48 protein-coding genes are annotated in these 45176 nt (G+C 70.7%); 29 read left to right on the forward strand and 19 right to left on the reverse strand.

Features of this window, described 5'->3' with window-relative positions; genetic code table 11:
• Positions 1-139 precede the first annotated feature (139 nt).
• The 4 genes from G6R13_RS11485 (at position 140) to G6R13_RS11500 (ending at position 3122) form a co-directional block, all read left to right on the forward strand.
• Positions 140-919 (forward strand): hypothetical protein, encoded by a 780-nt coding sequence (locus G6R13_RS11485; protein WP_061873154.1) that lies wholly within the window; start codon positions 140-142, stop codon positions 917-919.
• A gap of 1109 nt (positions 920-2028) precedes the next feature.
• Positions 2029-2208 (forward strand): hypothetical protein, encoded by a 180-nt coding sequence (locus tag G6R13_RS11490; RefSeq protein ID WP_061866804.1) that lies wholly within the window; start codon positions 2029-2031, stop codon positions 2206-2208.
• Positions 2209-2280: 72 nt separating this feature from the next.
• Entirely contained in the window at positions 2281-2667 is a 387-nt protein-coding gene (locus G6R13_RS11495; RefSeq protein WP_163721741.1) for a hypothetical protein, read from the forward strand.
• A gap of 215 nt (positions 2668-2882) precedes the next feature.
• Positions 2883-3122 (forward strand): hypothetical protein, encoded by a 240-nt coding sequence (locus G6R13_RS11500; RefSeq protein WP_061873209.1) that lies wholly within the window; start codon positions 2883-2885, stop codon positions 3120-3122.
• Between the two features lie 147 nt (positions 3123-3269).
• On the opposite strand, the gene G6R13_RS11505 is transcribed toward G6R13_RS11500, so the two are convergent.
• From G6R13_RS11505 to G6R13_RS11575, 15 genes are all read right to left on the reverse strand, one after another.
• Positions 3270-4184 carry a hypothetical protein gene (locus G6R13_RS11505; protein WP_061873208.1) on the reverse strand — a complete coding sequence of 305 codons (915 nt, stop codon included), beginning with the start codon at positions 4182-4184 and terminating at the stop codon, positions 3270-3272.
• A gap of 334 nt (positions 4185-4518) precedes the next feature.
• Positions 4519-5136, reverse strand: a complete 618-nt coding sequence (locus tag G6R13_RS11510; protein WP_061873207.1) for a hypothetical protein — start codon at positions 5134-5136, stop codon at positions 4519-4521.
• Between the two features lie 466 nt (positions 5137-5602).
• Entirely contained in the window at positions 5603-5833 is a 231-nt protein-coding gene (locus G6R13_RS11515; protein ID WP_031943917.1) for a hypothetical protein, read from the reverse strand.
• A 203-nt stretch (positions 5834-6036) separates the two neighbouring features.
• Positions 6037-6432: a hypothetical protein gene (locus G6R13_RS11520; RefSeq protein ID WP_049159949.1), complete on the reverse strand. Its 396-nt coding sequence runs from the start codon at positions 6430-6432 to the stop codon at positions 6037-6039.
• A gap of 33 nt (positions 6433-6465) precedes the next feature.
• Positions 6466-7809 carry a hypothetical protein gene (locus G6R13_RS11525; protein WP_157571223.1) on the reverse strand — a complete coding sequence of 448 codons (1344 nt, stop codon included), beginning with the start codon at positions 7807-7809 and terminating at the stop codon, positions 6466-6468.
• A 103-nt stretch (positions 7810-7912) separates the two neighbouring features.
• Positions 7913-8218: a hypothetical protein gene (locus tag G6R13_RS11530; protein ID WP_031943914.1), complete on the reverse strand. Its 306-nt coding sequence runs from the start codon at positions 8216-8218 to the stop codon at positions 7913-7915.
• 1 nt (position 8219) lies between these two features.
• Positions 8220-10433, reverse strand: coding sequence for an FtsK/SpoIIIE domain-containing protein (locus G6R13_RS11535; RefSeq protein ID WP_157571222.1), 2214 nt, complete (start codon positions 10431-10433; stop codon positions 8220-8222).
• An 826-nt stretch (positions 10434-11259) separates the two neighbouring features.
• A complete protein-coding gene (locus G6R13_RS11540) occupies positions 11260-11676 on the reverse strand; it encodes a hypothetical protein (protein ID WP_157571205.1) in 417 nt (138 codons plus the stop codon).
• Positions 11677-12041: 365 nt separating this feature from the next.
• Positions 12042-13808, reverse strand: coding sequence for a peptidoglycan DD-metalloendopeptidase family protein (locus G6R13_RS11545; RefSeq protein ID WP_061873045.1), 1767 nt, complete (start codon positions 13806-13808; stop codon positions 12042-12044).
• On the reverse strand, positions 13805-15742 hold the full coding sequence (locus tag G6R13_RS11550; RefSeq protein ID WP_157571204.1) for a hypothetical protein: 1938 nt from the start codon (positions 15740-15742) through the stop codon (positions 13805-13807). The genes G6R13_RS11545 and G6R13_RS11550 overlap by 4 nt, the downstream gene beginning before the upstream one ends.
• Positions 15739-18294, reverse strand: a complete 2556-nt coding sequence (locus G6R13_RS11555; protein ID WP_061873043.1) for an ATP-binding protein — start codon at positions 18292-18294, stop codon at positions 15739-15741. The genes G6R13_RS11550 and G6R13_RS11555 overlap by 4 nt, the downstream gene beginning before the upstream one ends.
• Positions 18291-18806, reverse strand: coding sequence for a hypothetical protein (locus G6R13_RS11560; RefSeq protein ID WP_061867343.1), 516 nt, complete (start codon positions 18804-18806; stop codon positions 18291-18293). The genes G6R13_RS11555 and G6R13_RS11560 overlap by 4 nt, the downstream gene beginning before the upstream one ends.
• A gap of 17 nt (positions 18807-18823) precedes the next feature.
• The gene (locus tag G6R13_RS11565) at positions 18824-19093 is read right to left on the reverse strand and encodes a hypothetical protein (RefSeq protein WP_061867344.1); all 270 of its coding nucleotides are present in this window, start codon (positions 19091-19093) and stop codon (positions 18824-18826) included.
• 26 nt (positions 19094-19119) lie between these two features.
• Complete coding sequence (locus G6R13_RS11570; protein ID WP_157571203.1) at positions 19120-20223, reverse strand: conjugal transfer protein; 1104 nt, start codon at positions 20221-20223, stop codon at positions 19120-19122.
• Entirely contained in the window at positions 20220-20447 is a 228-nt protein-coding gene (locus G6R13_RS11575; RefSeq protein ID WP_031943872.1) for a hypothetical protein, read from the reverse strand. The genes G6R13_RS11570 and G6R13_RS11575 overlap by 4 nt, the downstream gene beginning before the upstream one ends.
• Positions 20448-20709: 262 nt before the next feature.
• Between G6R13_RS11575 and G6R13_RS11580 the strand changes: the two genes are divergently transcribed.
• Both G6R13_RS11580 and G6R13_RS11585 read left to right on the forward strand, forming a co-directional pair.
• Entirely contained in the window at positions 20710-21516 is an 807-nt protein-coding gene (locus G6R13_RS11580; RefSeq protein WP_031943871.1) for a hypothetical protein, read from the forward strand.
• Positions 21517-21914: 398 nt separating this feature from the next.
• Positions 21915-22820, forward strand: coding sequence for a replication protein RepA (locus tag G6R13_RS11585; protein ID WP_061873041.1), 906 nt, complete (start codon positions 21915-21917; stop codon positions 22818-22820).
• Between the two features lie 52 nt (positions 22821-22872).
• Here the strand turns inward: G6R13_RS11585 and G6R13_RS11590 are convergent, their stop codons facing one another.
• From G6R13_RS11590 to G6R13_RS11600, 3 genes are all read right to left on the reverse strand, one after another.
• Complete coding sequence (locus tag G6R13_RS11590) at positions 22873-23499, reverse strand: hypothetical protein (RefSeq protein ID WP_157571202.1); 627 nt, start codon at positions 23497-23499, stop codon at positions 22873-22875.
• A gap of 1 nt (position 23500) precedes the next feature.
• Complete coding sequence (locus G6R13_RS11595; protein ID WP_061873039.1) at positions 23501-24424, reverse strand: ParA family protein; 924 nt, start codon at positions 24422-24424, stop codon at positions 23501-23503.
• A gap of 184 nt (positions 24425-24608) precedes the next feature.
• Positions 24609-24905, reverse strand: coding sequence for a helix-turn-helix domain-containing protein (locus G6R13_RS11600; protein ID WP_061873038.1), 297 nt, complete (start codon positions 24903-24905; stop codon positions 24609-24611).
• 144 nt (positions 24906-25049) lie between these two features.
• On the opposite strand from G6R13_RS11600, the gene G6R13_RS11605 reads away from it, so the two are divergent.
• The 23 genes from G6R13_RS11605 (at position 25050) to G6R13_RS11715 (ending at position 44842) form a co-directional block, all read left to right on the forward strand.
• A complete protein-coding gene (locus tag G6R13_RS11605; RefSeq protein WP_084785986.1) occupies positions 25050-25754 on the forward strand; it encodes an SAF domain-containing protein in 705 nt (234 codons plus the stop codon).
• Entirely contained in the window at positions 25751-26575 is an 825-nt protein-coding gene (locus G6R13_RS11610) for a hypothetical protein (protein WP_031943866.1), read from the forward strand. Before G6R13_RS11605 ends, G6R13_RS11610 begins: the two co-directional genes overlap by 4 nt.
• A complete protein-coding gene (locus G6R13_RS11615; protein ID WP_061873037.1) occupies positions 26572-28155 on the forward strand; it encodes an ATPase, T2SS/T4P/T4SS family in 1584 nt (527 codons plus the stop codon). The genes G6R13_RS11610 and G6R13_RS11615 overlap by 4 nt, the downstream gene beginning before the upstream one ends.
• A complete protein-coding gene (locus tag G6R13_RS11620) occupies positions 28152-29018 on the forward strand; it encodes a type II secretion system F family protein (RefSeq protein WP_061867357.1) in 867 nt (288 codons plus the stop codon). Before G6R13_RS11615 ends, G6R13_RS11620 begins: the two co-directional genes overlap by 4 nt.
• Entirely contained in the window at positions 29015-29887 is an 873-nt protein-coding gene (locus tag G6R13_RS11625; RefSeq protein WP_061867358.1) for a hypothetical protein, read from the forward strand. The genes G6R13_RS11620 and G6R13_RS11625 overlap by 4 nt, the downstream gene beginning before the upstream one ends.
• Positions 29888-29986: 99 nt before the next feature.
• Positions 29987-30169: a hypothetical protein gene (locus G6R13_RS11630; protein WP_061867359.1), complete on the forward strand. Its 183-nt coding sequence runs from the start codon at positions 29987-29989 to the stop codon at positions 30167-30169.
• Positions 30170-30212: 43 nt separating this feature from the next.
• Positions 30213-30623 carry a hypothetical protein gene (locus G6R13_RS11635; protein ID WP_031943861.1) on the forward strand — a complete coding sequence of 137 codons (411 nt, stop codon included), beginning with the start codon at positions 30213-30215 and terminating at the stop codon, positions 30621-30623.
• Entirely contained in the window at positions 30620-31069 is a 450-nt protein-coding gene (locus G6R13_RS11640; protein WP_031943860.1) for a hypothetical protein, read from the forward strand. The genes G6R13_RS11635 and G6R13_RS11640 overlap by 4 nt, the downstream gene beginning before the upstream one ends.
• Before the next feature lie 2 nt (positions 31070-31071).
• The gene (locus G6R13_RS11645; protein WP_049159529.1) at positions 31072-31488 is read left to right on the forward strand and encodes a hypothetical protein; all 417 of its coding nucleotides are present in this window, start codon (positions 31072-31074) and stop codon (positions 31486-31488) included.
• A 15-nt stretch (positions 31489-31503) separates the two neighbouring features.
• Positions 31504-32217, forward strand: a complete 714-nt coding sequence (locus G6R13_RS11650; protein WP_061867360.1) for a hypothetical protein — start codon at positions 31504-31506, stop codon at positions 32215-32217.
• A gap of 155 nt (positions 32218-32372) precedes the next feature.
• The gene (locus G6R13_RS11655) at positions 32373-33158 is read left to right on the forward strand and encodes a hypothetical protein (RefSeq protein ID WP_135019327.1); all 786 of its coding nucleotides are present in this window, start codon (positions 32373-32375) and stop codon (positions 33156-33158) included.
• A gap of 164 nt (positions 33159-33322) precedes the next feature.
• The gene (locus G6R13_RS11660; protein WP_157571201.1) at positions 33323-33490 is read left to right on the forward strand and encodes a hypothetical protein; all 168 of its coding nucleotides are present in this window, start codon (positions 33323-33325) and stop codon (positions 33488-33490) included.
• 248 nt (positions 33491-33738) lie between these two features.
• Complete coding sequence (locus tag G6R13_RS11665) at positions 33739-34941, forward strand: hypothetical protein (protein ID WP_163721744.1); 1203 nt, start codon at positions 33739-33741, stop codon at positions 34939-34941.
• Positions 34942-35035: 94 nt separating this feature from the next.
• Positions 35036-38500 (forward strand): hypothetical protein, encoded by a 3465-nt coding sequence (locus G6R13_RS11670; protein WP_163721746.1) that lies wholly within the window; start codon positions 35036-35038, stop codon positions 38498-38500.
• Entirely contained in the window at positions 38481-39116 is a 636-nt protein-coding gene (locus tag G6R13_RS11675; RefSeq protein ID WP_141724186.1) for an A24 family peptidase, read from the forward strand. Before G6R13_RS11670 ends, G6R13_RS11675 begins: the two co-directional genes overlap by 20 nt.
• A 4-nt stretch (positions 39117-39120) precedes the next feature.
• Complete coding sequence (locus G6R13_RS11680; protein ID WP_069941616.1) at positions 39121-39675, forward strand: hypothetical protein; 555 nt, start codon at positions 39121-39123, stop codon at positions 39673-39675.
• Positions 39676-39769: 94 nt separating this feature from the next.
• Complete coding sequence (locus G6R13_RS11685) at positions 39770-40618, forward strand: glutaredoxin family protein (RefSeq protein ID WP_069941615.1); 849 nt, start codon at positions 39770-39772, stop codon at positions 40616-40618.
• Positions 40608-40811, forward strand: a complete 204-nt coding sequence (locus G6R13_RS11690; RefSeq protein WP_061867632.1) for a hypothetical protein — start codon at positions 40608-40610, stop codon at positions 40809-40811. Before G6R13_RS11685 ends, G6R13_RS11690 begins: the two co-directional genes overlap by 11 nt.
• Positions 40812-40856: 45 nt before the next feature.
• Positions 40857-42626, forward strand: a complete 1770-nt coding sequence (locus G6R13_RS11695) for a hypothetical protein (RefSeq protein ID WP_069941614.1) — start codon at positions 40857-40859, stop codon at positions 42624-42626.
• Positions 42619-43398 carry a hypothetical protein gene (locus G6R13_RS12470; RefSeq protein WP_031943847.1) on the forward strand — a complete coding sequence of 260 codons (780 nt, stop codon included), beginning with the start codon at positions 42619-42621 and terminating at the stop codon, positions 43396-43398. The genes G6R13_RS11695 and G6R13_RS12470 overlap by 8 nt, the downstream gene beginning before the upstream one ends.
• Positions 43389-43850 carry a hypothetical protein gene (locus tag G6R13_RS11705; protein WP_069941613.1) on the forward strand — a complete coding sequence of 154 codons (462 nt, stop codon included), beginning with the start codon at positions 43389-43391 and terminating at the stop codon, positions 43848-43850. Before G6R13_RS12470 ends, G6R13_RS11705 begins: the two co-directional genes overlap by 10 nt.
• A gap of 9 nt (positions 43851-43859) precedes the next feature.
• Positions 43860-44573 carry a DUF4145 domain-containing protein gene (locus G6R13_RS11710; protein ID WP_069941612.1) on the forward strand — a complete coding sequence of 238 codons (714 nt, stop codon included), beginning with the start codon at positions 43860-43862 and terminating at the stop codon, positions 44571-44573.
• Complete coding sequence (locus G6R13_RS11715) at positions 44570-44842, forward strand: hypothetical protein (RefSeq protein ID WP_069941611.1); 273 nt, start codon at positions 44570-44572, stop codon at positions 44840-44842. The genes G6R13_RS11710 and G6R13_RS11715 overlap by 4 nt, the downstream gene beginning before the upstream one ends.
• A 171-nt stretch (positions 44843-45013) precedes the next feature.
• Here G6R13_RS11715 and G6R13_RS12475 read toward each other — a convergent pair whose 3' ends face one another.
• On the reverse strand, positions 45014-45172 hold the full coding sequence (locus G6R13_RS12475; protein ID WP_205521366.1) for a hypothetical protein: 159 nt from the start codon (positions 45170-45172) through the stop codon (positions 45014-45016).
• Positions 45173-45176 lie beyond the last annotated feature (4 nt).

Here is a 45176-nt window from a genome sequence, read left to right on the forward strand (position 1 = left end):
GCGCAGCCCCACCCCCGACCATGCCATAACACCGCCAGCACACAACCACACAACCGATTGCGCCCACACCACAAACCGTGTATGGTTTGACTCAGCGGGAGGCACCCGGCCCCCTGCACCCCTAGCCTTGGAGGCTCTCATGCTCACGTTCAACGCCCGCCAGCTGCTCCGCGGTCTCGATGTCGCTTCCTACCCCGCCCGCCTCGCCGACGAGCCGGTCGGGGCTCGCCTGACCACGGTCCCTCTGGAGGTGACCGACCAGGGCCTGATCGCCTACAGCACGGACCGCTACCAGCTCGCCCGCACGCTGACCGAGTACGCCCTGGAGGCGCCCGCGCACGGCGCGGGCCTGCCGCCGGTGCGCCTGCACCGCTCGGGCCTGAAGGTTCTGCTCCCGGTGCTCCGCGCCGCGAAGAAGGACGGCACGGTGGAGCTGACGGCCGACAAGGACACCGTCACGTTCACCGTCCACGCGGCGAACGGGCAGGTGCAGACGGTGCCGCTGAAGAACTACGCGGACGCGGACGAGTATCCGAAGATCGCTTCCCTGTTCCGCCTGCACACCCAGCCGCGGGGCGCGCTCGAGGAGGGCACGTTCACGGTCAATCCGAAGTACGTCAAGGCGCTGGCCGACGTGACGGCGCGGTACACCAGCGACGGTGAGGTGCTCACGTTCGACCCGGACACCAACCACTCGGGCAAGCCCGTCGCGTGGGTCCACGGCCAGTGGGCGCACGGCATTCTGATGCCGATCCGTCGGGATCAGCTCCCTACGATCGACGCCGAGTACGAGGGCGTGGGACGTCTGTTCCGCGCCGTGCCGCTGATGCAGTCCCCGGAGTCCGCCAGCGTGCGGGAGGGCTCCGCCGTGGAGCGGGCCAGCACCCGCGGAACCGCCGAGGCTCCGGCCACGGCCTGATTCCCTCTCCCTCTCGGCGGGGTCGTCGCACTGCGGCGGCCCCGCCGCTGACCGCCCGGGCCGCAAGCGCCCACACCCCCCGGTGGCCCCGCCCGCACGATGCGGGCGGGGCCGTCCGCCCGCGGCGGCTGCCGCTGTCTCCGCGGCACCACGAGCTCGCAGCGCGGCGCCGGCAGCTGGCTGCCCCTCCACGACACGTCCCCCGCCGGTCGCCGGCCCAGACATCGCCCCCACGGCGGGGCCCTGTCGTGCCGCCGCCTCCGCGCCCTCCCCCCTTGCTGAGCTTCCAGCCGTCGGCGGCCCCACGCGCTCTCGGCTGCTGGCCGCGAGGGCCCCGCCGCGGACCGTGTCGGGGAGATGGCCCGGGCCCGCGGCTCCAACCGCCGCGGCGGCCGGCAGCTCGAGCTCGCGCAGCCGGCAGCGTCCCTCCGCGACACGTCCCCGCCCGCCCCGCCATCCAGAGGCTGCTCGGCCTGCGGACTCCAAGCGCCCGTAGACCCAGGCCTCCCGCCACCCCGAGCACGCCAGTCGCGGCCGCGCACCGGCCGCACCCCGTGCCACCAGCCCCCACGCATCGCTTCCAGACCCCGCGGCGTGCCGGGGACATGCCCCGGATGCCCAGCTCCAGCAGCCGCGGCGGCCGGCAGCTCGAGCTCACGGAGCCGGCAGCGTCCCTCCGCGACACGTCCCCGCCCTCCACACTCGCTCGCCACTGATGGCCGTGGGCACTGGGTCGCTCTCCCAGGTGCCAGTGGTGGTGTTCAGTAGACGCTAACCAACTGCCCTTCTTCGGCCTACTCTTCCTGGATTCGTGCGGGTTCCCATAGGTGCATTCCCTAAACACCTTCTGATTTGCTTTTCTGTCCCTCCTTTGCTATACTTGAAAGGCTGGGGAACTCCCGGTGCGCCCCGCGGAACTCGCCGCGCGGGTGCCTCACAAAGAGAGGAAACGAAGCATGACCCATGGCAGAGTACGAGGCCGCTACAGCGGCCTGACACGTGCACATCACACCCGCTACGAGACAGGGAGAGGCTCCTGTAAGGATCCGTTAGGCACGCACCGTCCGTCCACCTTGAGCAGGTGGATCAGACGCATCACGCAAAACCCAATGCTCATATTCATTTTCGTTCTTGCCAACTGCATGGTCGCAGTCACCGACACTGTCGAGGCCGCCGAGAAGGTCGCCGAGTGGCTTCATGCAGTCCCCTGGGAGGCGATAGCCTCCCTCGCATCCGATCTCTTACCCCACATCGTGGAAATACTGATTTGGATATTTCTACTCCTTTGATTAGGAGAAAATGCAAAGTTGAGCCCCTCTGGAGGATCTTCCTTCAGGGGGGCTCTTGCATGCCCGCCCGCCATGGCGACCCTAGATCGCCAGGCTCCCGAGTACCTCTACGTGGCCCTGGTGGATGCGACCGGGCCGCGGCGGATGGAGGGGGTGGACTTCCACACGGGCACGTTCCCGGACGGGCTGAGCTGGAAGACCACGGTGGAGGCGGAGGCGGTGCTCAACGCCGCCGTGGCCATGGGTCCGCGTGAGGCCGCCGCCGGCGCGCTGGCCGCGCTGGCCTACGTGTCCTGGCTCCGAGGCCAGGGGACCCAGGCCGACGAGCGCCTGGCGCTCGCCAAGGCGTGCGTCCCGTGCCACGCACACGTGCGCGCCGTGTCCGCCATGATCCGCGCCACCTCGGTAGCCGTGGTCGCCGCCGACCTCGACCTGTCCGGGAAGCCCGTCAAGGGCTGACCGAACCGGCCCGGGGGCCGCTCACCGGCGCCCCCCCCTGTCGCGGACTCGACCGCGCAGCCGGTAGCTCCAGGTGCAGCTGCCGGCTGCGGATCTCCGCGACACGTCCCCGCCCTGCCCGCGCTCGCGGGTTGGCCACCACAACATCGTGAGTGTATGGTTTGACACAGCGGGAGGCATTCGGCCACCTGCACCCTTACTGGAGGAGGCAGCTCATGGAGCAGCAGACCACCACCCCCACCTACGCCGACGGCTACAAGGCCGGGTATCAGGACGCCAAGGCCTTCTACACCCGCCGCGACAACCACGCGCGCACCGTGGCCCGCCACTGGCGCGCCGTCGCCGACCACCCCAAGGGCGCCCGCTCCATCGAGGTGCTGACCATGCTCTTCCCCGAGCTGGTCCGCACCCTGGACGCCATGGCCGCTCACGAGCTGGATCACCCCCAGCCCTGAGCCGCCACCTCCCCCGACGGGCGCGGACCGCACGGTCCGCGCCCGTCGGCGTCCCCGGCCCGCTCTCTCGGATCGGGGGGCTGAGATCCTGGCGCACGCCGGCGGGGCGACGTCGCCCGCCCTCGGCGGCACGCGGCCCCCGGGCCCTCAGCCGAAGACGCCGCCGAAGGCCATGGCGGTGGCAGTCTCCACCACCCCCGTGACGGCGGACCCCAGGGCCGCGCTCCCTACGTTGGCGGCGAGACGACGCAGGCGACCGGCTCCCTCAGCCACAGGGCCGACGGCGGGCTGGTCTTCCTGGAGCGCCTGCTGGAGTTCGTCGATGGCCTCGGTCAACTCCTCCTCCCCCTCCTTCTCCGCCATCACACGCAGGTCTGCAAGCGCGCGAGAGAGGTCTTCGACCGTGCCCTGAGCATGGGCGCCCTCGCCGACAGCCACAGGGCCAGACGGCGCGTGGAGATAGGTGATGTATTGCACGCCCACGCGATCGCTCAGCGCGGCATCGACCGCGGCGCGGCTGGGCAGCTCACCGAGGGGGGTGTCGGCGGTGAGGTCGGCGACGAGCTCGACCAGGCTGGTGCGGATGCGGTCCACGATGCCGCGGAGGGTCGGACCGGGCACCGCGTACATCAGGCTGGTGATCTGCTGATGCGGCGGCAGGATGGCGTTGAACACCATCTGCGCTGCACTGAGCGGGCCGGTCCCGTAGTGGAACGCCTCCCGAGTCGCCATCTCCTCGATCTCCGCCAGAGGCCCCTTGAGGGTCAGCAGTTCGGGGACCACCTCCCGGACGTCGTCGGGGAAGTCGTACCACGAGACGGGTTGCCTGCTCACGACGGTGTTGCCGCTGATGGAGGACATGAGCATGCCGGCATGGATGCTCCGGTAGGCAGGCGCGTCGACATCGTCCGGGTAGCCGTTGAGCTCGAACCTCGCCCACTCCCGCAGGCTCTGCGAGCCGGTCTGCGCGCCGAGCATCAGGCACTTGCGCAACAGGCCGGGCAACGGTTCCGCCTCGTCGATGACGCGCTCGCGGAGGTCAGTGAGCAGTGAGCTGGTCATGGTGTCCTTCGCCGGATCCGGTGGGATGCTGATCGTATCCATCCCCCGACTGAACAGGCCTCGCTCTCCCCCGCCCCGCGCGGCTCCCTGCCCGCCCCGCAGCCGTGCCGGGGACACATGCCCCGGACCTCCAGCTCCCGCAGCCGCGGCAGCCCGGCCGGCCGAGCTGAAGCAGCCGGCCGCCCATCTCCACGACACGTCCCCGCCCGGCCCGCGCTCGCGGACCCCTGGGCGTAATACGCAGGCCAGCGCCGTGCCGCCTACCCTCGGCCGCAGCTCTGCCGGCGGACATCCACGGCACGCCGGTCTCCCCCATGCGTGGATGACACGGCAGTCATCGCCGCCAGAAGCACCACATGCCGCGGCGCTCCGTCTCCCTGCTCGTGAGCTCCTCGAGCTTGCCCTCCACGCGGCTCAACTCCTGCTCGTACCAACGCAGGTCCGCCTCGCGCTGCCTCCTCTTCCGCTCGGCTTCCTCCGCAGCTTGATCCTCCAGGCGCTCAGCACGGAGCGTCAGCTCGTCCTGCCAGAAGAGGCCACCGAAGATGAACGCAGAGGACAAGAGCAACCCCAACGCCCCCATCGAGTCGACCACCGGACTGTGCCAGAAAAACCCAGCCGCCAGCGGCATGCAGGCCACGATGGCCGCCGCAATCGCCCAGTTGGACCGCGCCCTGCCAGCCTGCCGCGTCGACACCAGGGCACGGAGCACGGCCACGAAGAACACCCACGCCAGGACGAACAGCGCGCGCAGCTCAGGCGACATCGCAGGCTCCCCTCCAGGGGGCGGCGGAGCTGAAAATCCCAGGCTGTCGTCCTCCGAGGCCAGCACGCCCAGCGTCGTTACAGCGGACCAGATCGCCCCCACGATGGCCCCCCACGCGGCCAGCCACCTCCCGCGAGCTTTGAGTTGCGAGGCCCGCTCCGCCGACGCCTGCTCATCGCCTGCCATCTACCCTCCTACCGGGAACCCCCGGGACTCGGCCTGGCGCCGATCCACGCCGCCGGCACCCTCCGCCCATCTTGTCCCGACTCAGCCGCCAGAGAGCCCACCTCCCGCGGAAATCGCTGTCGACCCAACGACCACGCCGGGGACGTGCCCCGGACCCGCGGCCGCCGGCGCCCCGAGCTGAAGCAGCCGCGGCCGCCGGCAGCACATCTCCACGACACGTCCCCGGCCGACCCGCGCTCGCGGACGCGTTCGCTCCGGGCTGGCCGGGCCGGGACGTCCGCACGCCGGCGTCGCCGTCGAGTGGACGGGGCCGCCGACGCTGCGACCATGGGTGGCCCTGGCGGTGCTGCCCCCGTGTGCGCGTCCCCCCGGCTCCGCAGGTGTCTTGCCGGCCCGGGGCTGGAGCGTTGGCGCATGAGACGACGGCGGCCCCCCTCCAGTGAGGGGGGCCGCCGTGGCGGGGAGGTCAGCAGAGGTTTGCCTGGCAGTCGGGGCAGATCTGGGAGATGATCCGCTCCCGCTCCACCTTGGTGCGGTGGGGCAGGACCTCGTGGACGGGCTGGCCGGCGTCCAGGGCGTCCGCCTCGTCCTGGGTGATGGAGACGTAGTCGGCCTTGCCGCAGAGGGGGCAGAGGCAGTCGATGTCGGCGCTGTCCGGGCCGTAGACGTTGTAGATGCGGTGGGCGATGCGTCCCATGGGGCGCTCCTTCGGTGAGGGGTGCAGGCCCCCTGATGAGGCCCGCTACGTGTCTAACCATACACGTCCCCCGCTTACCGCACAAGCGTCTTTCGCGGTCGGTTCAGCAGCAGCTCATGCTGGATCTCCGCGACACGTCCCCGTCCGATCCGCGGGCCCAAGCTGCGGCCGCGAGCTCATCCGCACGCGATCGCCGAGGCCGGTCATGCCGGCTCGGCCGCGGCCTCCTTGGCTGCGGAGCTGCCCGCGATGAGCTGCGCGATGAGCTCGGCGTCACCGGGGGAGCTGGCGGCCGGCGCCTGCGGCTGCTCCAGAAGCTGCTCGACCCAGTCCGGCGTCTGGTCATGACGCTGGGCGAGCACGTAGGGCCCGCGGAGCAGGGCAGGCAGGTTGTAGGCCCACACGACCGGGTCCTGGGCGTAGGTGGCGCGCCGGCGCTCGCCGCGGCCGAGGTCGTCGACGGTGGGGGTGGGCAGCTCGAGGTCGAGGTGCCCCTCGGGGTCATGGATCTGGACGTCCTCCCCGTCAACGTGCACGTATCCGACGTGCCGCTGGAGGCCGGAGGGGCCGTCCAGGTGATGGATGGTGATGGTGAACATCAGATCTCCTTATGTTGATCTTGTATCAGTTTATCAGCGCTCGTAGAGATTCGACAGGCTCAGGATCCGGCCCTTGCTCTGCATCAGACGAGCCCTCCGGCGCACCTCGTGGAAGCGGCCGTCCTCGATCGTGCCGCGCAGGCCCAAGCCGTCTTCAGAGTCCAGGAAGCGGGCCAGGACCGCCTTCTCCTCCCGAGTGGTCGCGCGGGCCTGCGGGAGCTTGGAGCGCGCGTCGACGAACATCGAGGCGTTCACGCCGCCGACGCCGTCGGTGAAGGCGAATCCGTTGTCGATCGCCGAGAGGCCGCGGCGGTCCATCAGGACGTTGTTGCCGTGGCGGTCGACCTGCCCGATCAGGCAGTCGAAGAAGGCCAGATCGCTGGCCTGGTCGGAGTGGTGCTCTGCCATGTGCATCAGGTTCATCTTCGTCCTCATCGGCCCCCCGGGGACTCCGTAGGAGATGGAGCCCCACTGGCCCTCGTACTTGACCAGGGCCACCGGAGGCACCAAAGCCGCGTACTTCGGACCCAGCGCCTGGGCGAACTGCGAGGCCGCGGCCTCATGGGTGGGCTGGAGTCGGCCATCGTGGCCGTAGGACTTGGCCACTCCCGTGTTCAGCGCGTCGTAGGGCTTGAAGTAGCCGCACGCGCCGTCGTCCCACACCAGACGCTTGATGTCGTTGACGCCCTTGCCCGCGACCGACGCACCCTCACGCGCCGAGTCCATCCGCATCAGCTGCCGCTCTTCGGCGGTGCGCCCCTGCCGCTCCACCAGCAGCGCCACACGGGCGGCTTCTTCCTCGCCGCACTGGTCCTCCCACTCCGACCACTCCGACCCGCGAGCGCCCGTCGAGGCTGAGCCGGGAGTCGGGGTCGGGGTGCGGTGGTCGCGGCCAGCGCCTGCGCCTGCGCCGCCGCCCGCACCGGCGACCGCGACGCCGCCGCCGGCTCCGCCGCCACCGGCCACTCCGGCGCCGCCAGCGCCCCCACCGCCGCCGACGCCTCCTGCTCCGCCGGCGGCTGCGGCGGCCGGCGCTCCCCCGCGGGCCGGTCCTCGGCGGGCTGGGGCCTTGGGGTCGTTGCGCAGCTCGGTCTTGGCCGCCTCCCATCCCTTCTTGGCCGGGCCCGCGGCGCGGGCGAAGACGCTTTCCGGAGCGCCGGCCTGACCGGCCCACTCCTTGATCTCGTTGACGGGCTTGCGCTGCCTCTTCAGCTCGGCCAGCTCGTCAGCCTTGCCCTCGGCCTTGGCCCACCGGGCGATCTGCTGTCCGATCGCCCGGTTCTCCCGTCGACGCTTCAGCGCGGCATCCCGTGCCGTTGCGTTCGGGGGGCATCGACGTCCGTGGGGACACCCCGCCTCGCCCTGAGCCCTGCACATGCCAACCTCCTGGTCCGATCCATCCGCCCTGCACGGGCGCCTTCACTGACCACAAGGCCGGGCTCTCCGCGACATGTCCCTAGCTGCTGACGAGTCCGTCAGGTCAGTCGTCCAGGCCGCGGGCCCGGCGTCTGGCGGACCGATAGGCGGCGATCATGACGATGGCCACGAGCACGGCGCCGGCCCCCAGGACCAGGGGGAGGCTGACGCCGACGCCGGTGTCTGCGAGCTCGAAGGCGGCCTGGTCTGCGGGGACGAGCAGGCCGATCTCCAGCAGGCTCTGGCGCACGGAGTTCATGGCGCTGGCGGCCCAGGCGGTGAAGGCGCCGGTGCCCAGGAAGAACATGCCGGCCAGGGTGATCCAGATGATGTCGGTGCCGTCGCTGGTGCCGTTGGTGTTCGCGCTCATCTCAGTTCTCCTCGTGTTCGATGTGGCGGGTGGGCAGCATCTCGGTGGCGGCCACGGAGATGCCGCCGGCCTCCCCGGTGTCGCGCTCGATGTACTCCAGGTAGATCCCGGTCTCGTCCTCCTGGGGGTCCTCGGCGAGCACCGCCCAGGTCTCGGCGTCGGGGTCGATCTGGATCAGGTCTCCGGCCTGCAACTCCTCGGCCGGGGACTCGACGGGCTCGCCGTAGCCCTCGAAGAGGTCCTGTTCGTCGTCGGGGACGTAGGGCACGTGCTTGCGCTCGGCGATCACGGGGCGGCTGGGGTCGGCCAGCACAGCCGGAGAGGGGCGCCCGGTCGGGCGTTCCTCGACCGCGGCAGTGGCGGGAGCAGTGTTCAGGGACTGCAAGGCCGCGAGCGCGGCGGCCGGGACGGCCGCGTTGGCGGCGGGCGCGGTGGCCGGCTGCACCTGGGGCTGGTCGGGGGCCTCGTAGACGCGGGCGTCCATGTAGTCGGCGTAGCTGGTGGGGTTCTCGTTGCCGTCCAGGTCCACCGTGACCGGATCGAGGATCTCCACCAGCATCTTCTTGTGCACGACTTCGCGGGGGCGCACCGCGGCGACGCGCTGGGGGTCGTAGTCGTCGGATCCCGGGTCGGGGTTGGGGGCGTAGATGGTCTGGATCATGACGGGCACGCCGGCGGAGTTCAGGGCCATGCCGCGGCCCTTGATGTGCCGGGGGATGGTGGTGCCGACCACGTAGGAGTCCCACATCATCTTGGCGCCGTCGGGGCTGAGGCGGGACATGGCCACGCGCATGCCGAGGTTGTCGCGGAACTCACCGGAGATGAAGCGGGTGTCCGCGCGCTGGAGGCCGATGAGCATGTGGATCTTCGCCGAGCGGCCCAGGCGTCCGATGTTGCCCAGGCGCTTGAGCACCGCGGACTTGGAGGATCCGCCCTTGGGCTTGACCTCGGCCCACCAGTCGTCGGCGGCCTCGAGCAGCGTGGTGGCCTCGTCGACGATCAGGGCCACGGGCTCGAAGTCGGCGGAGGTCGCCTTGCCGGCCTCGATCAGCGCGTAGCGCTCGTTCATCAGGTCGTGGGCGTCCTCGATCAGCTTCACCTGGTGCTCGATGCGCGAGGCCAGCCGCTCCACGTTCGGCCAGTCCCGCAGGCCGATGAACTCGATCCGTTTGCCGTCGATCACCCAGACCTTCCAGCCGGCCTGGGTCAGGCGCTGGACGACGTTCTGCTCCACGACGGTCTTGCCCGAGCCGGTGGTGCCGACCACCACCATGTGGGGTTGCTTGCGGGGGTGCCAGGAGAGCTGCTCGCCGTCCTCGTCCACACCCAGGGGGATCTGGAAATCTCGGTAGTCGGCGTGGGTGCGCACCAGCGGGGAATGCTCCGGCGGGGGCAGGACCAGGGAGGGCATCGGCTCGCGGGCGGAGAACACGACGGTGTCCTCGACCAGGTTCCACTCCGGGACCCAGTCTCCGGGCACGCGGGTGGCCAGGACCCGCTCCACGCGCAGCCGCTTGGAGGCCATGGCCATGTTGCTGCCCTGCTCGTGGGCGACCTCGATGCGGGTCGCGTCGCCGTCGTCGTTGAGCTCGACCTTCACGCGGGCGGACTCGCCCAGCAGGTCCCGCACCACCCGGGATGCGCGGTCCACGGTCGGGTCGGTCTTCTCCACCTGCTCGGCCCCCACGGCACCGAGCACCACGCGGCGCTTGCGCGGCAGGTGGGCCTCCACCTTGTACTTGGCCCCGAGGCTGACCGAGGTGACCTCGGCCAGGGACTTCAGCCACTCCGGGTCCGGCACCACCCTCGCGTGGTAGGTCAGCTGCACCTGCTGGGGCAGGCCGATGAACCCCCCACGCCAGCGGGAGAGCTTCACCGCGGCCCGGGACGGCCGCGGGCGGATCATCATCACCGGGCAGATCTGCTCGGTGAAGTGGTCGGCGATCTCCGCCCGCTGCCGGGCCCGCTCGGCCACCACCAGGGATGCCGTCGAGACGCCGGCACCACCGCCGGCGACCGTGTAGGCCAGGGCCGGGTCCGTGGAGGCGAACATGCCGGCGGCCAGCGCGCCGGCGGCGACCAGTCCCGATCCGATCCCGAAGAACTTCGCCGGCTGCGGCTGAGGGGCCAGCACCCTGAGCCCCTCGTCGACCTCCTGATGCGCGCCGACCTGCGCCGTGCCCACACCCATCTGCGGCTCCATGTCCACGCTCATCTGCGGCCTCACCCTCTGGCCCCGAGGACGGGGCCGACGACTCTCGTTCACTGCCCATAAGGCCCGCCCGCGCCGCCGATGTCCCTCCCCGCCTCGCCGACGCACCCCACCCTCTGATCGCCTCCCAGTACCCCCTGCCGTAAAAACGCAATCATGTGGAAGGCAGATCACCCCGGTACCCCCTTCCATGGACTTGACTCGTCGGGTAGCCTCCTCAGCGAGACGAAGTCGAGAGGAGGAGGCTAACCCGAGCGAATCAGCCCATTCCAGAGGGCAATATCTCGATTTTCTTCCTTCCCCGTCCTTCAGGATTTCCCGATGGGTGGAGGCGCTCGACTCCCGCTCTTCCCGCGGGCTTCCCGCTCGCGTTATGGCACCTGAACGGCACTCCTGCGGTGCCGTCTCCGGCGCACTTCCCGCCCCCGTGTGGCCCATGCACATCGCCTCGCCACTGCTGCTCATCCCCCGAACGGAGCCGCCCCTGATCCAGGCCCAGAGGGGGTCTCTGGGGCGTGGATCAGGGGCGGCTCGCTGGCCTGGATCTGGCGGGCCTACCTCGAGGTTCCCGTGGATCTGTGGCCGGGCAGTGGCGGCAGACTCCCCTCCCTCTGGCCCTCGTGCGGCTTGGTTTCCGCCGGGCCCCTGGCTGCCTGCTCCCGGTCTGCTCGCCCGCGCACGGCTGCGCTCTGGCTCCCGTCTACCTTCGGTGCTCCTTGGATGCTCGCCGGTCGCTGGTGCTCGTATGGCACGGCTTCCCGCTGGGGAGCTCGCGTGAAGATGTCGCAGCCGCTGGTCTACGTGTCGTAGGGCCCGGCCGGGGGGCGTCTCAGAGGCCGCCGTGCGGGGTCATGTCGATCTGTTCAACAACCCGGTTCTGGGTGGTGTCCACGACGACGGTCATGGGGCGCTCGGTCCGCGGCGCGGTGACCCAGGGGTCCTCGCCGGTGGTCTCGGTGGCCACCATGAGCGCGACGTCGACGCGCTCACCCTGAACGGTCTGCGCGCGCGACTCGAGCACCTGCACCGACGTGCTGGCCTTGGCCTGTACGAAGCGGTGCTGGGCGTCGGATTCCCAGTCCCGATCGACGTCGAGCGTCTTCAGCAGCTCAGGGCTCACCGTGGGCGCCAGCGCCTCCCGCCACTGCTGCCGGCTGGTCTGCCACGTGCGCGCGTTCATGGCCTGCGCAAACCGGCTGGCCACGTCCTCGGCACGCTTGCGGGCGTCGGGGTCCAGACCCTGCACGGCTCGCTCCTGGGCGGCCTTCTCCACCTCGATCTGGGAGCTGCGCGCCGCACTGACCGATGATGGGCTGACCTGGGCGTTTCCAGATTTCGACGGCCCCGTGGAGGGGGTCGTTTCCCGATTCGTTTCCTGACTCGCAGCGCTGGCCGGGGCGGTGCTGGCCGACGGCTGAGGCCAGGCCCCGGCCGTCGAGCTCGCGGTCGCCGCGGGGGTGGGGGCCGGCGCCTCCGGCGCCTGCTCGCCGGGGGTGCCGGTGAGCAGCCACGCGCCGGCGCCTGCCGCGGCGAGAGCGCCGACCAGGAAGGGCCAGGCCCGCCCCGTGCGGGGCTGGGGGTCCTGGGGGTGACGGGTGGTGTCCGTGCGGCTCACTTCTTCTCCTGGATCACGTCGAAGTAGACGGTGTCGGTGCCGGTCTGGGTGACCGGGTGCTTGCGGGTGCCGGCGGACTCGTTGATCGCGGAGATCATCATGCCGTCGCCGACGTAGATGCCCACGTGCTCCCACCGCCCGCGGGTGGGGTCCCACTTCTGGGCGACGATGTCGCCGGGCTGCGGGGTCTCGGTGCGCTTGCCCACGGTCCACGGGGCCTGGCGTGGCATGTCGATCCCGTTGTCCTGGTAGACGCGCGAGACCAGCCCGGTGGCATCCCAGGATCGGAACTCCGCGGCACCGTAGGTGTAGGTGCCGCCGATGCCGGCTTCGGCGCGGGAGACGATCTTCGAGCGCGAGAAGTCGGCCGGGATCTCCAGGCGCTTGGTGTCCTCGTCCAGGGCGTGGTTGCCCTCGGGGGCGGTGCTGGAGGTGGCGCTGGCCGCGGCCGCAGCCCCGCCGGCGCCCTGGCACATCATGGGGGTGGTGCCGGTGACCTGGCCCAGGATCTGGTTCGCCGCGTTCTCCCACTTGTTGTACTCGTCGGGGTGACGCGAGTTCTGTACGGCCTGGGCAGCCGACCCGGGGGCCATGCCCTCCCAACCGGGGATGTCCAGCAGGCCCGGGGGCATGCCCTTGTTCGGGCCGGTTGGGCCGCCGAAGAACGCTCGTGCGGCGTACTCGGGGTTCATCAGCTCCGGCACGCTTCCCCAGCCGGCCACGGTGCGCTGCTGGAAGACGTTGACCGAGTCCTTGTTGGTGCCGGTCTTCTGGTGCGGGAAGTTCATGGACTCCGGCAGGGTCGGGTTCGCCATGTTCTGGAGCATGGTCTCCTGGAGCCCGGTCATCAGCGCCACCTGGATCCCCTTGTCCGAGATGTTGAGCTCGCGCGCCACCCCGATGATCAGGGCCGCGTTCTCCACCTGCTCCGGGGAGAGCGTCCACTCGCTGCCCTCGGGCAAGGTGATCCGCACCGGCCCGTTGACCTTGGGGGGCTGCCCGTCCGAGGCGGCGGCGCCCGCGGGCGAGGATCCGCTGGCCAGCTTGGCCGAGGGAGCCGAACTTGAGGAGGCTGCCGCCGAGCTCGAGGACGCCGCCCCCGCGGCACCGCCGCCGGCCGGAGAGGTCAGCCGGGGCATCTGGCCCTTCTCCAGGATCAGGCCGCGCTCGGCCAGCCAGGTCTGCGGGTTGGACCGCTCGCCGTTGACATAGAGCATCAGGTGCAGGTGCACGCCCGTGGCCACGCCGGTCTCGCCGGCTCCGGCCAGGTGGTCCCCGGCCTTCACCTGCTGGCCGGGCTTGACCACGGTGGTGCCGTTGGCGATGTGGACATAGCGCCACTCGATCCCGTTGCCCGAGTCGATCTTGAGGATGTTGCCGCCCTCTTCACCCTCCATGTTGGTGCCGATGACCGTGCCGCCCATGACGGCGTTGATGGGGGTGCCCTCGGGGATGCCGCCGATGTCCACGCCACCGTGGAAAAGCAAGGGCGCCTCGCTCGTGTAGCCCGGGGGGATGTACCCGGGCCCGAAGGGGTTCGGGCGCGGCCCGTAGTCGGAGGTGACCCGGCCCATCAGCGGGATGGCCAGGGACCCGTCCGCGGCAGTCAGGCCCCCCACGACACAGGAGAGGGAGGACTGCTGCATCTTCAGCTTCTGCTGGGCGCCACCGATCATCAGGATGATCAGCAGGATCAGCACCACCACGAAGGCGACGACGGCCACCACGGCGCCGGCCCCGATGAAGACGGCGCGGCGCTTCATGCGTGCTGCCCCCGCGGGCCCTGGGCGGCCCGGAGGCGCTCGCGCATCCGCTGGGTGGCCTCCGTGCTGTCCGACCGCGGCCGCCGCGGGGGCTGCTGGGGGCCCTGGCTCGAATCCACGACGGTGCCCTCCACGACCTCGGGCCGGCGAGGGGTCACGGTGGCCTTGCCGTCGCTGCCCACCGTGATCCGGGACTGGCGAGACACCCGCTGGGGCTTGCCGGGGCCGGTGAGCTCCTTGCGGTTCTGGCGCTCGATGGACCAGGCCGCGCCCTGGGCAACGACGTTGACCGCCCCACCCATCGGACCACCGATGGCAGCCGCCCCCACACCGACGGCACGCACCAGCGGAGCCGGCGGCAGCTGCCCGCCCGGGCGGCGCCGGCGCGCGGGCCCGCTGCCGCCGTCGGCCCGCGCGGCACGGCCGAAGACCTGGGCGCCGCGGGGATCCGGCTCGCGCGGTCCTCCGCTGGGCGTATCGGAGCCACCCGAGGGGCCGGCGCCGCCGCCGGTCGGCCGGGAGCGCGCAGGCCCGTCCTGGCCGCCGCCCTTGGCCAGACCGAGACGGCCGAACTTGTAGCCACCCAGAGCCGTGCCGGCCATGCCCACCAGCGACTTCATCGGCACGCTGGACTTCTTCTCCTGGCCAGCGCCCAAGCGCGAGAGCCAGCGGGCGGTCTGGTCGCCCTTCTTCATGATCCCGTGACGCACGCGCAGCACCAGCCAGATCAGCGCGATCAGCATGAGCACCAGCAACAGCATCTGGAGGGTCACGCCGAGGGCTGCGGTGGTCAGCAACATGCTGGCCACCAGGCGTAGGGACACGGCCACGAGCACGATCGCGGCCACGATGACCACACCGCAGGCGATCACGCCGACGAACGCGCCGAAGAACTCCTTGCGGGAGGTGCCCGGCAGGATCGAGATCATCACGGCCAGCGCCTGGTAGACCCCGTAGAACAGGGCGATGAGCACGGCCAGGAACAGCACCACCGCCATGGTGGCCACGAGCACGGCGAAGGCTGCCGAGCCCAGGTTGGTCATGAGCATGGGGGCGACCTTGGTGAAGGAGGTCGACTCGGACCAGCTCTTGGCCGAATCACTGCACCCCTTGACCGGGTCCATCACCGACTTGGACTCCACGTCCATGGGGTCCGCGGCCTTCATCGTCTCGGTGAAGGTGCTGGCGCAGCCGCCCTCGAGCAACTGGCCGAAGGCGACGGCCTGGGAGGGCCCGCGCAGCATCGCGTCCGTCAGGTCGGCCATCACGGACTGGCCCAGGGCCGAGGAGGCGTCCGCACCGCCGTCCATCGCGCCCTTGCCTCCGGTGGCCTCCACGGCGATCTGCGCCGCGGTCTGCTGGGAGGTCTGGAGGACGCCGTCCGGGCCGGTGATGTAGGCGACCGGGTTCAGCGCGATGTTCGTGGCGACCACGACCATCATCACGGAGACGAACATCTCCCCCCAGGCCGCGCCGCGCTTGCGCATGAAGAACAGCAGGCCGATGGTCGTGCCGGAGATCATCGCCGCCAGCGGGATCCAGTGGATCTGCGCGACCAGCTGCCCGAAGTTCTGGCCGAGGACCTCCATCGGGCCGGAGAACCAGGAGACCCACTGGAAGCCGAGCAGGGTGTGCAGCAGCCACATGCACGTGGTCACGCACATGTAGTGCAGGCCCCAGAAGAAGTCGAGCACGGAGACCAGCGCGTCGCGGGCGGGGTTGATGTCAATGCCTCCGGCGCCGTGGTCCAGGGGCAGTGCCTCGTACTTGGAGATGGGCACACCGGAGGAGTCGGTGACCTGCTGGGACCACTCCTCCAGGCCCATCACCCCCGACTGCGCCGGGGCCGCAGAGGCGGCCGGGGCGGCCCAGAGCATGGTCAGCAACACGGCAGCGCTGACGCCAGCTCGTCGCATCCATCCGCGTGCGCTCATGCGTGCACCAGCTCCTTGGCGGCCTCGGTGGAGGCTCCACGCTTGGGCGGGGAGCTCATCACGGCCTTGAAGCGGGCCGGCGAGAGCGGAGGAAGCACCTTGATCTTGGCGACGTTTCCGTAGGCGTCACGCATCAGCGCCTCACCGCGGCGCTCGGGGGCCACCTCCTCGTTGTCGTCCAGGGGGGAGAGCCCGGAGGTGACCAGCTCGACCCACTCGTCCTGCCCCATGTCGGCCATCCAGTCGAGGTTGCGCTGGGCCATCTTGGAGTCGCGGGAACGGCAGACGATGCGCACGGGGATCAGCGCCTGGAGCTGCTGGGATCCGAAGTCCGTTGACGCGTCATGCGAGCCCAACGCCACGGCGGCCTTGTGCTTGCGGCCGTAGCGGACCACGTTGGACAGCTCCAGCTCGGTCTCCGGGGAGCCGGTGGCGTGGTGGGCCTCGTCGACGATCATCAGCGACTCGATGGAGTCGTCGGCGTAGAGCACGACGCGGCTGATGGCCACGATCAGGGCATAGAGGGCGCGGCCGATGACCTTCTCCACCGGCAGCTCCGCCTTCAGCGCGGCGGACTCCAGCTCCTGGCGTCGGGGCAGCTCCACGCCGCGGGTGCAGAAGGTGAGGAAGCGCGAGGACAGGTCCAGGGTCGGCAGGGACTCGTCGAAGAGCAGGGGCCCGAACTCGGTGGACTGCACGTTCTGGAGGCCGAACGCGATCGCGCGGGTCTGTTCCGGCTCCTCCCCCGCCAAGCCCTGGCCGGAGAGCAGGTGGGCTACCAGGGACCCCATGGAGGTGATCTGATGCTCCTCCGCGTAGTCGGGGTGCAGCAGCTGGCCGAGCAGCCGGCCCTCTGCGGAGTTCGAGCCGAAGCCCAGCAGCACGGAGACCAGGGAGCGGGTCACGCGCGCGGCGACCTTGCCCGGGAACAGGCGCAGGGGGTCGATCGACCAGCGGGTGTCGCCGAGCTCGACGACGGTGGGCTGGGAGCCTTCGCGCTCGGTGAGCAGTCGACCCAGGGCCGCCCACTCGGTGTTGTCGGAGCGGTCGATGGCCACGATCTGGCCTCCGCGGTCGAAGACGTTGCCGGCCACGATCTTCAGCAGGGTGGACTTGCCGGAGCCGTTCTCGCCGGTGACGGCGAACGAGCCGGACATGTCGGCCTCCATGAGGCCGCCGATGTTCATGAACACCGGGCTGCGGCGCGAGGAGGAGATGTTCGTGCCCAGCCGGAATCCGGTGCGGGTGCCCAGCGCGTCGGTCACCATGGGCACGCCGAAGGCCAGGTGCCGGCCGGTGACCAGCAGTTCGAGCTTCTTCACCACGGAGGAGGCCGGCGTGCCTGGCAGGCACGCCCACCACAGCGACTCCTGGTAGCCCAGGGGCGTGATCACCTTGAAGTCGCGGGCCGAGTAGGCCGCCTGGATCATCTGGGCCTGGTCCTGGGCCTGTTCGGGGGTCTCGGCGCCGACGATGAACATCACCGCGACGTCGACGGAGACCTCGGCCTCCGAGGAGTTCAGTGCGGCGTGGTAGGCCTTGAGGTCCTCGGCGATCGCGTCCAGGCGGGTGGATCCGCCGGTGATCGCGTGGGAGTCGCCCTCCTGCTGGTTGTACTCCTCGTTGAGCTTCTCCTCGGCACGCTTGTTCCGGGCGGCGGCGCGCTTGGCCGGCAGCACGTTCATGCGCATGATCCAGTCCGCGTTGACGCTGAGGGAGTCGATGTAGGAGACGTACTCGTCGTCGGGGAAGGTGAAGCCCTCGCGGGGGCCGGCGGTCAGGGCCATCACCACCTGGTACGAGGCCTGGCCTGCCGTGGTCTCGGAGGCGATCTTCACGTACCGGCGGCCGAAGGGGTTCAGCCGTTCCTTGGCGCTGACGTCGGACTGGCCGCCCTCGTCCACGAGCGGCTCGGGAAGGCTCGCCCCGGAGGTGAAAGCCTGCACGTCCTCCCCGCCGGCGGGCGCAGTGGGATCCGATCCCAGGCCCCGGCTCTGGGAGTGGGCGTAGATCCAGGCGACCTCGGCCGGAGAGGAGGGGACGGCCTTGAAGGCGGCGGGGATGGCCCGGCCGATGTGCTCGGCCGTGCGCCCCAGAGCCTGGATCTCCGCCTCCGTGGGTCGCCAGGTGGGCAGGGCCAGCTGCTCGCGCAGCTTGCCGTCGACGGAGCGGATCAGGGTCTGGAGGCGGTCGGTGATCGACTTGGACGGCAGCGGCACGGCCAGCCAGTAGGCTCGCTCGCCCACGGGGATCGTCTCGAGCTCGTCCAAAGAGAGCTCGACCTCCTCGAGGTAGTTGGGGCACTGCTCCAGGTCGACACCGTCGAGCATGCGCTCGACGACGGCGGCGGGGTCGAGCTCGGCGCACAGGCCCATGAGCATGGCCTCCCCGCGCAGGCCCTGGAAGAGGGCCTGGTGGGCGAGCATGGCCCGCTCCTTGTGCTCGCCCTTGCCGAAGCCGTAGGGCAGCCCGTGCACGCGCCACATCGCCCACACCGTGCCCGTGGAGGTCCACATGAGGTTCTCGCGCAGGTACAGGAGGGAGTTCTTCATCGCTGGGTGTCCTTGTTCTCGGTCGTGCTCTGCTGGAGGAGGCGTGCCACGGAGGAGGTGCCCATCGGCCGGTACGTCGGCGCGGGCTCGCCCTGCGGTTCGTCGGTGGCCGGCGCGCGGGTGAGAGCGGTGGGACTGGAGGGCTTCTCGGGCATCCCTGCGGGAGCCTTCTTGGGGGCGAACGTCTCGCCGCGGTAATGCCCGTGCGGGGGCTTGGACCAGGCCAGGAAGGCTCCGGTGATGACCAGGCCCAGCTCGTGGAGGTTGTCCGGGGCGAAGCGCAGCAGCCAGGTGACCGCCAAGCCAGCGGCCAGGGCGCCGGCGAAATCGAACAGGTCGAAGCCGGTGGACCAGGACCCCCGGACGGCCCACAGCAGCGCCACCGTGATCGCCCCGCCCACGCCCTGCACGAGCGTGTAGGGGCCCCCGGGCACGCGGGTGCCGTCGGGCAGCCGGTAGAGCGTGGTGGGGATGCGGCGGATGCTGCTGTAGAACCGTCCGGTCTCGGTCATGGCTTACTCCTGGCCGATCACTTGATGGTCGAGCCGGCGGAGTCCGCGGCCCACTGGACGCCGGCCACGCCGCCCCAGATGAACAGGCCGCCGGCCAGAGCGGAGAGCAGGATCGCCGGCAGGGTCCACTTGCCGCGGGCCGAGCCGATCAGGAAGATCACCACGCCCAGGAAGATGATCAGCGCGTTGAGCACGGTCTGGGCCTGGGCGATCAGGTTGTTGATCGAGGTGAAGAAGTTGGCGCCGAGCGTGAGGGAAGAGTGGAGGTACGGGGTGAAGACGTTCACGAGGTCTCCCTTTCAGAGATGAGGGGTCAGTGGGTCGGGGCGGACTGAGGGGCTGAGGTGTCGATCAGGGGGGCCGGGTCGAGGGAGGTCACCTCCCATCGGCCGTCGCGGAAGGTCACGGTGACCGGCACCGTCACGCCCATACGCGAGTTGCGCTCATCGGGCAGCTCTGCCTCCGCCTGGATCAGGGCGCGCACCGGGGTGCCAGGCTGGACGGAGTCCAGGGCCTGATCGGTGCGGATCTCCTGGATGAACAGGCGGGTGTAGGGGGCGGGGTCGATGGCGGCGAGCTTGTAGCCGGGGGCCAGGAAGCGGGAGACATCCGAGCGGCCGGCGCCGTAGGCCTGGAGGAAGCCGTCGAGCATCTTTCCGAGGTCGGTGTCCGGGCCGACCCGCTGGGAGTAGTTCAGGGTGACGGGGTCTCCATGAGCCGGCCCCGGCACCGGGGTGGGGTAGCCGATGACCTGCAACTGGCCGGGGGCCTGCTCGTGAACGGCCACCTGGTAGTACCGCAGCGTGTAGGGGACCGGCTTGGCGGTGGCCCCAGCCGCCGGAGACGGACTGGCCGAAGACGGCGAGGGAGACGGCGAGGCGGAGGACGTCGACGAGGCGGTTGCCTGCTCCACCAGGGACAGGCTCTCCGTCGCATCCGCCGCCTGCGGAGCGCCCGGGGTGCTCGGCGCCCCGGAGCGCTGCTCCACGTGGGCGGCGACGGTCACGGAGGTGATGCTCGGGTCCTGGCCGCGCTGGACACCGGCCACGGCGACGTCGCGCACACCCAACGGCTCCACGGGCAGCTGGGGGATCTTCGTCCCACCGATGTAGGGCTCCAGCAGGCTCTGGTCATCGCGGGTAGCACGCAGCCACGCCGAAACGTAGGACGTCGCCACGCCCTCAGCGGTGGACGTGTCGGGCACCTCCACCGCCGGAGCCGGCTGGGATGCCGTCGAAGCGGCCAGCACCACGGCCAGGCCGGACAGGCCCAGGCACAGCACCATCGCCCCGTAGAACCCGTAGAGCAGAATCCGGGAGGCCAGGCTGTTCACCTTGGACTTGGCCGGCGCCGGGCTGTTCTGCTCCGGCGCCTCCGCGGCGGGCTCGGTCTTCTTCTTGCGAGAGAGCAACTTCACCGATCCTGCCCTCCCATCCGCCGGGCGATGAGGGTGGCCTCGCGCAGCTGGTCCGAGTCCAGGAGGCGACGCATCTCCTCCTGGCTGGCCTGGTCGAACGGCCGCGCACACAGGTCCGCCAGACCCGCCTCCAGGACGGCCTCGGCCTCCCGCATGGTCTGGCCCTCACGCACGAAGCTGGCCAGCTGCTCATCGGTCACGATCTCGGGGGTCTGCTCGGACATCACGGGGGCTCCTTGGACGGGCGATCTCTCACCGGACTAAAGGCCGCCCGCGGGAACCGATGTCCCTCCCGTGCGGGAACTTTTTCTCCGTCCCTCCCCCACATCCGCATGATTACGCCGATCTCCTGCGGTCCAGGTTCTGGAAATCCAGACGATCGGCAGATCCAGATCCAGATCCAGATTCGTTTCCCGACCTGCTCGTTTGGCTGGTCAGTGACCCGTCCGGGACGCCCGGACACCACTGATGGAGGGACCGAGTCCGATGAGCACCACCACCTACGCCCCGACCGTGATCGACCGCCTGAACGCCGAGTGGGCCGTGCGCTACGCCGAGACCTCCCACCCCTGGCCTCACGGCGCTCAGACCGGCATCGAGCTCGTCCAGACGGTGGCCCGCAGCACCGTGGAGGTCCGCGAGCAGATCATGCGCGGCCTGCTCGAGCAGGCCGCGGTCGGCGACGAGGACTGCGCCCGCGCCGTCCTCCAGCTGATGCTGCCTCGCTTCACCCTGATCGCCGGCCGTCACACCCGCATGCGCATGGCCACCATGCACGGAGACCACTCCGCCCGCGAGGAGGTCTCCGCCGCCGTCATCGCCGCAGCGTGGAAGTGGATCCGCAGGCCCTCCCTGCACCGGGCCGGCTCGTGCATCGGCAACCTCGCCATGGACGTGCTCAAGGACTCCCTGCTCGAGCGCAAGCTCTACGACGGCCAGTCCGACGTCGAGGCCCTGCCCTCCTGGCTGCCGCAGCTGGCCGAGGAGCCGGCCGACGATGAGGCCGCCGACAACGGCCGTGCCACCCGGGACCTGTGCGCCCTGATCGCCTGGGCTCGAGACAACGCCGTCTTCTCCAGCCGCGACGCCGCGGTCTTCCTGCGCTACCAGCTGGCCGACGAGGCCGAGCGCGCAGCCCTGAGCGACGAGTACGGCTACAGCGGCCGCGGCCTGTGCAAGCGCATCAACGTCCTGCGCACTCGCCTGACCCAGGCCGTGAAGGACTACGCCATGGAGCGCAGCGGGCTGGCTCCCGACTACGCGGCCCTCATGGAGCAGGCCCCGGCCGCCTGAACCCCAGACCGCGACCACCTCACCGAACGGCTATCCACGGATGCACAGCGAAACCGCCCCCCACTACAGGAGGAATACATGTGGTTTTACTACATGGGGATCCTCCAAAATCGTTGCAATCATGCCGATTCTGACGGGGTGGCTGTCACAAGATGCACACACTGGCCGTCACAAGATGCACGTGGATAATCTCCGGCCCGACCGGCGCACCGTCACAAGATGCACACACGCGATCGGCTTGATCCCGCCGATTTCGCCCCCCATCTGCGTTCACTCCGCCGACTATGAGCCCCCGTCACAAGATGCACGTGGATAACTCCCCGGCGACCGCAGTTCTCCACACCCGCTCCGTCCCCTCCACGCCCACCCGTCATCGGGTCCGAAAGGTCACCTCAGCCATGAACCACACGCCGGACATCACCTCCATCGACGCGGCCACGCGCCCGGCCCTCTCGCCCAGGCGCCTGCGGCTGCTCGAGCTCAGCGAGGAGATCGAGCAGAACCCCGGCGAGGTCGCCTTCTCCACCCGCATCTGGGCCCAGCTGAGCCTGCCCTACCGCGACCCCGGAGCCACGGTCCCCCACTGGAGCCGACGCAACGGAGACACCACCCTGACGCTCTCCCCCGGCCCGGCTGGCTTCCCCTTCGGCGTCCTGGCCCGCTCCCTGCTCACCTGGATGTCCACCGAGGCCGTGCGCACCCGCTCCCGCCACCTGGACCCCGGCCCCTCCCTGCGCGCGTTCCTCTCCAGCGTCGGCACCTACCCCTCCGGGGCGAATCAGCGCCGTGTGATGGACCAGCTCCACCGGCTCAGCACGACCTCGATCATCATCGAGACCAGCCGCGAGACGCCCGACCGGCGCACCCTCAGCGGCCAGAACATGCACGTGGCCCACCGCTACGAGCTCACGTACCAGCGTGGGGCCGACCACGCGCGCATCGAGCTCAGCGAGCCCTACTTCGAGGAGGTCATGCGCTCCCCCGTCCCGGTCCTCTCCTCCGCCCTGGCAGCCCTGGGCGGCTCCCCCATGCGCATGGACCTCTACGTCTGGCTCTCCTACAGGATGTCCACGCTCCAGCGCACCACCACCGTCTCCTGGCGCCAGCTGGAGACCCAGTTCGGCGCCCAGTACGCCCAGCCGCGCCAGTTCAAGGCCGCCTTCTTGAAGAACCTCGAGCCCGTGAAGCTGATCTACCCCCAGGCGAAGGTGGCCGTGGTGGACTCCGGCCTGCGCCTGCACCCCTCCGCCACCCACGTCCCGCGGGCAGCCCACCAGCGCCCCCGGCACCTGCGCGCAGGCTGATGCACCACGAAGGGGGCGGCCCTGCCGGGCCGCCCCCCCTTCTCATGCCGGCTCAGCTCTTCGGCAGCCAGGCGTCGTACACCGAGGCGACCATGGCGCTCCGGGAGGGGGCGCCTAGACGGGCCACCTGCTCATCCAGCCAACCCCGCTGCTCCTGATCCAGGCGCAGCTGCACCTGCACGCCGCCCTGGCCGCGCGCGGCACCTCGGCGCCCACGCGGCATCCCCCCGTCCCCACGCGGCTTGTGCCCGCAGGCCGCCCAGAGCTGATCGTCGCTGAGCTCGTCGAACGCGTCGATCAGCAGGTCCGTGTAGGTCCGATGCCGCTTGGCGGCCGCGGTCCGCAACCGATCCAGGACCGGGACGGGTAGGTAGACGGCCGTGTTGCGCACGACCAGCTCTTCCTCTTCGGGGACGTCCACACGGTCCAGCTCGACCACCTGCGCGCCTTCCTGCGGGACCGCGCGCCTCACGTCTGGCATCAGTTCCGGTGCGGTCTCCCGCGCGGCGACAGGCACCGTTTCCGGTGTGGTGTCCTGCGTGGATTCCGGTGTGGCATCTGGCGTGGTTTCTGGCATGGCGTATGGCACAGAGTCGACCTTCTCCGCCGGCTTCTTCTTGCCCCGGCCACGCGCGTTGAACACAGCGCCGAGTCCATCTGCTCGATTGGGGGTCTCCATCTCAGGCGTCCTCCTCCTCGTCCTGGCCCAGGGCGCTCAGGCGTCCCAGAATCTCCTGGGCCAGTGCGGCGTAGTCCCCTGCCAGGCCATCCATGGTCGACGCATGGAAGGTCGAGGCTTCACCGGCCTTGATGCGCGCGAAGCGCTCTCGGTGAGCGCGGGCCACATCGCTCTCGAGCTCGTGCACCAGGCGTCCGCTCTTGCGCAGGTCCTGGGCGGCGCCGGCGGCGTGCCGAATACGGGCGGTGAAGACGGCCTCGTCGAAGGCCAGCCCCTGGAGCATCTGCTCGAGCGCCTGGCGGGCCTCTCGCTCGATCTTCACGGCGCGCGCCTCCACGTCGAACAGCGCCAGGCCCAACAGCTGCACGTCGGGGTTCGTGGTCTCGTGAACGGCCTGGAAGCGCTCGGCCGTCACAGCGACGCCGTCGAGGGAGCGGAGATCCGTCTTGGAGACGATGACCACGCCCTCGGCGACGCTGAAGGCGGCCTCGACCAGGGCGCGGTCTCCCGGGGGCGTGTCGATGACGACCAGGTCCCACTCCTCCATGACCTGGCTCAGGCTCCGGTGCAGAAGAGCCCCGAGGGGCGGGGCGTCGTAGCCGCGTGCCACCAGCAGGCTGATGATGTCGGCCAAACGAGGACCGCCGCGAACGACGCCCAGGCCTGGGCGCATGGGATCCGTGGAGATCGGCAGCGGCGCCCCATCTTCGAGGGCTCGACGCAGCTCGATTCCGTCCGACTTCTCTAGGCCGAGGTCGGGGGAGAGGTTGCCCTGGGGATCCAGGTCGATGGTGAGGGTGCGGATGCCGGCGGCCGCGGCCAGACCGGAGAGGTTGGCGACCAGCGACGTCTTGCCGGTACCGCCCTTGCCGTTGGCGACCGCCAGGACGCCTGGGATGGCGTATGAGCGCGCAGGGGTGGACATGAGGACCTCCTAGGTTCCCTGTGATCTGACTCCTCCAGTCTACTGCATCTCTCGGGAAATACCGAGAGATTTCCCGCAGTGTTATGGCGTTCAACTGGTGTAGCGGACGGTTGGGGACTGGCGCGCAGACGGCGGTGTTATGGCATGAACAGCACTCCTGATGTGGCGCCGGTATGGCATGAGGTCACCGCTCGACGATCGCGCCCAGGGCCTCGATCATCGCGCTGTAGGCCTCCCGGTTGAGGCGGTAGGTCAGGCGTCGGCCCCGGCGCGCTTCGGAGGTGTCGCTGGAGGTCAGCAGGCCGGCCTCCTCGAGGGTGCGCAGGTTCAGGGAGAGGGTTGCGCGGGGGATGTCCAGGGACGTGGCGAGGTCGTGGGCGCCGAGGCCGGGGGAGCGGGCGACCAGCACGAGGATGCGCATGCGCAGCGTGGAGTTGAACGCGACGACGGCCGTGTCGAGGGGGGATGCGGGGGCGCTCATGCAGAAATGTCTACCGTACAGAGGGACATGAGGGGGCGGTCCGGGCTTTATGTCTGGTGAAGGACCAAGCCACCTGCCATCACGGCTGGCAGGTTTGATACGCTCCCCGTGCAGTCCCCCCAGTAGCGAGAAAGGCAGGCCAAGGTGGCTCTGAGAAAGCGGTCGCCCAAGGTGACCCCCACCGAGAACCCGCGCGTCAGCGAGGCCGGCTCCAGCGCGGCGGCTCCCGTGGGCCGTCCTGCGCCGACGCCGGTGGCCAAGCGCCGCGTGGGCGGTGTGGCTGTCGCCGTCGCCCTGGCTGCCCTGGGCGGCCTCGGCGCGTTCGTGGGGACCCAGGCCAACGAGGCCAAGCCCTACCTGGTGGTGAACGCTCCCGTGGAGCGAGGGCAGAAGATCGAGTCCTCCATGCTCTCGTCCGTGCGCGTGGCCGGCGACCCCAGCGTGCTGGTCCCCGCGACCGAGGCCCAGCAGATCCAGGGGCAGGTGGCCACGACCGACCTCCAGCCGGGCAGCACCATCACGCGCACGTCCACGGCAACGTCCTTGGGTGTGGAGGACGGCGAATCGCTGGTGGGCCTGGCTCTGGAGGTCGGGCGCCTGCCTGCCCGGGAGATGGCCGCAGGAGATCACGTCCAGGTCCTCTTCACCCCGGGCAACCAGAACACCAAGGCCGGTGACGAGAACCAGAATCACGACCCCGTCGCGGCCGTGGTCGAGGCCAGCCACCATGACCAGAACAGCGGGAAGACCACCGTGGATCTGCGCGTGAAGCAGGCTGACGCCCAGAAGGTCGCCACCTGGGGTGCCGCCGGCACCGCCAGCGTGATCATGCAGGGAGCGCAGAAGTGAGCATCCTGACCCTTGCGGCCTTCGGCGTCAGCCCGGGGGTGAGCACCACGGCCGTGGCCATGACGTTGCAGTGGCCGCGCCCTGTGCTGCTCGTGGAGGCCGACGTCAGCAAGCCCTCATCCGTGCTCGCCGGGTGGTTGCAGGGCAGCATGCCGGCCGACAGCGGCCTGATGGGCATCGCCCACAACTCCATGCGACAGGCCCTGACGGAGCAGGACATCTGGGACTACGCCGTCGACCTGGGAACGGGCCAGGACGCTGGCCAGCCTTCCCGCTGGCTCCTGCCCGCCATGTCCGAGCCGCTGGCCGCGCGATCCATGCGGGGCCTCTGGCCGGAGTTGATGATGGCTCTGCGCGCCGTCTCTGGCCAGGACATCGACGTGATCGTCGACGCTGGCCGCTCCGAGAACGCCCACGGACGGGAGGCGCTCTGGCGTGACAGCGACCACCTGAGCGTCGTGGTGCGCAGCGACCTGGTCTCCGTGGCCGCGGCGCGTGCCTATCTGCCGGCCGTGCTGGAGGCCCGCGCTACCGCGGGGGCAGTGGACACGTCCTCCCTGCTCGTGGTCGAAGATCGAGCCCAGGAGTTCCCCTCCAAGGACATCTCCAAGGTGCTGGGCCTGCCGGTGCGTGGACGCCTTCCCCAGAGCCCGGAAGCCGGCGCTCACTTCGGCGGGGGCGCCCAGGCGACGTCCTGGAGGCTGCGTTCCTACACGCGGGCCATCGGTGCCGCCAACGCCTCCCTCGCGGACGCGCTGATGGCCCGCCGCCAGCTCATCGAGGCGGACATGCCCACCGAGACCGGAGGAGAGCAGCGATGAAGGATCAGACCCCCGACATGTCCCTGGACCTGCTCAACCTCCCGTTCCTGACCGAGAGCACCCCGGCCAAGCCGGCCCGGCCGTCCCTGATCCCCGCCTCCGCCGGCGCTCACCTGGCTCGCCCGCTGGGCACTACCCCGTCTCCCACCGATTCCGCTGAGCTGCCCGGGCTGTCCCGGCCGCTGACTGCTGTGCCCGAGCCGGCACCGCAGGCCGAGCAGAGCGCCCCGGCCCGGCCGAGCAACACCACGGAGCTGACGGGCTTCTGGTCGATCGTCGACGTGCTGCGCGCCAAGGCCGTGGACTGGCACGCCGAGGAGACCGCCGACCGCATCGACCTGCCCGAGAGCGAGCTGCACGCCATGGGCTGGCGGCACATCGACCGCGCGATCATCGAGCAGATGCGTGAGAACGTGCAGACCGGCGGCCGCGACGCCGCATGGACTGCCGAAGAGCAGGCGGCACTGCGCCAGGCCACCTTCGATGCGATGTTCCGTCTGGGCCGATTCCAGGCACTCGTGGACGAGCCCGGGGTGGAGAACATCCACATGATCGGTTCCGACCACGTCTGGGTGGAGAAGGCCGGCGGCAGCATGGAGCGCCGCCCTCCCGTCTTCGAGACCGATGAGCAGATGATGGCCGAGCTCCAGTTCCTCGCCGCGAACGCGGGGGAGGAGTCCCGCCCCTTCTCTGCGGCCCACCCCGACCTGGACATGGACCTGATGGGCTCGGTCCGTCTGGCCGCCACCGCCCGCCCGGTCTCCACGCGGCCCACCGCCGTATTCCGCATCCATCGGCTGGTGAACATCACCCTGGAGCAGCTGGTCGACAACGGCACCCTGAGCCCCCTGGCCGCCGAGTTCCTCACGGCGCTCGTGCAGGCCGGCAAGACGATCGTCATCAGCGGCTTCGGCGGCGACGGCAAGACGACCCTGATGCGCGCCCTGGCGGAGAAGATCGGCCCGCTGGAGCAGATCGTGACCATCGAGAAGGAGCGCGAGCTGCACCTGGACCGGCTCGACTCTCGCCTGGTCCCGCCGATCGAGCTTCAGGCTCGCCCCGGATCGGGCGAGCGCGCCGCCGACGGCAGCACCATCGGCGAGTACACGTTGACCATGGCCATGGAGAAGGCCCTGCGTCTGAACTCCGCACGCATCCTGGTCGGCGAGGTCCGCGGTTCGGAGATCGGCGCGATGATCTCCGCGATGCAGACCGGCGCGGGAACTTACTGCACCGTCCACGCCTACTCCGGCGAGGAGGCCGTGCGCCGTCTGGTCGGCCTGGGCATGAACGAGTTCTCCGAGACCTACATGGCTCGCCAGCTGGGCTACCACATCGACGTCGTCGTGCAGATGCGCAAGGTGCCTCAGCCCGATGGCTCGGTGAAGCGCAAGATCATCTCGATCTCCGAGGTGCTGCCCGGCGACACCGACAAGGGCATTTCGGTGGCCGACCTGTTCCGCATGGGTCCCGGCGACGAGAACGCCGTGCCCGTGGCCCCTCCCGTGGACAACCGCCTGCGCAACGATCTCGAACGCACCGGCTTCGACCTGCTGCGCCTGGCCGGAGGTGCCCGATGAGCTCGCTCCTGCTCCCTCTGAGCTTTGCCCTGGGCATCCTCGGCCTGGGCATGGCTGCCGTGAACTGGCTCTGGCCCGCCCCTCCCAAGGCCCCTGCACCCGATCCGCGCTGGCTCACCGCCCTCAAGGGACTCGGCCGCCGCATGGACCGCAACACGTGGATCATGGTGGGCATCGCCGCCGCCGTGGGCTTCTTCATTGCGCTGTTCACCGGCCTGCTCGTCTACCTCGTCGCCCTGCCCGGCGCCGTCATCCTCCTGCGCTTGGCCTTCGGCTCCGGCGGGGGATCGGCCCAGATCGAGAAGCTGGCGCAGATGGAGATGTGGACGCGCTCGCTCTCCGGCCTGATCGTCGCAGGAACCTCCCTGGAGACCGCACTGGCCGCTTCCATGCCCAACGCCGGCGACCTGATCCGGGACGAGATCGCCACGATGAATGCCCGCATCAAGGCCGGCTGGCCTACCGCAGACGCCCTCAAGCGCCTGGGCCTGGAATGGGGAGACCAGACCGGCGACCTGGTCGTCATGCAGCTGATCCTGGCCGCCAATCAGCGCGGCCAGGGCCTGGCGAACGCCCTGGACGACCTCTCCACCTCCGTGGAGGAAGAGGTCTCCAAGCGCCGGGCCATCTACGCCGACCGCGCCGGCGCCCGCCGTGAGGCCCGCATCGTGATCACCATCGTGGTGATTTCCCTGTGCCTGGTCCCCGGAATGGGCGGGCCCATGGCCGCCTACCAGACCCCGCTGGGCCAGGCGCTCTACCTCGTCCTGGCTCTGGTCACCGCAGGGCTCATCATCTGGATGACCCGCGTGGTAGCCCCGCCGCCGCAGGTCCGCCTGCTGACCGCTAGGAGCTCGTCATGATGATGATCATCATCGCCGGCATGCTGTTCGGCCTGGCCGCGACCGCGCTGATCTGGCCCCTGCTGCCCCAGCGTCCGCGCCTGCGCGCGGCGGCCTTCGACGGCATCGTGACCAGCACCTCCGGAGGCGGCGCGCTCTCTTGGCAGGAGCGGGCCTCGCAGTGGACGATGCGCACGCTGCCGCCGGCCCTGGTCAACGGCCTCACCGACGCCGACCTGGACATCCTGGGCACCACCCGCAGCCGCCACACCTGGGCCAAGATCTACGGCGCCACACTCGTGTTCGTGGTCTGCCTCGCCCTGAGCGTGGCCGCACAGGTGCTCTACTCCCTGCCGCTGTGGCTGTCCCTGCTGATCAGCCTGCTCGTCGCCGCCGTCGCCTGGCTGGCACCTGACTCGGCCGCCCGCAAGCGAGCGACCAAGGCACGCACTGACTTCGCACGCGCGGTCGCGGTATTCGTCGAGCTGCTGGCCTCTGAGCGCGGCCGCAACGCCCAGCCCACGGTGGCTCTGGAAAACGCAGCCGCCATCGGCGACACCTGGGCTTTCCAGCGGATCCGTCAGGAACTGGTCCGGGCTCGCTTCACCAAGGTCCAGCCCTGGACCGCCCTGGAGACCCTGGCCACGCAGCTCCACGTCCCCGAGCTCACCGATGCCGCCCGCATCATGCGCCTGAGCGGAGACAATGGGGCCAGCGTCTACGAGCCTTTGCGCGCGTTGGGTCGCAACATGCGCGTGCGGATGCTCAACGCCGAGGCAGCCCGTGAGAATGAGGCTTCCGGCCGCATGAAGAACATCATCATGTTCATCGCGTTGATGTTCACGCTAATCGTCCTCACCCCTCTGATGCTGACGCTGATGAGCGCGTGAGACGCGCGAGCTCCTCCCGGAGATCGTGATCTCCCATCCACCCACCCACCCGCATCGGGACCGTCCCGAGGCCATTTCCACCACACGAGGGGACTCACCATGAACAAGCTGATGCAGCAGTACCTGATCCTCCGCGCCTGGATCCAGGACAAGCACGAGGACGAGGCCGGCGCCGAGACCATCGAGATCATCCTCGGCGTGCTCGCCGCCGTCGTGCTGGCCGCCCTGGTCTGGGCCGGCATCAACACCTTCGCTACCAACAAGGTCGGCGAGCTGGGCTGACTAGACCAGCCAGGGACGGAACACCACGAGCAGGGGGGTCACCATGAACATCACGGCACCGCTTCGAGCGCACCTCGAGGCCCATGCACGCAACGAGACGGGTTCCTCGAACATCGCCTCGCTGCTGATCGTGCCGGTGGCCCTCCTGCTCGTGTTCCTCGTCCCCCAGGCCGGCGCCTACTACCAGGCCTCGACCGTGGCCCAGTCCGCGGCCAACGCGGCCTACGCAACTTCCCGAGTCATGGGCGGCTCGAGCGCCGAGGGCCAGGCGGCCGCCCAGCAGGTCATCTCCCAGCACTCGGGCACCCTCCAGGGCGCCTCCGTGAACATCAGCACCACCGGGGAGCGGATGACCGTCACCGTCACCGGCACCGCGCCGGCCTACACCGGGCAGTGGATCAGCCCGTCCGTCTCCCGGTCCGTGACCGGGCCCGTCGAGAGGGTGGTCAAGTGAACCTCCGCGACACGTCCCTGGCCTGGCTGCGTGATGAGCGCGGCGAGTCCGGCGTCGGGCTGCTCATCGTGGCTCCGGCCATCGGACTGCTCATCGCCATCGCCGTCATGGGCGGCCGCATCGGAGCAGCACAGACCTCCATCGAGTCGGCGGCCGGCGTCGCCGCCCGCGAGGCCACCCTGGCCCGCAACCCCGGCCAGGCCGAGTCCAATGCGCGCCAGTCCGCCCGCATGACCCTGGACCAGACCGACTTCACGTGCGGCTCCCAGAACATCACGCTGGACACCTCCGCCCTGCGCAACGCCCCCGGCATCCCCGGGTCCGTCTCCGCCACCATCACCTGCACGGTGCCGCTCTCCGACCTGGCCATCCCCGGCACTCCCGGGTCCTGGACCATCACCGCCGACGCCACGTCCCCCGTGGACACCTATCGAGAGAGGGGCTGAGCATGATCGCCCGCTTCCGCGCCTGGCTCGGCCGCGAGCACGGAGAGTCCTCCCTGCTGGTCCTGATGCTCGTCCCCATCATCGTGCTCGTCGGCTTCGGCATCGGCATCGACTGGAACGGCAAGGTGCGCGCCTCCGAGGAGGCCGTCACCATCGCCCACCAGGCCGCCCGCGCCGGCGCCAACGCTGGCACCACGGCCGGAGCCGCCCGCGGCGAGGACATCACCCTGGACAGAGCGGCCGCCGCGCGCGCCGCCCAGGGGATGATCGCCGAAGCCGGAGCCACCGGCACCGTCAACGTCACCCCCACCAAGGTCACTGTGGACGTCGACGTCCCCTACACCCCACGCTTCATCCCCACCGGCGTCCTGACCGGCCACGGCCAGGGCACCGCCCAGATCCACTCGAACACCCGCTGACCGCAAGGAGACACCATGAGCCGCGTCACCAAGACCACCGCATACACCGGAGCCGTCCTGGCTCTGGCGCTCACGCTCACCGGCTGCAACGGCGGTGGCACGCCGGGTGGCAACTCCACGTCCGCGAGCGCCTCGCAGTCTTCGCTTGCGCCGATCGAGGACGGGTCGTCGTCCGCGAACGTGTCTTCGTCCTCCGCTTCCTCGAGCTCGACGAGCGCGTCGTCGTCTGCGCTGCCGGAGTACAAGCCGGTCACCTCGAAGAAGCCGGGGGGCCAGGAGGAGGCGAAGGCGAGCGCGTTCAAGGCGGTTGAGCTGCTCTACACGGTCTCGTCGGACGTGCTGAACAGCGGTGACGCGAAGAACGCGGATCGCCTGTCCGTGGCGGCACAGCAGGGCGAGCTGACTCAGCAGAAGGCCAACGTGGAGAAGACGCTCGCCACGGGGGCCACCTACCGGGGCGCCTCGAAGGTGGAGCTGATCGACGGCCTGGCGGGCCCGTCCGTCCATGCTGATGGCACCTTGGTCGAGAACGCCTCGGTGAACCTGCGCGTGTGCGAGGACAACTCGGGTGTGAAGATCACCGGCAAGGATGGCAAGCCTGTGGACACCGGCGCCACGCAGCGGTTCATCGTGAAGTACGCGGTGCTCTGGAACGAGGACGACGGCGTCTGGAGCGTCGTCTCCAGCGAGCTGCCTCCGCTGAACGGACCGGAGGAGACCTCGTGCTGACCCGTAACAGGTGGGCCGCCATGGCGGCCGCGGGGGTTCTGACCGCGAGCGCTCTCGTCGGCGCGACGGGGGCAGCGGCCCAGGCCACGGGGACGACCGCTGATGGGCGATGCCGTGCAGGCAGCACGGGTTCTAGCTGCCTGGTGGAGGCCACGGTGCCGGGTAAGGGACAGAACGCGCAGCCCGTGCTGGGCCGGGACGGGAAGGCCCCGAAGCGGGCGAACTTCTGCGAGATCAACGAGCCTCTGCCTGGCGACAGCGTCCCGTACCGCTGTGACGTGAACTACGACCCGGTCAATGACTGCGTGTGGGTGAACATGTCGCCGCAGCCGACTCCGCCGGCGGGCAAGGATCCAGAACGGGGCGCGTGGGAGCAGTGCAACCCGAGCGATGGGCTGACGCTCGGTCAGCCAGTGAAGACGCGCTGGATGGATTCCACGCAGGCCGGGCCGGGGGAGATCCGCCAGGCCGCCCAGACAGTCGTGAAGGAGATGCAGCTCAAGGGCATCGAGATCGGCATGGTGCCGTACCCGGTGGCGGAAAACGGCACGGGTGCTGTGGGTCTGCCGGCGTGGATGTGGGTCGGGAACCCTGACGATCCGCAGGCGTGGGGGCCGTACACGGTCTCCAAGGACGTGAACGGGATCGCCGTGCAGGCCACGGCGCGGCCGGTGCACGTCACCTGGGACATGGGCGATGGGACGCAGGTGGTCTGCGACGGTCCCGGCACCGTCTACGAGGACCGCTTCGGCAAGCAGGAGTCCCCGGACTGCGGGCACACGTACATGAAGATGTCCAACCCCACCTACAAGGTCACGGCGATCACGACATGGTCCGTGGAGTGGACCGCCCAGGGCCAGTCCGGGGTGATCGAGACCCTCACGCGCTCCTCGCAGGACGTGCGGATCGGCGAGTTCCAGGCGCTGAACGTGCGGCCGTAACGTGCGCGCCGGGGCAGGCCTTTGGTCTGCCCCGGCGTGTTGTTTCCAGATGCAGGCTCGGACGAATCGGATTGGGATACTCTGTGACCATGCGCACGCCCCCGTCGAACCCTCGCCCCACCAGGCGCACTGGCGGTCGCCCGTCCAAGGGAGACCGCTTCAGCGTGACCACGAAGCTCCCCAGGTCCTACGAGGAGAAGCTGCACGCCCGCGTGGACTACCGGGGCGAGACCGTCACCGACTACGTCGCATCCCTGATCCTGGCCGACCTCGACGCCAACGAGGTCCCCGAGTCGAACGGACAGGAGGCCTTCGACGTGAAGATCGCCTGAGCATGCAAGAAGGCGGCCCCGCGCCAACGGAACCGCCTTCTTGCGACTAGCACCCCGCCAAGGGTGCCGGTCTGAAGATTTCAGTTGTTCGAGAGCTGCTTCTCACTCGCCAGTGAAGCTCTCGATCTCGGGTGGATCCCCGCCAAGGGATCCGGCTCTGTCCCTCCCTGGAAGGAGGTACGTCGCTCTTGTCGTGCCCAAGTCTACCCAAAATCCCTCTCCGCGACACGTCCCCCCTCCCGTCGGCCGTGTCCTCGGCGCCGTGCCTGGGGGAGTCCACCCTCGCCCGGCTGCTGCGTCATCGCCGGAAGCCGGCCCGGCCCGTGCGGGGTCGGATCACGAATCCGTGCCGTCAGAACTGGCGCCGGCCCTCGCGTGCCCGGGAGGGCGACATCGACGTGATCTTGGCCGCGGTGCCCGCCGGCTCCCGGCGTCTGGAGCACCTGGGCGACGCCGTTCCCGCCCTGCGGGCACTGCCTGCCTGGCAGGGCCTCTCCCGGACCCGTCGGCGGCTGATGGAATCTCTGGTGGGTGCGCTGGCGGCCTGCGCGGACTGGTCGAAGATGATCTCCCGTCCCGGGCACAAGCGCCTGGCGAAGATGATCGGCCGGAGCGCCTCGACGGTGACCGCGGCCATCGCCTGGCTGATGCGACACGGGGTGATCGGACGCGTCGCTGCCGGACGCTCTGCCGCCTACGCGACCCCGGACGAGCGTGGCAAGCGGATCAACGAGGCGGCGGTCTACGTGCTGTGCTGCACCGCCCACCTGGACGTGGAGAAGATCCTCGCCAGGCACCGTGCCGACGCCGCGGCCGAAGCACGGGAGCGTGCAGGTCAGCGTCGGATCCGTGGGGCTGTGGAGAAAAACTGGCACCCTTCCTCGCTAGAGGATTCACTTACTAGAACTCGTAGAGGAACCACGCACGCGCGCGACCGCGGACTCGTCGAGCTCTGGCCCTGCAACCGTGCAGTGGCCACCCGTCGTCAGCAGCTGGCCGCCGCCCGCACCGTCCAGGATCGCGCTCTGGGTCTGCGCGTGCTCTCGGCCCGGGACGTCCGCTCGCTGATCCGTCCCTTCCTCGAGGCCGGCTGGACCCCGGCCGACCTGCTCCACGCCCTGGACCACACCCCCCAGGGCGCGCACCGGCTCCACAGCCTGGACGCCGGCCAGGACGCCGCTCGAGCTCGCGGCTACCTGCGGTGGCGCCTGGAGCACTGGAAGGACCCCGGCGGGCTCGTGCTCGCCTCAGCCTCTGCCCGAGCTCGTGAGCGGGCGGAGGCGGCGCGCGAGGCGATGCACCGGGATCGCCAGGCGGATGCGCGAGCGCGCGCGGCGGCCGCGGGAGTGGAGTCTCCGGATCGAATCGCGGCCCTGGCGGCCATGCGGATGCTGTTCCGGCAAGGTGGCGCGGAGCGTGACAGCCTTGAGGCGGCCCACCTCACCGCCTAAACTGACCTCAGATCAACTTAGAAGGGACATCGGGGGACCGCCCCAGCCTTCTACCCCGTGAAGACCTCTACCCACGCGAGCGGAGACACGCCCCATGCGCACCCTCAAAGGCCTTGCGGCCCTGCTGGCCCTGACCGCCCTGGTGGTCGGCATCCCCGCCGCCCTGATCCTGCTGGTCGGCAACCCCATCCCCAGCACCGCCGAGCTCCAGCAGGCCCTGACCGGCATCGACTTCGGCGGCACGTTCCTGATGGGCACCGTGCTGCCCCTGATCGCGTGGGGCTTCTGGGCCTCCTTCGTCTACTCGCTCGTGGTCGAGGTGATCAGCCTCATCCGCCGCGTCGAGACCCCCAACCTGGGCGGAGCGCTGCGCCCGCAGCAGGCCCTGGCCGGCGCGCTGATCGCCGCCGTGCTCGCTCTCGGCGGTGGCAGCCCCGCCTTCGCCCTGACCCCACAGGACACCGCCTCCGCTCCCGCCGCCGTCGCCATGGCCCAGGAGGGCCAGACCACCCAGGACACGACCCAGGACACCCCGGCCGCCGCGGGGGAGCGGACCTACACCGTGCAGGAGGGAGACACGCTCTGGGGCATCGCCCGGGACGAGTTGGGCCAGGGCAGTCGGTGGGGCGAGCTCGCCGAGCAGATGCGCTCCACGCCCCAGGCCGACGGCCAGACCCTCACCGATCCCGACCTCATCATGACCGGCTGGACCGTGGAGCTGCCCGATGGCCCCACCGGCGCCGGCTCCACCTCCGCGACACCGGCCCCCTCCCAGCAGGCCCCCGCCCCGGCGGCGCCCTCCGCACCGGCGTCGGCCGAACCCTCCGCCCCTGCCGACGACTCGGCCACGCCGGCCCCCGAGGCGGCCGCCGCCCCGAGCGCCGCCTCGGACTCCACGCCGGCCCAGGACGCCCAGCACCCGCTGCCCGGCGAGGCCGTGTCTGCGGCACCCTCCACGGCCCCCGCCGAGCAGGAGGGCCCCTCCGCCGTCCCCGGCGGCGCGTTCACGCAGACCGCGCCGGCCCCCGCCGATCTGTCCTCCCACCAGGAGCAGGCTGCCCCGGAGGAGGTCCCCGCATGGGCCACCATCGGCGGCATCGGCGCCTTCGCCGCGGCCGGACTGCTGGGCATCGTCGGCCTGCGCCGCCAGCTCCAGCGCCGCCGCCGTCAGCCCGGCCAGTCCGTCCCCATGCCCGAGGAGCAGACCGCGCAGCTGGAGACCCAGCTGCGCGTGGTCGCCGAGCCCGAGCAGGCTGAGGAGCTCGACGTCGTCCAGCGCTGGCTGGCCCGCTGGGCCCACGAGAACGGCCAGGACCTGCCTGAGCTGTTCCTCGTGCGCGTCTCGCCCGAGCAGATCGCCCTCTACCTCATGGCCCCCGCGCAGCTGCCCGAGCCCTTCGTGGCCGAGACCGACGACGGCGTCGTCTGGACGCTGGCCTCCGGCTCCATCGACATCGACCCCGACCTGCCCGCTGCCCCCTACCCCTCGCTGGTCACCGTCGGCCAGGACGACACTCGCTCCCAGGTCCTGCTCGACCTCGAGCGCCTGGGCACCCTCGGCATCGACGGCGACCCCCAGCTGACCACCCAGGTCCTCGATGCCATGGCCGTGGAGCTGGCCACCTCCAGCTGGTCCGAGAACGTCACCATCACGCTCGTCGGAGTCGCCGACGGCCTGGCCAAGGTCGTCAGCGACGGCCGCGTCCGCCAGATCGACGACCTGGACCAGCTGATCGGCCAGCTCGACGGCAAGGCCAAGGACATCCGCCGCGCCCTCGACGAGCAGGACGCCGCCACCCTCGACCAGGCCCGCGCCGCCAACCAGGAAGAGGCCTTCGGCCCCGAGATCGTCCTGCTGGGCCTGGAGCCCACCCCCGCCCAGGCTCGTCGCCTCACCGACCTGGCCGGCGCCATCCCGCGGCTGGGCATCGCCGCGGTCACCACCGCCAACCCCCTGGCCTCCGACTGGATCCTGAACCTCGAGGACGAGGACCACGCCGACCTGCTCCCGGTCAATCAGCACCTGCGCCCGCAGAAGATCACCCCCGAGGAGGGCGAGCGGATCAAGGAGCTGCTGGCCACCGCCCTGGAGGACCCCCGCTCCACCGGCCGTGGGACGACCGCCACGATCGACATCAACACCGTCCTGGACGAGCGCCCCCACCTCAGCGCGGTGGCCGATCTCGAGGAGATGCTCCACGAGGAGGAGAACACCCAGGACCTGCCCCTGACCCCCGAGCCTGCGGTCTCCGCCGCTGAGACCGCCGAGGACGAGACCGATCCGGCCGAGGAGAACGAGGAGGACGTGCTCGCCGCCCAGGCCGCCCGCCACACCCCGACCCCTGCGCCCGCCCCGCACGACACCATGGACGAGGACGAGGACGAGGAGAGCCAGGACCAGGCCGCGGCGGCCGCCGTGCCGACCGAGCCCGAGGACATCACCCCCGAGGCCCAGGACCAGACCCCGGCCGTCGTCGCAGTCACCGAGACCGCAGGACCCGCCGAGACTGCCCCCGAGCCCGAGCCCGAGCCCGAGCCCGAGCCCGAGCCCGAGCCCGAGCCCGAGCCCGAGCCCGAGCCCGAGCCCGAGCCCGAGCCCGAGCCCGAGCCGGCCGCGACCGCCGAGCCGGCGCAGCAGGAGGCGGCCACCGATCTCCACGACACGTCCCCCGCGGAGGACGAGGACGAGAAGGACGCCGCCCCCGAGCAGCTGGCCTCGACCGACCCGCAGAAGCAGATCGACCTGGACGCCGCACACCTGCTGGAGCAGGCCACCACCCAGGCCCCGATGATCCTGATGCTCGGCGAGCTCAAGCTCGTCGGCGCCCAGGGCCAGGCCCCCGTCACCGCGGCCACCGGCGAGGTCTCGACGACCCAGACCGCCCGCTGCGTCGCCCTGGCCGCCTACCTGGCCCTGCACCCCGGCGCGAGCGCCGAGGCCGTCCACGCCGCGTTCTGGCCCACCCAGCGCTCCGACGGCAAGTCCGCCTCCAGCAACCGCAACAAGCTCACCGGCCAGACCCGCCGCCTGCTCGGCCAGGCCGCGGACGGCACCCCCTACCTGCCCGCCGTGGGCAGCGAGGGCTACCGCGTCCACGAGGACGTGCTCACCGACTGGCAGGTCGTGCAGTCCCTGATCGGCGATGACCCCGTGAAGGCCTCCACCCCCGCCCTGGTCGCCGCCATGCGTCTGGTGAGGGGAGTGCCCTTCGAGCACGCCAAGGCCTCCAACGTCGCCTGGACCGAGACCCTGGTCCAGGAGATGGTCCAGACCATCTGCGACGCCGCCCACGAGCTCGTGGCCCGCTCCCTGGCCGCCGGCCACCGCGAGCACGCCCAGCTGGCCGCCCGCGTCGGCCGCGCGATCGACCCCGCCAACGAGGCCGCCTGGCGCGACGCTCTGGTCACCGAGGCCGCCGCCGGCAACCACACCGAGGTCACCCGCCTGATCGAGAAGCTCTACTCCTACCTGGAGTCCTTCGAGGAGGACCTCGAGCCCGAGGTGGAGACCACCGCCCTGATCGAGGAGCTGCGGGCCCATGGCTACCGTGTCGCCTGATCTCCACGACACGTCCCCCGCGGCCACCGACCCCGCGCCGGCGCCCTACACGGTGCCGCCGCGGACGGTGCGCACCCTGATCGGCCCCGGCGGGGCCCTGGCTGCCCTGCTGGGCATCGCCGGCGCCGCGGTCGCCGGGCTGCCCGTGCTCATGGTCCACGCCGCGCTCGCCCTGATCGCCCTGGCCTGCCTGGGCATCTACATGGCGCGCGTGGACCGGGCCCACCGGCTCATCCCGAACTGGGCCGTGGCCGCCCTGGGCGCCATCAACCTCGGCGCCGCGGTGGGGCTGCTGGTCACCGGATACGGCGCCTGGGCCCTCCAGGGGCTGGTGGTCACCGTGATCGCCGCCGTCGTGCTGATGGTGATGCACCTGATCGGCGGCACCGGCATGGGCGACGTCAAGCTCGTCACCGTGGCCGCCCTGGCCATCGGTGTCCACGGCCCCGGTGCCTGGGTGCTGGCCATCCTGGCCAGCTACGTGCTCGCCGCCCTGTTCGGCGCGGTCCCGGCCCTGCTGCGCGGCCAGCGCAAGACCCGCGTGCCCATGGCCCCGTACCTCGTCGCCGGGCACGTGCTCGCCTTGCTCGCCGTCCTGGGCTACCTGGCATCCTGACCAGGTGCCCCGCACCTTCTCCGCCCGCGACCGCCGTGCGCTGACCGGCCTGCTCACCGCCGGGCTCAAGCACGCCCAGCTCGACGACCTCACCGCGGCCCACCCTGTTCCCGGCGACCCCGGCCACGACTCCGGCAAGGCCGGTCGCGTGGGCCTGATCGTGGCCACCTGGCTCGCCAGCGGCGACCACACCGGACTCACCAGCGCCCTCGAGCTGCTCGAGACCGCCAAGCTGCCCCCGGCCCGCCACGCCGACCTCGCCCGCCTGCAACGGAAGGCCGGCCTGGACTCCACGCCACAACCCACGCCAGAAGCCGAGCCAGAAGGCACCCTCGCCGCGGATGGTGCGACGGAGTCGCCGCTGCCGGCCGCGCCGGCCGAGGAAGCGGCGCCGCCCGCATCTCCGCGACACGTCCCCCTGGTCCTCCTCCAGGACCTAGCCGAGGACCACCCCGCGGTCCAGGCCCTGCTGGCCGCCGGCCTCGAGGTCGGGCACCTCGAGCACACCTCGACGATCCCCGCCGACGCGTTGCTGCTGCACCCGGCGCATGAAAGCTGACCCCGGAACGGGGAGGGACATCAGCGCCGGATGCCGGCCTTATGGGAAGTGAGGGCCGGCCACGGCCCCGGCCATCTCCGACCGAGGAGCACCCATGTACACGATCTACACCAGCCCCGGCTGCGGCCCCTGCATGACCGTGAAGGCCCACCTGCGCGCCCACAAGATCCCGCACACCCTCGTCGACGTCTCCCAGGACCCCGCGGCCGTCGAGAAGCTGCGCAAGATGGGCTACTCCAGCGCGCCGGTCACCGTGGACGAGGCAACCGGGGAGCACTGGCACGGATACCTCCCCGACCGCTACGCCTCCCCGGCCCCGGAGGCCGCGCCGGCCGCCGACGTGCAGGCCACGATCGACGTGGGCCCCGTCGAGGCCGGCGAGCACGTGCTCTGGGACCCCCGCCAGGGTCACCTGCTGATCATCGGCGACCGCGACAGCGGCAAGAGCGTGATCCAGCGCGGGATCATGGAGACCGCGGTCTCCGTGGGCTGGCAGGCCTGGGGCCTGGGCCTGCCCGGGGAGCTGGACAAGGTCGAGGACCATCGGTATGCGCAGGTGGTCACCGCCGACGTCAGCGACCAGCTCGAGCGAATCCGTGCCGCCAGCGAGCTGATGCGCGAGCGCTACCACCTGGTGGAGGTCGCCTCCCTCGCCAAGGAGCACCCCGAGCCCTTCCAGCCCATCGTGCTCGTCCTGGACGACTACGCCCATCTGCGCCAGCGCTGGGCCGACCTCGCCCCGGCCGGGGAACACGAGGCTGACGTCGCCGAGAACCTCCTGCTGGGCATCCACCGCCTGGGCCGCTCCGTCGGCATCCACCTGTCCGTCTCCTGCCGCGGCATCGCCCACCACCTGGGCCAGATCATGGCCGCCGGCTCCACCGTGGTGCACACCTCGCTCTGGCGCAGCTCCCTGGAGACGGAGATGGCCCATGCCAGGTGACCGTCGCCGCCTGGCCCGCCACCGCAGCCGCCACTGCGGCGCCCACACCCTGGCCGCCGAGCTCGCCCTGCTGGCCCACGCCGGCCAACCGACCCCGGACGGCGACACCGACGATCTCCACGACACGTCCCCGCCTGCGGTGCTGCCCGGCCAGCTCGACGCGCTGGACCTGCTCCCTACCGAGGAGGCTTAGCGCAATGTAGGGTTGCCCTAACTGTCAGATCGACCGGAGGTCCCCATGGCCTACTCCAACCGCGAGCGTCCCGGAGGGCGCGCTGGCCTGCGCGACAACACCCCCACCACGTTCCGCCCCGTGGCCTACCGCAACCTCGCCGCCCGCAAGAACCTGTGGGCGGACTACACCACGGGCCGGGGCGTGTTGGACAACGGGCAGGCGGTGCCGCCGAAGATCGGCCCCCGTCGGAAGAACCCGAACCTCACCGACATGCTCGACACTGCGGCCGCCGTCGGTGTGGACCGGATCTTCTTCACGGGCAAGACCCCGGTGGCCACGCCGGGCAAGCGCCACTGGCTGCTGGTGCAGACTCCCGGCTGGATCGACGGAGGACACAACCTCGGCTCCCCGGCCACCGGCCGTTTCGAGCACCGCCAGACCGGCAAGCGCATGCTGGTGCAGTTCGTCTCCGGGTGGTTCGGCGACGCCCCGCTGAGCCCGGATCAGGCCCGCCTGGCCTGGCAGGCCACCGAAGGCATCATCGGTGCGCACTTCCGCGGAGCCAAGCTCATGGACAGCCCCACCGCCACCGGCGCCAACCTCTGGGCCCTGACCCTGCCGAAGAACCTCGAGCCGTACCCGCTGACCGAGGACATCGCCGAGGAGCTGCACCGCACCTCCGGCCAGCACCACGTCGAGCACCTCGTGGCCGGATCCTCCTCGGACACTCACCCGGACTGCATCCCCCTGCACGACCCGGCGAAGACCCCCAAGATCGACGGCTTCGCCTACGTCGACGGCCGCTTCATGTACGGAGCCATGTGCAGTGAGCTGGGCATCGGCCCCGGGTACCGGCTGCGCCGCGACGACACCGCGGACATGCTCCGGGAGAACCCCTACGCCCGCGCTCGCGTGCACGTGCAGTTCAAGGTCCCCGACACCTGGGACCACATCGGCCTGATCGGCGTCCAGCACGAGAAGGCTTCCGAGGGCTGGTACTGGCCCAACCGCCCCGGCGCCACCGGGAGCGCCTGGATCGACGCCGCCGAGTTCTTCGTCGCCGCCCGCCACGGCTGGCAGCTGGACCCCATCGAGTCCGTCGCGTTCACCACCGATGTCCCCGGCGCCCGCGACCGCGACCGGCGCGTGCGTGCACGCCCGCTGGACACCTGGAAGGACAACCTGGTCAAGGCTCGCGCCGCCGTCGCCGGCGACCCGCTGATGGACGAGATCATCAAGACCGCCGTCTCCGCGGCACTGCGTTCGATCCTGATCAACACGATCGGCAACTTCGCGGCCCGCGGGCGCGTGCAGACCCACATCACCTTCGACCCCAAGGAGGTCCCGGCCAACGCCCCCGACGTCAAGCAGCACGGCAAGGCCTTCATCTGGACCACCAAGCCGCGCTTCGACGGCCAGGCTCAGCGCTACTACCACCCCGAGTTCGCCGTGCAGGTCTGGGGCCGGGCCCGGGCGCGCATGCTCTCCGGACCCATGGCCGGTGGCCTCCAGGGCGGGGCCCTGCACGTGCCGGCCCACACCCTGCTGGGCGTGCGCGGCGACGCGATCTACACCACCGAGGTCCCCGCTTGGTCCCTGACCGAGGAGCGTGGCGGCGGCGATGACGGCCGGGTGGGACGCATGCGCCTCCAGGGCTACGTCCCCGGACCGCTGAAGATTCCCGCCGACGAGACCGCCCGCAACAGGCTGCGTGCCAAGGCCGCGCGCCTGGGCGTGGACGCCGCCTACTCCGAATACGAGATGCAGGCCGCCCCCGTCGACGGGACGGACTACCTGCCCGGCGACGACGAGCAGGAGGCCGACGGTGAGTGACCCGGCACAGCTGAGCCCCGCCGAGCTCGTCACCCGGGTGCGCTCGGCCTACGGACTCACCTGGGCCGAACTCGGCGCGGCCATGAACCGCTCCCCGCGCATGATGCAGAAGATCGCCCGCGGGGAGACCTCGGGCGAGTCCTACCGGGACGCGCTGACCGAGCTACACGAGACCGGCGCCGTCTCCAAGGCACCCCGACGTCGGCGCAACGCCGCCGGCAAGATCGTGCCCGTGCGAGCCAAGCGAGGTGCCAAGAAGCCCACCGTGGTCCCCAAGGACACCCGGCGCGGGCCCTCCCTGACCCGCCACTCCACCACGACCACCCACCTGCCCGACGGCAACCGCATCGTGCGGATCCAGCTGCCCAAGACCGTCGGATCGCCCGAGCGCGGGGCCGGCCTGCACGCGGCCCGCATGTCCATCGTCAACGTCGCCCGCGGCGCCCGCCACCAGGACAAGCGCGTGCACATCCGCGCCACCGTGGACATCGGCGGCGGCCGCACCCGCACCTTCGACGTCGGCTCCAAGGGCGGCTACCTGGCCGCCGACGTCGTCTCCGACGTGCGCGACCGCAACGGCGGGGACATGGGCGGCTGGATCGCCTCCCAGATGGGCGACCGCTACGCCCGCGACGCCGTCACGCAGGGCCAGCTGGTGGGGCTGTCCGTGACCAGCTTCAACGCCGTGCGCTCCAAGGAGGAGCGCGTGGCCCAGGACGAGGCCGGCGCCCGCCGGTGGGGACGACGAGGAGGACGCACCCGATGGGGATGAATCAGCACGAGAAGCCGGCCCCGCCGGCACGCCGGTGGGGCGAGGCCCTGGACCCCCACGCCCACCAGGGCCCCTACCGGCCCCCCGCAGCACTGCTGGACATCCTCGCCCGCGCGGCTGGGGCCAATTCCTACGAGACGGCCACCACCGCCGTGCGCAACCGCGCGGCCAGTGCGGCCACCGAGCTGCACGAGGCGGGCCTGGACCCGCGCGTGATCGGCCTGATCGCCGAGCCGCGGGTCAACGAGCTGCTGGGCGTGGCCGAGCGCTCGGCCCGCTCCCTGCGCCAGCGCGACCACCAGTTCCCCGAGCCGGTCACCCGCGGACGGCTCTGGTGCGAGGCCGACGTCGTCGACTACTTGGCCTTCAAGCACGAGACCTCCCCGCGACCCCGGGCCCTGCGCAGCGCCCGTGTGGCCCAGCGCGAGAAGGGCACGCAGATCCGCTCCTAAACTGCGGCCATGGAGTACCTCTTCGAGAACATGGCCGGCGTCTGCCCGCACTGCCAGGCCTACGCGGCCATGGACCCTGAGTCCCGCATTGAGATCTACCCGAGGTACGCGCATCTCGACGAGGAGCCGTACCGGCCCTCGCCGACGAACGACTCTCCGCCGCCGACCTCGGGGGCGCGAGAGATCGTGGTGATGCAGTGCCACCGCTGCGAGCAGCCTGTCACCGTCATGGACACATGGTCCGAGCACCAGTGGGATGAAGGCACGGAGCCACGCCGGCTCTCCCGCACGCTGGTCTACCCGCTCGCCGCGGTCCGCCACCTGCCCGAGGAGGCGCCGGAGAAGATGCGCTCGCTCTACCGGGAGGCCAGCCTGTGTGAGAGCGCGGGAGCTCTGCGCGCCGCTGGCGTGCTCTACCGCGCGGCCACCGAGGAGATGGTCGAGGACCAGGGCGGCACCGGCCGGGACCTCAAGGCCAAGATCAACAGCCTGACCCCGCGGCTGGACGCGGAGCTGCTGGAGGACCTGCACGAGTCCCGCCTCGTGGGCAACGACAGCATCCATGTCGGCGTGCAGTACGCCGCCGAGGAGATCGCCGACGTCGCCGAGCTGCTCTGGGAGGCCGCCTTCGTCCTCTACGAGCAGCCGGCCCAGAAGGCCAGCATGCGCGCGGCACGCAAGGCCCGCCACGACGCCGCCCGCGGCCCGCGCGCGGCGTCGTGATCCCGGTCTACGAGCCGCCGGCCTTCCGCAGCCCCGAGGAGGTCCACTCCGCGCTCTACCAGGACGCCCCCTACGTGCGGGTCATGCTCCCCGACCGGGGACGGGTCGATGCGATGGCTGCCCGCTGGTCGAGCACCCATGTGCTGATCGCCTGGGAGGAGGCGCCCAGCACCGAACGGTTGCAGGCATGGGTGCCCGCTGGGTGGGTCACCCGCATTCGGGCAGAAGAATCGGCCTGGCGCGCCCCCTACGGGCGCACGCACGGCTAGGGTGTGTCTGAGAAACCGTCCAGTCGGGTATACCCACTAGGCGCATGTGTCAGAGCCAGTTGGGTGCTGCTGGACAGAGGTGCCAGGGTGCGATCTTGCTTGACAGGGTTGCCCATCATCGCGCTCGACGGATTCGTCGATCCGGCCTTCTCCAACCGCGCGCTGGCTCGCTTACCCGTTGGGCTTGGCCTCGGATTCATGGACGTCATTCTGGAGTAGCGCGATGATCTGCTTTGCGGTTTCACTCCGGTGGTCCTGTGAGATGGGCCTGCTTCCGATCAGGTCGTTGACCCAGAGCCCGTCAGCAGCGAGCAGGGCGAGCGAGGTCATCTGG

This window comes from Micrococcus sp. Alg238-R198, assembly GCF_900537135.1.
Classification (GTDB): Bacteria; Actinomycetota; Actinomycetes; order Actinomycetales; family Micrococcaceae; genus Micrococcus; species Micrococcus luteus.

What these genes read in the sequence shown, in the direction of transcription:
- G6R13_RS11625 (WP_061867358.1), top strand. Translation starts at nt 29,015, where the DNA reads ATGATGATGATCATCATCGCCGGCATGCTGTTCGGCCTGGCCGCGACC.
- G6R13_RS11630 (WP_061867359.1), top strand. Translation starts at nt 29,987, where the DNA reads ATGAACAAGCTGATGCAGCAGTACCTGATCCTCCGCGCCTGGATCCAG.
- G6R13_RS11495 (WP_163721741.1), top strand. Translation starts at nt 2,281, where the DNA reads ATGGCGACCCTAGATCGCCAGGCTCCCGAGTACCTCTACGTGGCCCTG.
- G6R13_RS12475 (WP_205521366.1), bottom strand. Translation starts at nt 45,172, where the DNA reads ATGACCTCGCTCGCCCTGCTCGCTGCTGACGGGCTCTGGGTCAACGAC.
- G6R13_RS11555 (WP_061873043.1), bottom strand. Translation starts at nt 18,294, where the DNA reads ATGAAGAACTCCCTCCTGTACCTGCGCGAGAACCTCATGTGGACCTCC.
- G6R13_RS11520 (WP_049159949.1), bottom strand. Translation starts at nt 6,432, where the DNA reads ATGTTCACCATCACCATCCATCACCTGGACGGCCCCTCCGGCCTCCAG.
- G6R13_RS11525 (WP_157571223.1), bottom strand. Translation starts at nt 7,809, where the DNA reads ATGTGCAGGGCTCAGGGCGAGGCGGGGTGTCCCCACGGACGTCGATGC.
- G6R13_RS11685 (WP_069941615.1), top strand. Translation starts at nt 39,770, where the DNA reads ATGTACACGATCTACACCAGCCCCGGCTGCGGCCCCTGCATGACCGTG.
- G6R13_RS11535 (WP_157571222.1), bottom strand. Translation starts at nt 10,433, where the DNA reads ATGAGCGTGGACATGGAGCCGCAGATGGGTGTGGGCACGGCGCAGGTC.
- G6R13_RS11590 (WP_157571202.1), bottom strand. Translation starts at nt 23,499, where the DNA reads ATGGAGACCCCCAATCGAGCAGATGGACTCGGCGCTGTGTTCAACGCG.
- G6R13_RS11620 (WP_061867357.1), top strand. Translation starts at nt 28,152, where the DNA reads ATGAGCTCGCTCCTGCTCCCTCTGAGCTTTGCCCTGGGCATCCTCGGC.
- G6R13_RS11695 (WP_069941614.1), top strand. Translation starts at nt 40,857, where the DNA reads ATGGCCTACTCCAACCGCGAGCGTCCCGGAGGGCGCGCTGGCCTGCGC.
- G6R13_RS11615 (WP_061873037.1), top strand. Translation starts at nt 26,572, where the DNA reads ATGAAGGATCAGACCCCCGACATGTCCCTGGACCTGCTCAACCTCCCG.
- G6R13_RS11645 (WP_049159529.1), top strand. Translation starts at nt 31,072, where the DNA reads ATGATCGCCCGCTTCCGCGCCTGGCTCGGCCGCGAGCACGGAGAGTCC.
- G6R13_RS11710 (WP_069941612.1), top strand. Translation starts at nt 43,860, where the DNA reads ATGGAGTACCTCTTCGAGAACATGGCCGGCGTCTGCCCGCACTGCCAG.
- G6R13_RS11510 (WP_061873207.1), bottom strand. Translation starts at nt 5,136, where the DNA reads ATGGCAGGCGATGAGCAGGCGTCGGCGGAGCGGGCCTCGCAACTCAAA.
- G6R13_RS11600 (WP_061873038.1), bottom strand. Translation starts at nt 24,905, where the DNA reads ATGAGCGCCCCCGCATCCCCCCTCGACACGGCCGTCGTCGCGTTCAAC.
- G6R13_RS11560 (WP_061867343.1), bottom strand. Translation starts at nt 18,806, where the DNA reads ATGACCGAGACCGGACGGTTCTACAGCAGCATCCGCCGCATCCCCACC.
- G6R13_RS11505 (WP_061873208.1), bottom strand. Translation starts at nt 4,184, where the DNA reads ATGACCAGCTCACTGCTCACTGACCTCCGCGAGCGCGTCATCGACGAG.
- G6R13_RS11670 (WP_163721746.1), top strand. Translation starts at nt 35,036, where the DNA reads ATGCGCACCCTCAAAGGCCTTGCGGCCCTGCTGGCCCTGACCGCCCTG.
- G6R13_RS11580 (WP_031943871.1), top strand. Translation starts at nt 20,710, where the DNA reads ATGAGCACCACCACCTACGCCCCGACCGTGATCGACCGCCTGAACGCC.
- G6R13_RS11675 (WP_141724186.1), top strand. Translation starts at nt 38,481, where the DNA reads ATGGCTACCGTGTCGCCTGATCTCCACGACACGTCCCCCGCGGCCACC.
- G6R13_RS11500 (WP_061873209.1), top strand. Translation starts at nt 2,883, where the DNA reads ATGGAGCAGCAGACCACCACCCCCACCTACGCCGACGGCTACAAGGCC.
- G6R13_RS11705 (WP_069941613.1), top strand. Translation starts at nt 43,389, where the DNA reads ATGGGGATGAATCAGCACGAGAAGCCGGCCCCGCCGGCACGCCGGTGG.
- G6R13_RS11635 (WP_031943861.1), top strand. Translation starts at nt 30,213, where the DNA reads ATGAACATCACGGCACCGCTTCGAGCGCACCTCGAGGCCCATGCACGC.
- G6R13_RS11490 (WP_061866804.1), top strand. Translation starts at nt 2,029, where the DNA reads ATGCTCATATTCATTTTCGTTCTTGCCAACTGCATGGTCGCAGTCACC.
- G6R13_RS11575 (WP_031943872.1), bottom strand. Translation starts at nt 20,447, where the DNA reads ATGTCCGAGCAGACCCCCGAGATCGTGACCGATGAGCAGCTGGCCAGC.
- G6R13_RS11530 (WP_031943914.1), bottom strand. Translation starts at nt 8,218, where the DNA reads ATGAGCGCGAACACCAACGGCACCAGCGACGGCACCGACATCATCTGG.
- G6R13_RS11595 (WP_061873039.1), bottom strand. Translation starts at nt 24,424, where the DNA reads ATGTCCACCCCTGCGCGCTCATACGCCATCCCAGGCGTCCTGGCGGTC.
- G6R13_RS11485 (WP_061873154.1), top strand. Translation starts at nt 140, where the DNA reads ATGCTCACGTTCAACGCCCGCCAGCTGCTCCGCGGTCTCGATGTCGCT.
- G6R13_RS11585 (WP_061873041.1), top strand. Translation starts at nt 21,915, where the DNA reads ATGAACCACACGCCGGACATCACCTCCATCGACGCGGCCACGCGCCCG.
- G6R13_RS11550 (WP_157571204.1), bottom strand. Translation starts at nt 15,742, where the DNA reads ATGAGCGCACGCGGATGGATGCGACGAGCTGGCGTCAGCGCTGCCGTG.
- G6R13_RS11690 (WP_061867632.1), top strand. Translation starts at nt 40,608, where the DNA reads ATGCCAGGTGACCGTCGCCGCCTGGCCCGCCACCGCAGCCGCCACTGC.
- G6R13_RS11545 (WP_061873045.1), bottom strand. Translation starts at nt 13,808, where the DNA reads ATGAAGCGCCGCGCCGTCTTCATCGGGGCCGGCGCCGTGGTGGCCGTC.
- G6R13_RS11650 (WP_061867360.1), top strand. Translation starts at nt 31,504, where the DNA reads ATGAGCCGCGTCACCAAGACCACCGCATACACCGGAGCCGTCCTGGCT.
- G6R13_RS11515 (WP_031943917.1), bottom strand. Translation starts at nt 5,833, where the DNA reads ATGGGACGCATCGCCCACCGCATCTACAACGTCTACGGCCCGGACAGC.